This is a genomic window from Mesorhizobium sp. LSJC269B00 (assembly GCF_000502815.1).
Lineage (GTDB): Bacteria > Pseudomonadota > Alphaproteobacteria > Rhizobiales > Rhizobiaceae > Mesorhizobium.
In genome coordinates, this window is sequence record NZ_AYVN01000001.1 from 55,075 (window position 1) to 112,745 (window position 57,671).

Genomic DNA, 57,671 nt, shown 5'->3' on the forward strand with positions numbered 1-57,671 from the left:
CGTGAGCGATTTCCTCGACCCGGTCGAGGAGACCATGGAATGGCTCGATGTGCTGGCGCGGCATGGCGTGCGTGCGCATCTGATCGAGGTTGCCGATCCGGCGGAGGAGACCTTTCCTTATGCCGGCCGCACCGAATTCACCGATCCCGAGACCGGCGACAAGTTGACCGCCGGCCGCGCCGAAATGCTCGGCGACGAATACCGCCTGCTCTACACCGCCCGCCGCCAGGAGATGGCCAGCTGGTGCAAGCGCCTCGGCTGGAGCTACACCGTCAACCACACCGATCGCCTCGCTTCCGAGGCGCTGGTGCGCATCCACATGGCGATGACCGCCGATGGCGCATTCGTGGGAAGGGCCGGCGCATGAGCTGGCTGCCGCTCTCCTTTGGCGCTCCCATGGTGTTGTGGGGCCTGCTCGCGCTGCCGGTGATCTGGTGGCTGCTCAGGCTCACACCGCCCAAGCCGCAGTCCGAAATGTTTCCGCCGCTGAAGATCCTCGCTCGCGTGCTGAAGCGCGAGGAAACGCCGCAGCAGAGCCCGTGGTGGCTGACGCTGCTGCGGCTGTTGATGGCAGCCCTTGTCGTCGCGGCATTAGCCGAACCCGTTTTCAATCCGCGCGAAAAATTGCCGGCCGAGGGCGCCGCCCTGGCGCTCGTCATCGACAATGACTGGGCGAGTGCCGCCGACTGGGGCAAGCGCGTCGCCACCGCCCAGCGGCTGATCGCCGATGCCGGTTCGAACGGCGTACCGGTCGTCATCGCCTTCACCGCCGAAAAGCCGAACGCCGAGATCGGCCCCTTCGATGCCGCGGCTGCCCTCGACCGGCTGCGCGCCGCCAAGCCGAGGCCGATCCCAACCGACCGACCCGCCGTCTATGCCCGCGTCGCCGGCGTGCTGGAAACCTTGCCCGGCGCCAGCGTTGCCGTTCTCGCCGACGGCCTTGCGGCAAAGGGCGACGAGGCCGCCTTCAACACACTGCTGTCGAAAAATGCCGCCCGTGTCGTCTGGGCCAATTCCGACCGGCTGGCGCTGACTGGGCTCACTGGCGCCGAAAATCAGGTCGACGGCTTCGCCCTGACCGCCATCCGCGCGCCCGGCGACCCGGCGCCGGCACAAGTCACCGCCGGCGCCTTCGACGACAAGGGCCGCCGCATCGCCGACGCGACGCTGACCTTCGCGCCGGGTGAGACTACCGCCAGCGGCACGATGGCGGTGCCGTTCGAACTGCGCAACGACTTCGCCTCGATCGCGCTCGACGGCGAACGCCAGGCAGGTGCGGTGCGCGTGCTCGACGAAAGCTCCAAGCGCCGCCGCGTCGGACTTTTATCGCAGGCCGAGGCCGACCAGGCGCAGCCGCTTCTGTCGCCGCTCTATTACATCAGGCGCGCGCTGCAGCCTTTCGCCGATCTGGTCGAACCGTCGAGCGTCGATCTCGCCGACGCCATCCCGCAGCTTCTCGACCAGAAGCCGGCGATGATCGTCATGGCCGATATCGGTACCATTCCGCCGCAGGTCCATCAGCGGCTGGTCGACTGGGTCGACAATGGCGGCACGCTGGTGCGCTTTGCCGGTTCGCGGCTGGCCGCCGCCGGCAATGACGATGATCTGTTGCCGGTCAGGCTGCGCACCGGCGAGCGCTCGCTTGGCGGCGCGCTGTCATGGACGACGCCGCAGGCGGTGACCGAATTCCCGAAGAACGGCCCGTTCGCCGACCTCGCACCGCCGGCCGAGGTCACGGTGAGCCGGCAGGTGCTGGCCGAACCGACGCCGGACATCGTCGAACGCACCTGGGCAACCCTTGCCGATGGCACCCCGCTGGTGACCGGGTTGAAGAAGGGCAAGGGCACGCTGGTTCTGTTCCACATCACCCCGGAAGCGACATGGTCGACGCTGCCGATCTCCGGCAGCTTCGTCGAGATGCTGCGGCGCATCGTGCAGCTGTCGCGCAACCAGGGTGCGGCGGTTGCCAACGCCGAAGCCGCTGCTACGTCGCTGGCACCTTATCGCATGATAGCCGCCGACGGCACTTTGGTGCCGCCGACGCCGGACGCGCGACCGCTGGTCCCCGGCGCCGGCACGCTGCCGGTGACGTTCGAGAACCCGCCCGGCCTCTACGGCTCGGAAACCGGCGTTTTCGCCCACAATCTGCTCGAACCGGCCACCGCCTTCGCGCCGCTGGTGCGCCCGCAATTCACAGTGCCGGTGACCAATATCCAGTACGCTTTCGATGAATCGCGCGACCTCAAGGGATCGCTGGTCACAGCGGCACTTGCGCTTATGCTGCTCGACACGCTGGCGGTGTTCTGGATGGGCGGGCTGATGTCGCGCCGACCGCGCCGCGGCCGATCGGCCGCAGCAACGACGGCTGCGCTGCTGCTTGGCCTCGGCATGCTGTTTGGCCATGCCGACCTCGCCCACGCCGACGACGCCAAGCCCGGCGATGCCGCGGCAATCGAGGATATTGCCAAGACCCGCATCGCCTATGTGCTGACCGGTGTGCCCGGTGACGATTCGATCAGCCGCGCCGGGCTCGAAGGCCTGACCCGCTTCCTGATCGAGAAGACCGCGCTCGAGCCGGGCGCGCCGGCGGGCGTCGATATCTCGAAGGACGAGCTTTCCTTCTATCCGCTGATCTACTGGCCGATCGATCCTTCCGCGCCGATGCCGAGCCAAGCCGCGATCGCCCGCATCGACGCCTATATGCAGCAGGGCGGCACGGTGCTGTTCGACACGCGCGACCAGTTCGCCAACGGCATCGGAGCGGATTCGGCGAGCCCGGCGACGGAACGGTTGCGCGACATTCTCGGCAATCTCAACGTGCCGCCGCTGGAGCCGGTGCCCGCCGACCATGTGCTGACCAAATCCTTCTTCATCCTGCCCGAATTTCCCGGCCGCTTCTCCGGCAGCCCGCTCTGGGTGGAAGCCTCGCTCGAGGCCAGCAATGCCGAGAATCGGCCGGTACGCGTCGGCGACGGCGTCTCGCCGATCCTGATCACCGCCAATGATTTTGCCGGCGCCTGGGCCGTCGACGGGAATGGTGACCCGCTTTTGCCGACCGTGCCATCGGATCCGATGCAGCGCATCTATGCGCTGCGCGCCGGCGTCAACATCATGATGTACATGCTGACCGGCAACTACAAATCCGACCAGGTGCACGTGCCCATCCTGCTCGAACGGTTGGGGCAATAGGATGGCAGTATTGGCTAATTTCGTCTCGATCCTGTCTGGCGCCGGCGGCGCAGCCTCACCCTCACCCTCCCCCTTTTGGGGAGGGTCGGCTCGCTGTCGCAGCGAAGCGAAGACAGTGGGCCGGGGTGGGGGTGCAGCCAGCGCTCTGTCGCCTACCCCCACCCCGCTCCGCTACGCGGATCGACCCTCCCCACAAGAGGGAGGGTAAACGATGAACTGGTCGATTTCGTTCGAACCGCTGCTGTCCTGGCCCTTGCTGGCTTTGGTGCTCGCACCGCTGCTGGTGCTGGCCGCTGTCGGCTTGTGGTTTCGCCAGCGCGGCGCGATCTTCCGCTTCGCGGCGCTGATTGCGCTGGGCGCAGCACTCCTCAATCCGGTCTTCCTCGATGAGGAGCGCGAGGCGCTGAAGAGCGTCGTTGCCGTCATCGTCGACCGCAGCCAGAGCCAGGATATCGGCGACCGGACCAAACAGACCGACGAAGCGCTTGCCGGTTTGCAGCAGCGCCTTGGCCGCTTCAAGCAGTTCGACGTCCGCGTCGTCGAGGCCGGCAAGTCGGAAGCCGCCGACGAGCGCACCGAGACCAAGCTTTTTGCAGCGCTTGAAGGCGCTTTCCGCGACGTGCCGCCCTCGCGCATCGGTGGCGCCATCANCCGAGACCAAGCTTTTTGCAGCGCTTGAAGGCGCTTTCCGCGACGTGCCGCCCTCGCGCATCGGTGGCGCCATCATGATCACCGATGGCGAGGTGCATGACGCACCGGCCGCCCCCGACTTCAATGCGCCGCTGCACGCGCTGATCACCGGCAACGAGCACGAGAAGGACCGCCGCATCCGCTTCGAGAACGCGCCACGCTTCGGCCTCGTCGGCAAGCCGCTCGACATGACCTACCGCGTCATCGCCACCGACGGCGAAACCGGCCCGGTCGATGTCCGCGTCTCGGTCAATGGAGAGCAGGTCGCGGTCGAAGAAGCGACCATCGGCCAGGCGATGCCGCTGCAGGTGACCATCCCCGGCGCCGGCCGCAACATCGTCGAACTCTCTATTGACCGCGAGCCGGGCGAACTGACCGACGCCAACAACCGCGCCATCGCGCTGATCGACGGCATCCGCGAGAACTTGCGCGTGCTTTTGGTTTCCGGCGAACCGCATGCCGGCGAGCGCACGTGGCGCAATCTGCTGAAATCCGACGCCTCGGTCGATCTCGTCCATTTCACCATTCTGCGGCCGCCGGAAAAGCAGGACGGCACGCCGATCAACGAACTGTCGCTGATCGCCTTCCCGACCCGCGAGTTGTTCGTCGAGAAGATCAAGGATTTCGATCTCATCATCTTCGACCGCTACCAGCACCGCGACGTGCTGCCGATCCTCTATTACGACTACATCTCCGAATACGTCGAAAAGGGCGGCGCGCTGCTGATCGCCGCCGGGCCGGAATATGCCGGCGACTCCTCGATCGCCCGCACCCCGCTAATGTCGTCGCTGCCGGCAATGCCGACCGGCGAAGTCATCGACAAGGCCTTCTATCCGCGCCTCACCGATCTCGGCCAGCGCCATCCGGTGACGCGCGGCCTCGACGGCTCGGCGACCGAGCCGCCGCGCTGGAGCCGCTGGTTCCGCACCATCGGCGTGCAGAACCCCGAAGGCGAAGTGGTGATGAAGGGCGCCGACAACCGCCCGCTGCTTCTGCTCGATCATAAGGGCGAAGGCCGCGTCGGCATGCTTCTGTCCGATCAGGGCTGGCTATGGGCGCGCGGCTTCGAGGGTGGCGGGCCGCATGTCCAGCTTTACCGCCGCATCGCCCACTGGCTGATGAAGGAACCTGAACTCGAGGAAGAGCGGCTGACCGCCGACGGCCGCGGCATGATGCTGGAAATCCGCCGCCAGACGATGAGCGACGATCCCGGCCCGGCGCAGGTGATCACCCCTTCGGGCAAGGCGCTGATCATCAAGCTGGAGAAGTCCGAACCCGGCGTTTTCCTGGGCAGCATCGAGACCAAGGAGATCGGCCTCTACCAGATCGGCAATGGTGACCTGACCGCACTCGCCCATGTCGGCCCGGTCAACGCGCCGGAATTCTCCGACGTCGTCTCTACCGAGGACCGGTTGAAGGCTCCGACTGAGGCCACCGGCGGCAGCGTGCGCCGGCTGGCGGCCTCCTCCACCCTTGGCCAGCTCACCGGCAGCGTCACCCTGCCCTCCATCGTCCCGGTCCGCGCCTCCGGTGCGGCCTCGGGCGCAGACTGGATCGGCCTGCGCAGCACCGACGACAGCGTGCTCAAAGCCGTCTCGCGCGTACCCCTGTTCGGCGGCTTCCTCGGCCTTTGCCTGCTGCTGCTGGCCATGGGCGCGATGTGGTACAGAGAGGGAAGGTAAGGATCCCTTCTCCCCGTCACTATACGGGGAGAAAGACGCTCAACCTACTCCTCCGGCTCCGTCGTAAACAGCAGCGGGTACCCCTTGGCCTTGGCCGCGTCGACGGCCCGTGTCGCCTTGGTCTCGGCGACATCCCTGGTGAAGACGGCAACGACGCAAACGCCGAGCCGGTGCGCGGTGATCATCACCCGGTTAGCCTGGTCTTCGCTGAGCTTGAACTCGCCCTTCAGCACCGTCACCACGAATTCGCGCGGCGTAAAATCGTCATTGATGAGGATGACCTTGTAGAGCTTCGGCCGCTCGGTCCGCGGCTTGGTCTTGGTGCGGGGTTTGGAACTGATTTCAGGCATCGGGAACCGGTATCGCGCGAGGGGTCGCTCTCACTTTGTCATGGGGGAAAGCCGTCGTCCATTTTGATCGGCGCGCCAAACCGGCTTCCCGGAAGTGCTGCCGTTCACAAATTTAGGAAGTGTATGCTGCGGTTCAACGGCCCTGGCGATTGGCGACGCGACGAGCCTGGAATTGCCGTGCGCTGGATGCCGCATCCGGCCTTGATCCGGCCGCCTTGTATTCGACCCAGGCGACCGCGAGCCAGCCGAAGAAGCAGGCCAGCGCCGCGCCGGTGATCACGGTAAGCAGCAGGCTTTGCCATGGTGTGATGTATTGACAGCTGCTGGAGATTGCCGGTGCAAACAGCGACGGCTCTGTGCGCCCGCTCACCGGATCGGGCACCGGGCTGGCGGTGAACTGGATCAGCACCCTGACCATTGCCGAGGCCACAAGGCCGCCGATGGCCATCGAGCGCAGAATGGATGAAAGCCGCTTCTTCATGCGGGCTATCCTACCGGACCGGCATTGCAAACGGGTTAAAGTCCTGGGTGGCCGGCACCCATCAACGGGTAATCATGCTCACACGACAAGGCCGCTCCAGCCGGGGGGGGTGCTGGAGCGGCCTTGTTACAGACAAGCCTGTTGGCTGTCTGGATCAGGCCTTCGGGGCGTCCGTCTTGACGACCTTCTTCGCCTTCTTGTGCTTCTTGACGGGCTTCTTGGCGACGACCTTCTTCACCGGGGGCTTGGCGGTCGTGGTCGCCGGAGCGGTGGTCGTGGAAGCAGCCGGAGCAGCGGTCGTGGTGGCAGCGGCATTGCCCAGAGCCGGCATTGCGAAAGCGAGAGCGACGGCGAGACCGGTGGCGGAGAGGATGGACTTTTTCATGGCTTCATTTCCTTCTTTGTGCGGGTCGTGTTTCGAGTGTCACTGAACCGGGTCGATCGGTGTCACTCCAAGCAGCTTCAAAGCGTTCGCGAGCATCCGGATACCCTGTGCCTGTTTCTTGTTGGCGCAGAACCGGTTTCCCTTTCTTTGCAGTGCTTTCGCCGCGGTGACCTGCGTTGCCGCGGCATGGGTTTCAAGGGCTTCGTCTACCTGGCGATTGAGATCGATGCAGCGCTCGCTCCTTGTGATCGGCGTCACCTTTGCGGTTGTGGCTCCGACCGCGGCTGTGACGAGCGGAATGCTGAGCAGCGCACCCATCAAGCTGATCGTGAACCTGTGCATTGGTGATGTCCGTTACTCCGGAGACTTCGCGTCGCAGCCGATGTCCTGACCGCCACGGCACCCTTTATGCCCTTGATTTTTTTCGGGAGTTTTTCCGGACTATAGAATTTTGTTTCTGAATTGTTTCTGGCAAATCGGCTTTGCGGGCGATCATCGCCGCTGGCCAACATGTGGCCAGAATTCTATCGTGTGGGTGACGCCACAGAAGCAGACTCAGAAGGCAGCCGCCGACCGGCCGCCAGCAATGACAGGATCGCCGTGAAATCCGATGCGCACATACTGATCGTCGACGACGACAAGGGCATTCGCGACCTGCTTCAGGAATTCTTCCAGAAGCGCGGCCTGCGCACCACGGTTGCCGCCGACGGCGTCGAGATGGAAGACATACTGCGCCGCACGCAGGTAGACCTGATCGTGCTTGATGTGATGCTGCCGGGAAAGAGCGGGCTGGAGCTCTGCCGCGACCTGCGCGCCAGCTACTCGACGCCGATCATCATGCTGACGGCGGTCACCGAGACCACCGACCGCGTCGTCGGCCTGGAAATGGGCGCCGACGATTATGTGCCCAAACCCTTCGATCCGCGCGAGCTGCTGGCCCGTATCCGCGCCGTTTTGAGGCGCAATGGTGCTGCCGAGCCGAAGCGGGCCACCACCAAGCAGATCTATCATTTTGCCGGCTGGACGATGGACTGCTCGCGCCGCCGGCTGATGGCGCCGGGCGACGTCAGGGTCGAACTGACGATGGCGGAGTTCAACCTGTTGCAGACCTTCGTCAAAAGCGCGCAGCGCGTCCTCACCCGTGACCAGCTCATCGAGCTTTCCGGCGGTGACAGCGACTATTCCTTCGACCGCAGCATCGACATCCTGGTCAGCCGTCTCAGGCGCAAGATGGAAGACGACCCCAAGACGCCGAAACTGATCCTGACTGTGCGCAGCGGCGGCTACCAGTTCCTGCCCGAGACCACCTCCGAATGAGACGTTTCCTGCCGCAAACCCTGCCGGTCTGGGTTTTGCTCATCGTCATTGCCGGCCTGCTGATCAGCCAGGTCGCCACGCTCTACATCGTCTCGCGCGATCGTGCCGTCGCCAATGACGAGGTCGATCTCTACCGGCTTAACGACCGCGCCTATTCGCTGGTGCAGCTGATGCATGACGACACGCCGGAGCAGCGCAAGCTGACGGCCTCCGGTCTGTTCAACGCCACCTATGCGCTCACCGTTTCGGACACGCCCGCGGTCACCTCGTCGATCGCCGGCGACGACGAACTGGCCGAACTCGAGGACATCCTGGTCGGGCGGCTGTCGAAATTCGGCATCACCGACGCCCGCGTCCGGCGCGATCCGGCAACCCAGGCAGCCAACGCGCCTGGCGGTGTGGCCGTGACCAAGGATGTGGGCGCGGTGGAGCGTGACCTGTTATCGCTGGCGGCCAGCTTCGCCCAAAGCGACAAGCTGACGGCCTCTGTCCGCTTCGCCGACGGCCAATGGCTGAATTTCACCGAGCCCAACACGCCGGTCGGACCGATATTGAGCTTCGACAGCCTGCCGCTCTATTCGCTGATCGCGGCCCTGGTGGTGATCATGTCGATCTGGTCGCTGCGCCGGCTGACGGCGCCCTATCGGATGATGGAAACCGCGGTCAACCGGATCGGCACGGATCTGAAGAGCCCGCCGATCGCCGAGACCGGCAGCCGCGAAATCCGCGCCGCGGCCAAAGCCGTCAACGCCATGCAGGTCCGGCTGCGCGACTATGTCGAGGACCGCGAACATCTGGCCGCCGCGCTCGCCCACGATCTGCGCACGCCGCTGACCCGCATGCGGCTGCGCCTCGAACTGTTGCGCAGATCGACCGCGCGCGAGGCGCTGGCCCACGACCTCGCCGACATCGAGAGCATCGCCAGCTCCGTCATCGACTTCGCCACCTTCGAAGTCACCGAGGAGAAGAGCGAGCGGATCGATTTCTGGTCGCTGGTGGAATCGATCGCCGACAGTTTCGAGGACGTCACGTTCGACCATGACGGCGCCAGGCCGCGTGGCATGATCTGCATCGCGCGACCGGTGGCGCTGAAGCGCTGCGTCAACAATCTGGTCCAGAATGCCGTGACCTACGGCAAGAAAGCCCATGTCAGCCTGCGGCAGTCGGACGGCACGGTCACGCTGGTCATCCGCGACGAGGGGCCGGGCATACCGCAGGCGCAGCTCGACCAGGTGTTCGGTTCCTTCGTGCGGCTGGAGCAATCGCGCAACCGCCAGACCGGCGGTCTCGGCCTCGGCCTGACCATTGCCCGCAACATTGCGCGTGCCGCCGGCGGCGATGTCAACCTGTCCAACCGTCCCTGCGGCGGCCTGCTGACGGAGCTCAGCCTGCCGCTGGCGGCATGAGGCAGCAGACTAGCGTCTCGATGGGCACCGGGGGTGGATCAGCCAACCCAACCTTGCAATAGTGCAGCCGCTCGAACAGGAGGAGATCGCCGCATGTTTTACGCCATCCTGGCCTATCACGTCGAACAGACCATCCAGTCCCTGACGCCGCAGCAGGATGCGGCGCTGATGCACGACCTGCTCGAAGTCAACGCCAGGCTGACCCGCGAAGGCAAGCTCGGGCCGGCGGCAAGACTGGGCGCGACCGCCGACGCCGTGACGCTGCGCGGTCCGGGCGAAGGCATCGTCATCGACGGGCCGTTTGCCGAGACCAAGGAACAATTGCTGGGTCTTTATGTCCTCGACTGCGCCACGCAGGAGGCGGCGATTGCAGCCGCGCGCGACTTGCGCCGCGTGAATCCCTCGGCAGTCTACGAAATCCGGCCGATCACATTTTACCTTCCCGGCCTGGCGTTCCCCGTGACGAAGGGCGATTTCCAGGAGGCCGCCAGCGGCTGAGAGCCGCTTGCTCTACCCCATGGCCGGTCAGGCAGAAGCGATCTCGTTGCCCAGGCGGACCGTTTCGGCGACGAGAAGGTCGAGATCCTCGCGCCGGGTCCGGTGGTTGTTGATCGCCACCCTGAGGCAATGCCGGCCTTGCACCGTGGTATCGGAAATGGCGGCGGTTCCGTCTTCCTGAAGCCTCAGCATGATCTCGGTGTTGAGCGCTTTCGCGCGCTCGCCATCGAGACCATCCGCGCGATAGCGGAAGCAGACGATGTTGATGCTGGTCGGCGCCGTCAGTTCGAGCGCTGGTTCGGCCGCGATCAGCCCTGAGAGATACTGCCCCTGCGCAATGTTCTGGTCGATCAGGCGGCCGAATTTTTCGACGCCGTGTTCTCGCAATGCCATCCACACTTTGAGTGCCTTGAAGCCGCGTGACGTCTGCAGGCCGTAATCGTGCAGCCATTGGCCGGAGGCGAGGCCGCGCGGTGTCGACTCCAGATATTCCGGCGTCACCGCGAAGGTCTTGCGATGCGCCGAGGCATCCCGCACCAGCGCGCAGCCTGCCTCGAAAGGCGCATGCAGCCATTTGTGCGGATCGAGCGCGATGGAATCGGCCCATTCGATGCCGGCGACGCGATGTGCATTCTCAGGCGCGATCGCGATCAGCGCGCCGATGCAGCCGTCGACATGGAACCAGAGGTCCTCCTCATGCGCCAGCTTGGCCAGCGCCTGCAGATCGTCGATGGCGCCGGTGTTGACAGTGCCGGCGTTGCCGATGATGCAGGCCGGCTTGAACCCGGCCGCGCGATCTTCCGATATCGCAGTCCTCAAACCTTCAATGTCGATGCGCAGGCCGGCGTCGCTGGCAATGCGGCGCAGCGCCTTGTTGCCGAGACCGAGCGCTTCCATCCCCTTGCGGTGACAGGAATGGACCTGGTCCGAGCCATAGAAACGCAAAGGCTTTTCGATTGCTCCAACGCCGTGCTCGCGCACGCCGATGCCGGCCTTGGTGTTGCGCGCCACGGTGAGCCCGATGATGTTGGCCATCGAGCCGCCGCTGACCAGCGTGCCGCTGGCCGAAGCCGGCATGCCCATCATCTGCTTGCACCAGTCGACCACCTGGCCGTCCATCAGGGCGGCGGCATGGTTGCCGCCGCCGAGATTGGAGCCCTGGATTGCCGCCAGGAAATCGCCGATCGCGCCGGTAAAATTGCTCGACCCCATATACCAGGACCAGAAGCGCGGATGGATGTTGCCCATCGGATAGGGCATCACCTTGTCCACGACATCGCCATAGATGTCGGCAAGCGCGGTCGGCGATTGCGGCAGCGAGGCGGTGAAGAAATCCCTCACATCTCCAGGCATCTCCTGCCACACCGGCCGTTGCCTGACATCGCGCAGGTAAGCGACGGCATCGTCAACGATCCGATGCGACAGGCTTTGCACATCGGCCCAGTCCGAGGGGTCAAGCGTTTCCTCGGTACTGGTAGCCGAGTGTCCAGGCATCGCGTCCATGCAATTTGCTCCCGCGTCATCATGCCGGGAACTGGCAACCGGGCGTCGAGCGCGAGAGAGCAAGCTCTTCCGCATTCATCTCGGCCTCGATGCCGTCGAACAAAGGCGTGGTCATGTAGCGTTCACCGGTATCGGGAAGCATGCACAGGATCACCGATCCGGCCGGTGCCGTGCCGGCGATCTGGCGCGCCACGGCAAAAGCCGAACCGCCGGAAATGCCGGTGAAGATGCCTTCCTGCTGCGCCAGCGCCTTGGCCCATTTCATGCCCTCCGGCCCGGCGATCGGCATCACCTCGTCATAGAAGTTGCCATCGATGGCCTCCTGCAGGACGTGCGGGATGAAATCCGGCGTCCAGCCCTGGATCGGGTGCGGTTCGAAAGCCGGATGGCTGGCGGCCGGCGCTCCGCCGGCGCCACGCATCTGCCGCTTGCCGCTGCCGACAAGCTGCGCGTTGGCCGGTTCGGTGAGCACGATCCGGGTCTCAGGCCGCTCGCGGCGCAGCACCCGCGCCACGCCGGCGACGGTGCCGCCGGTGCCGTAGCCGGTGACGAAATAGTCGAGCCGCGAGCCGGCGAAATCGTTGACGATCTCGCGTCCCGTGGTAGCTTCATGAATGTCGGCGTTGGCCTTGGTCTCGAACTGGCGGGCCAGGAACCAGCCATTGGCTTCGGCCAGTTCCACCGCCTTCTTGTACATGCCGAAGCCTTTCTCGGCGCGCGGCGTCAGCACCACCTTGGCGCCCAGCATCCGCATCAGCTTGCGGCGCTCGACCGAGAAACTGTCGGCCATCGTCACCACCAGCTTGTAGCCCTTCTGCGCACAGACCATGGCAAGACCGATGCCGGTGTTGCCGCTGGTCGCCTCGACAATGGTCTGTCCAGGCTTGAGCGCGCCGGTGCGTTCACCTTCCTCGATGATGTTGAGCGCCAGCCGGTCCTTCACCGACGCCGCCGGATTGAAGAACTCGGCCTTGACGTAGATGGTGGCGTGCGCCGGTCCGAGATTATTGACGCGGATGACCGGCGTGTCGCCGATGGTGTCGAGAATGCTGTCGAACAGGCGGCCGCGGCCGGCCGTGGTTCTGATTTTCTGCTGATGCAACATGGTAGACTCCTGGTTCTTGCTCACGGGCCGGTTACACACCGGCGGTTTGGGCGGCGAGATTTCGACACCTTGCCGCACTACAGGTCCTTGACGTGCGGCAGTGTGGTAAACACCACATTCGGCGCACAAATTTTGCGAGCCGGGTGCACTTTGTCGTGCTCGGTGGTAAAGCAGGGGCCGGCAGGTCAGCGTGGGAGCAGGCGTGGTATCTGGCGTGGAATCGAGCCTGGCGAGCAGCCATCAAGGTGTTGTCGTGCGCCTGTTTGGGCCGCCGACAATTGCGCGCGACGGCGTCCCGGTGGTCTTGCCGGCATCGCGCAAGCTGCGCGCGCTGCTGGCCTATCTGGCGCTGGCGCCCCATCCGGTCGGACGTGGCAAGCTCTGCGAGTTGCTGTGGGATGTTCCAAATGATCCCAGGGGTGAGCTGCGCTGGTGCCTGAGCAAGCTGCGGGCCGCGCTCGACGAACCGGGCCGCCGCAGGATCGAAACATCGGGCGATACGATCGCGCTCGATCTCGACGGCATCTCAGTCGACGTTCTGGATGTCGCGGCGGCGGCTGCCGCAGGCATCGAAACGCTCGAGCCGACGCGACTGCAGTTGCTCTCCGACCTGTTCGTCGGCGACTTCCTCGAAGGGCTGGAGATCGACCGCAGCCCTCTCTTCAACAGCTGGCTGACCGCGCAGCGCCGCCGTTTCGGTTCCTGCCAAGCTGCTATACTGGAACATCTGGTCAAGACGCTGCCGGCCGATTCCGAAGACGTCTCCGCCCATCTCGAAAAATGGCTGGAATTGACCCCGTTCGACAGCAGCGCCCATGTCGCACTCCTGGTGAGGCTGGCGCGGCGCGGCCAGTTCCGTGCCTGCGAGGACCATCTTGCCGCAGCAGCATCGCTCTTCCAATCGGAAGAGCTGGATTTCGGCCTCGTGCGCCAGGCGTGGCTTGCCATTCGCGCGGAACGTCACTGCGCCACTTTGCCGGCACAGCCTGCGGTTGCGCCGATGGCGGGCCACAGTCCGATCGCGCTTGCCGCCACCGAAGCCGCGACGCCGCACAAGGCTGCGCTGGCCGTGATGCCATTTGCCGAAGACGCCGGTAGCGGCGTTCGTGGCGGGCTGGCCGATGGCTTGACCCACGACATCATCACCCGCCTCGCCAAGCTCAGGGACTTCTTTGTCATCGCCCGGGGCTCGGTCTTTGCGCTGGCGGAAAGGAACATCGCGCCGGAAGATGCCGGCCGAAGGCTGAATGTCGACTATGTCGCCACCGGCACGGTGCGCAGCCTGACCGGCCGCCTGATCATCACCGTCGAGCTCGTCGAGGTCCGCACAGCCAGGATCGTCTGGGCCGAGACCTTCGAGCGCAAGCCCGACGATCTTTTCGCCGTGCTTGACGATATCGGCAACAGCATCGTGGCCTCGGTCTCATCCGAGATCGAGACCGTCGAGCGCAACCGCGCCATGCTGAAAGCGCCCAATTCACTTAACGCCTGGGAGGCCTACCATCGCGGCCTCTGGCACATGTATCGCTTCACCCGCAGCGAGAACGACCTCGCGCGGCATTTCTTCGACATTGCTGTCAGGCAGGATCCGACCTTCACCCGCGCCTATGCCGGCCTCTCCTTCACCCATTGGCAGAGCGCCTTCCAGCGCTGGGGCGACCGCGACCAGGACAGCGCGCTTGCCTTTGAGGCAGCCGGCCAAAGCCTGTTGGTCGACGATCACAATCCCGCCGCGCACTGGGCGATGGGCCGGGCGCTGTGGCTGCGCGGCGAGGGTGACGCGTCCGTGCTCGAACTGCAAAGAGCCGTCGACCTCAGCCCGAACTTCGCGCTTGGCCACTATGCGCTGTCGTTCGTGCATTCGCAGTCGGGCGACCCGCACGCGGCGATCGGATCGTCGGATCATTCGCGCCATCTGTCGCCGTTCGACCCGATGCTGTTCGGCATGCTGGGCGCGCGCGCCATGGCCCATGTCCGCCTCGGCCAGTTCGACGAGGCGGCCGAATGGGCGCTGAAGGCGGCCGCCCGCCCCAACGCCCATGTCATCATCCTGTCGATCGCCGCTCACTGCCTGGCGTTGGCTGGGCGGCTGGACGAGGCGAAAAACTTCGCCGCCGCCATCCGCAAGACGCTTCCGGATTACCGAGCCGACGACTTCATCGACACCTTCCGCTTCGACCGGGATGCCACAGCCCTGTTCAAGCTCGGCGCCACGCGTATCGGGCTGGCTTAGAGCATGATCCCAAAAAGTGGGTACCGGTTTTTGGAAAAGATCATGCTCCAACAAATGGTTAGATCATGATGAGATTTCAACCAAATCTCATCATGATCTAGCGCCGCAACACCGCGCTCAGCACATCGCGTATCCCGATCGCGCCGACAAAGCGCGACTGGTCGTCGAACAGCGCCACGGGTGCCGTCTGCGAGCGGTGCATGGCCAGCATCACCGTCTTCAGCGAGGTCCCGGGATTGGCCCAGAACACTTGCGCCGTCTCCTCCGGCTGCGCCTCGACATCGGCGCACGAAACCCATACCGCCGGTTTGCCGTCGCGTTCCGCCGCCGCCACCAGCCCGTGCTCGTCGATCTTGAAGCGCGTCGTCTTGCGCCGGTCGAGCCACACCCAGCCATTATCGCCGTGCTCGAGGTCGCGGCTGTCGCGCATGACGTTCCAGGCGGTCAGCACCGACAACGGATTCACATTGGCGATGAAGTCGCGGACATAGTCATTGGCGGGCTTGAGCACGATGTCTTCCGGCGCCCCGGTCTGCACGATGCGACCGCCCTCCATGATGGTGATGCGGGTGCCGATCTTCAGCGCCTCTTCCAGATCATGGCTGACGAAGATGATGGTCTTCTTCAGCTCCGCCTGCAGCTGCAGCAATTCGTCCTGCAGCTTGGTGCGGATCAGCGGATCGAGCGCCGAGAACGGCTCGTCCATCAGCAGGATCGGCGCCTCGGTGGCGAAGGCACGGGCCAGGCCGACGCGCTGCTGCATGCCGCCGGACAGCTCATGCGCGTATTTCTTCGACCACTGGTCGAGATTGACCAGTTTCAGCTGGCGTTGCACGCGCTCCTTGCGCTCTTGCTCCGGCACGCCGGCGAGTTCGAGGCCGAGGCCGACATTCTCCTCCACCGTACGCCAAGGCAGCAGGCCGAACTGCTGGAACACCATCGCCACCTGCTTCTGCCGCAGCCGCCGCAGCGTCGCCTGATCGCAGGTCACGACATCGACGATATTGTCGCCGTCCTTGACCAGCACCTGGCCGCGCGACACCACGTTGAGCCGGTTGACCGCCCGCAGCAGCGTCGACTTGCCGGAGCCGGACAGGCCCATCAGCACCGAGATTTCGCCCTCATGCACGGTCAGGCTGGCGCCGGCGCAACCCAGCACATTGCCGGTCTTTTCAAGGATTTCGGCGCGCGTGGCGCCGCCGTCGATCAGAGCCAGCGAACCCGCCTGGTCGGAGCCGAAGACGATATCGACATTTTTGAAATCGACGGCGACGGTCATTTCTTGCCTCCAACGCCGATACGCGTCATCCGGTCGAGCACGATGGCGAGTACGACAATCGCCAGGCCCGCCTCGAGCCCGAGATCGATGCGGCGCGAGCCGAGCGCGCGGTTGATTTCAGTGCCGAGGCCGCCGGCGCCGATCAGTGCTGCAAACACCACCATCGACAGCGACAGCATGATCGATTGCGTCAGCCCGGCCATGATGGTCGGCAAGGCCGAGGGCAGCTCGACCTTCCACAGCAGCTGCTGCTTGGTGGCGCCGAACGCCTCGCCGGCCTCGATGATCGACTTCGGCACCGAGACGACGCCGAGATGGGTGAGCCGGACCGCGGTCGGGATGACAAAGATGATGGTGACGATGAGGCCGGGCGCGTTGCCGAGACCGAACAGGGTCAGAACCGGGATCAGGTAGACGAAGGTCGGCAGCGTTTGCATCAGGTCGAGCACCGGCAGCATGATGCGGTAGACCTTCGGCTTGTGCGCGGCCCAGATGCCGAGCGGCACGCCGATGGCCATCGCCATGGCGGCGGCGGCCACGACCAGCACCAGCGTCTGCACCGTCTGCTTCCAGAGATTCTGGTTGATGATGAAGATCAGGCCGAGAAAGACGCCTATGGCCAGCGGCCGAGAGCGCTGCAGCAGCCAGGCGATGATGGCGATGATCAGCGCCAGCAGCACCGGCGGCACCATCAAAAGGATGCCAACCAGCCCGTCGAGCAGGAAATTGAGGCCATTCGAGAAGGCCCTGAACACGGTGTCGAAATTGTCGGTGAGGAAACCGAAGAACGCCTTTCCCCAGGCGCCGATCGGTATCTTGTGATCGACCATGAATTTCGAAATCGGATCCATATCGCCCCTCTCATGCGAGAGACCGCCTGCTTCCGGCCTCCGCTTTCATTAGGTCATCTTCTCACAGGATATGAAAAAGGGCAGCCTTTTCTAGATTGGCTGCCCTTCCAGGTTCGGCTTGGCCGAATTAGTCGGCTCAGCTTCCGAGCGCGGTCTTGACCGCCGCTGCCGCATCGCCGCCATCGAAGGTGGTGACGCCGGCAATCCACGGCGCAACCGCGTCAGGGTGCTTCTTCAGCCAGTCGGCTGCGACCGTGTTGGCGTCGCCGCCCTTCAGGATCGCGTCCATCATCTCGCCTTCCATGTCCAGGTTGAACTTCAGGTTGGCGATGAACTTGCCGGCATTCGGGCATTCGGTGGTGTAGCCCTTGCGCACATTGGTGTAGACGGTGGCGGCGCCGAAGCCGCTGTCGCCCATGCCGTCGAGATAGGTGAGCTTCATGGCGCCCATCACCGGATGCGGCGTCCAGCCGAGGAACGCGATCCACTCATTGTTCTTGATCGACTGCTCGGCCTGCGTCAGCATGCCGGCTTCCGAGGACTCGACCAGCTCGAAGCCTTCGAGATTGTCCTTCGGGTTCTTGATCATGTCGAGGATGATGCGGTTGCCGTCATTGCCCGCCTCGATGCCGTAAATCTTGCCGTTGAACTTGTCCTTGAACTTGCCGATGTCGGTCAGCGACTTGACGCCGGCCTCCGCGACATAGGTCGGTACGACGATGCCGTAGCCGGCGCCGGTCAGGTTGGTGCCGATCGTCTCGACCGAACCATCGGCGGTGTAGTCCTTGATGTCGTTGGTCATCGACGGCATCCAATTGCCGAGGAAGACGTCGAGATCCTTGTTTTTCAGCGACGCCATGGTCACCGGTACCGATAGCTGGATCGTCTGCGGCTCGTAGCCGAGCGCGGTGAGCAGCACCGAAGCGACGCCGGTGGTTGCCTGGATGTCGGTCCAGCCGACATCGGAAAGGCGCACCGCCTTGCAGCTCTCCGGATCGCCGGCAAGTGCAGCGCTCGTGGACAGAAAAGTCGCCAGGCCGAGGCCGGCGACGAAGGTGTTCATACGCGACATTGGCAGTCTCCCATTGTGATTCTTTGGCGAAGCGTAGTTACGGTTTCTCTGCCCGCCTTGTTTCGTCAGCCAAACACCATTCTGGTGTGGTTTCAAGCGCTAAGACAATCACGATCAACGGCGCGGACTGGCCAAACAGCGACACGCCCGCCGCTTTTTCGATTGCAGACGGCTTTTCCCATGAAATGCAGCGGTGCCCTCTCCCCGCGCCGCGCCAACTCGGCTTAAAAGGACGGCATGGCCAAGCTCTACTTCCACTATGCGACGATGAATGCCGGCAAAACGACAATGCTGCTGCAGGCGTCCTACAATTATCGCGAACGCGGTATGACGACGATGCTGTTCGTCGCCGGCCACTACGGAAAGGGCGATACCGGGCTGATCTCGTCGCGCATCGGCCTGGAGACGGAGGCCGAGATGTTCCGCGACGGCGACGATCTCTACGCTCGCGTCGCCGAGCATCACGAACATACGACGGTGCATTGCATCTTTGTCGACGAGGCGCAATTTCTCGAGGAAGAGCAGGTCTGGCAGCTCGCCCGTATCGCCGACCGGCTGAACATCCCGGTGATGTGCTACGGCCTGCGCACCGATTTCCAGGGCAATCTGTTTTCCGGTTCGCGAGCGCTTCTGGCCATCGCAGACGATCTGCGCGAAGTGCGCACCATCTGCCGCTGCGGCCGCAAGGCGACGATGGTCGTGCGTCTCGGCGCTGACGGCAAGGTGGCCAGACAAGGCGAACAGGTGGCGATTGGCAAGGACGTCTATATCTCGCTCTGCCGCCGCCACTGGGAAGAGGAAATGGGCCGCGCCGCGCCCGACGATTTCATTGGCTTCACCAGAGGCTGAACGGCCGGGACAACATGAAAATTCTGCAGTTCACAGTTGATTGCCCGTTTCCGCCGGTCTCCGGCGGAGAGATCCGGAACGCCGCCAATGCACGCGCCCTGGCATCGATGGGCGAGGTCCTGACGGTAAGCCTGACTGGCGCCCCGGCACCCTCCACACCGCCGAACATCCGTCACCGGATCATCGAGGCAGCGCGCGGCAGGGCGCCCTGGGGCAGGCGCAGCCCGCACCCGACCGTGCATATGATGCCGGACGACGAGCTGGCCGAAGCCGACGCCATCTGGAGGGAATTCGCGCCCGATCTCGTGGTGATCGAGGAGATCGTGCTTTCGCAGCTGCTGACGCTGGCGCCGAAGCATCGCGCGCGCACCGTCCTTGACCAGCACAACATTGATTCCCGGACGGTGTCCGACCGGATCGCCGGCCTGACGCTGTGGCAGCAAATTCGAGACTGGCGCCAAAACAGGCGAAGGAAGGCAGAGGCGCGCGAAGCCGACAGGTGTGCGGCTGCCCTGGCCGACCAGGTCTGGGTTTGTTCGCGGGCCGACGAAGCGCTTCTGTCCGCTCTCGGCCCCGTCAACGACGTCAGGTTCGTCGCCAACCCCATTCCAGACGAGAGCGTGCTTTCCCTGCCGATTGCTGCCGAGCGCTTCAGTGAACTCAGCCTGTGTTTCATAGGCCATCTCGGCTATTTCCCCAACATCGATGCCGTCAAGCAGATCGGCCGCGCGATGGCGCCGCGCCTCGCCGCCTCCGGCCGGCCCTGGTCGATCACCGTCGCCGGCAGAAACCCGCGCGATGTCGTGCGCGGTCTATGCACCAGGCATGGTCTGCGGTTGATCGAGAACCCGCCGCATCTGCCGGAATTGCTTGGCCGCGCCGGCTATGCGCCGATCCCGCTGCACTTCGGCGGCGGAACCCGCATCAAGGTGCTGGAGGCGATGGCGGCGGGCCTTGTCGTCGCCGCTACCGAAAAGGCCGTCGAAGGGCTTGGCCTGCAGGCGGGCAGGCATTTCCTGTCCAGCGACGATGCCGGCAAGTTGGCATTGAAAATCATCGATCTCGCGACACGCCCGCAAGCGGCCGCCGAGATGGCGGAGATCGGCCGCGCTTTCGTGCGCGACAATCATTCGTCGGCGGCGATTGAAAAGCAGGTCAAGCAGGCGGTCGCGGCGATCCCGCGCACGGATTGAGCCCGGCTGCTATCCACCGGCATACGGCGTTTGTTAAGGCCTGCAGCCTATTTTGCCCTCAGCCAGAGCCAGCCGGGAACCGCCATGCTTCGAGCCATTTCATCAGCCCTTGTCATTTACTTGGCCGGTATCCTCGCCGCGCTGGCCGACGGCGATGCAGCACTTGGCAAGAAAGTGTTCTACCGCTGCATGGCCTGTCACGAGGCGGCAAGCGACCGCGACAAGGTCGGCCCGCATCTCCTCGGTATCGTCGGCCGCACCGCCGGCACCGCCCAGAACTTCAACTATTCGCAGGCCATGAAGGACGCCGGCGCGGCCGGCCTCGTTTGGGACGAAGCCAACCTCAAAGCCTATCTCGGCGCTCCCAAGCTGAAAGTACCCGGCAACAGGATGGGCTTCTCCGGCCTGAGCAGCGACGAGGACATCGCCAACGTCATCGCCTATCTGAAGGCCGATCCGAAGCCTTGAACGGCGCGATGCCTAGCGTGATGGCGACGGCTTCCGCCAGCTGTCTCGCGCTTGCAACTCATTGAGCCCTCTGTCGAATTCAGCACACCCACACTGTCCGAGATCGACTTCTTCGAAGCCGTCAAAGTTCAATGACAATTGAACAATACTTGGCCGGCTGGTTAATCACGCCATGACCCCGCCTTCATTGCCTTTCAAGACGACCAGGCATTTTTTTGTTTTCGGGGCGGGTCTTGTCTTGCGTCTTTCAATCCCCTGATACCCCACATATATTCGCCGCTGTTCGCAGCCAGCGACCGGAAGCCGAAGCGGGAGGCCCCTATGGCGACATTGCAGAATTTCGATGCCGAAATTGCCAAGACCAGGCAGGTCGTGCAGGACATGCGCTCCAAGATCGAGCAGTCGGGCACGGTGCTTGATACGCTGGCCACCGCCGACAAGAAGATCGGCGACGCCAATTTCGACATCGAGAATGCCCGCATCGAGGACGTGCTGAAGCAGCAGAAGGTGATGGAAGGCAACATTGCCGACCTGATCATCGGGCTGGAAGACGCCACCAACGTCTTCGGCACCGAATTCGAGAGCATGAAGAACTACACCGGCTGGGAAAGCTTCGTCGGCGTCTTCTCGGCGCAACGCAAGCAGCGCATGCGCACCGACCGCGTCCGCAACATGTCGCTGGCCGGCAATCTGCAGGAGCTTCTGGTCAAGTCCGACACCATCGTCGGCATCCTGAAAGCGCAGAAAGAGGTCCTCGACCAGCGCTACAAGACCTCGGAAAACAGCCTGTCGCAGGTGATCGAGCGCCGCAAGGTCACCATGACCAACCTCGAGGCGGTGCAGAAGCGCATCGAGGAGGTCAATCCGCTGCTGCTCGACATCGAAAACAAGATCGCCGCTTCTACCAGTCAGAAGGAGCGCACGCAGCTTGAGGGCGAGCGCTCGAAACTGGCGACCGAATACAATGAAAAGCAGGCCAAGGAGCAGGAGCTTCTGGCCGAAAGCCAGACGCTGGAACGCTACACCTCGATGTTCCAGACCTTCGTCGATTCGCTCAACAATCAGATCGCAGCGCAGTCGACGCTGATCAACAAGCTGACCATCGATACCGAGCAGCGCATCGTGCTCTACAAGGCACTGGAAGATTCCTTGAAGACCGCCGCCCAGCAGGATGTCGCCCACAAGATCAACACGCTGGGCAGCCAGGTTGACAACACCGCCGAAGAGACCATGGCCGGCATTGGCGCCGCCTCGCAAAAGCACATCGGCGATCTTCTCGAAATGCACGAGAAGAACATGGTCGCCAGCTCCGACATCCAGCGCCGCAAGAAGCTCGCCGACGACGCCTTCGCCCGCCGTTTCGACGACGTGATGAAGAAGCACAATTCGGCCAACTACGTGCAGTCGTAAGGAGCGGCTGCACGCGGGCACACCGGCATGACTCCCGAAAACGAAGCGGCGGCGCGCTATTTTTCCGCCATCACGGCAGCACTCAGCGGCCTCGAAGTGTTCATGCGCGACGACCGCTCGCCGCTTTACCGGCACGGCATCGTCGCCAAGATTGTCGCCGAATACATTGCCCGGCTGGACAAATCGTTTTCCTGCTGGCGCAACCGGCTCGGCTTCATGGACACGTTCCGCATTTCTCGCGCCGACAGCGGCTATCCCGTCTTCCAGAACCTGCTCGAACTGGAAAACGACCGCCGCCAGGCCGAGGCGCGGCTGGCCAACATTCCGCTGGCCGGCGAATTGCGCGAGGAAATGGCCGACTTCATCCTGCGCCACAAGGAATTCCCCGAAGCGCTGCAGAAGTCGATGGCCGAGCGGCTCTATCTCGAGGACGTCAAGAGCGAACAGACTTTTGGCCCGTTCTCGCTGGCGCAGACGGCCAAGGTCTCGGTCAATCCAAAGACCGGGCGCCCCTATTACCTCGTGCACTGGGCGAGCTTCGACGGCAGCGCCAACCTGCCGCTGGTCTACATGGTGACGGTGGAGGATTCCTCCGAAAGCATGATCCGGCAGCTCGTTGACAGCAGCGGCAAGCTCAATGAACGGGTCGACATCCCGCTGCCGGTGGACGGCCTGCTCAACCCCGAACTCGCCCATCGCTTCGACGATTTCACCGAGAAGAATTCCGCCTACACGCTTTCGCCCGCAACGATTGCGGTCAATCTCGACAAGGATTTCGAGCCGCTGCACCCTAAGCAGCTGCGCCGCGTCGTGCTCGGCCCCTTTTATTCCGCAGGCATTACGGACAACAATTCGACCGTGACCGAGGTGCTGGCCAAGGTGCGCAAACCGGAAAATGCCTGGCTGCTCACCTGGACCATCCAGGAGGTCTACTCCAAGGGCGAGAAACCCGGCCGCAAGGGGCTGTTTTCGAGCGATAAGACGACGCAGGAATTCTTTATCAACACCGACGATCTCGAAGCCGCGCGCCAGGGTGTGTCCAGCTACGAGAACCACGCCCTGATCCCGCACGAAGCCTATCAAGCACTCTACGCCGCCGGCGAAGCTCAAAAGATCTTTTCCGGCTACAAGGTCCATATTCTGTCCAACGGACAGGTGATCAGCGATGTGTGAGGTGGCATTTTTGGTGGGCCTGACAATCTCCGGGGCGCGGTCAGGGGCAGAAGGCGATTGTGATCGAAACGGATAACCTTGCTTCCCGCAGTAATGAATCGCCCTACCGGATTCTCGCTTGGTGGGATGTCGATATGCATATCGGTGCTTACAAGAAGCACAAACTGACCGCCCGACCATTGCGTAACCTTGAGCGCATTCTCGGACACCGGGTTCACGTTGAAAGTCGGTGGCGTCATCGAGGATTACCGGATGGGGTGCGGAAGCTTGAAGCTTTCAATTATATCGATGTTGCAGACCCGGCGCTTGCCGCGTTTTTTGTTCTTCAACAAATTTCCGGCTTATCCGAATGGTTTTCCGGGTCCGGCTACAGACCGGTTACTTCGCGGTCTGAAGATGAAAATACAGACGGTGACACGATCTGTACTTTCTATTGGTACGAATTGGATCAATATGAAGCATACCGCCACATTCGATCCGGAGGCGTCATGCTCGTTCTGGTCGAAAAATTACCTGTCCGAACACGTAATTCATCCCGTCCGATCGTTGGAATAAGACAGAGTCGGCAACCAAGATATAGCTACAATGTAAAAATCGTGATTCAGTTCTTTTGCGACAACAGACAAAAGCTTGTCGAATATCACTGGCCAAGATTGATGAAAAGATATGCATTTGAGCCAGAAGACCGTGTTGAATTCGGACCGCCATCTAACAACGGAAAACCGAATCAGATTTGCGTTAGCGCGATGTTAGCGGACCTAACTGAGTACCAGGCTGTCGCTTATTGTCTTGCACGGACTGAGCGTTGCCGTTTCAAGCTTGGAGGGCCGGGAGAGGCCATCTTTCAAGCCGAACGCTTTCCCGATCACGAACCCTTTGACGGGATGTTTTCAATTTTGCTCACGCGAGGGCAGGCACAAGAGTGAGTCGCGAGGAGGATTGATACGATGGACACCGGCCTGACCACCATCCCGGAAGCCGCAATCGAAAAGCACCGCGCCACGGCGCAGAGCTTCATCACCCGCGTCGTGGTTCTGGAAGACCCTGCGCGCGAATCCGGCACAGCACTTGCCGGCACCAATCGCCGCTTTGTCTCGACAGTCTCGGTCGGCTCGGTGCGCCGTACCCGCGAGGTCGAGCTTACCAAGACCGTCGCCGCGATCCATCCCGACGACCAGTTGATGAGCATCCCGCAGCACACGCTGTTGTTCCGCGCCCGCCGCGGCCTGGCGATAGCGCTCGCCATCTCCGACGTCTTCGCCGAGGGCTCCGACCTCGAAAGCCTCCAGGCCAAGAACACCCGTGCGCCTCTTGAGGGCGATGAGGCGGCGACCTTCAAGAAGCTTCTGTCAGCCTCTGCTTACGTTTCGGCCTTCAGCCTTGCCTCCTATCTATTCCAGCTGATCGACAGCGATGGCGAGGCTCCCAACGATATCCCCGAACCCGACTTCCTGTTCGACACGCCGCAGGACGCGGTGAAGTCGATCGTGGCTGGGTTGGACAAGGCGATCACCGGGTCGAAGGACGATGGCGACCTGACGACGCGCGCGCGAGCTTTTGCACGGGTCGCCATTGATGGGCTGCTGGCCCGCAAAGGCCGCTTCGACGGCATCGGTCCGTTCGAGAACGCCCACATCCGCATCGACGCCGACGATTTCACCCTCGATGGCTTCGACGTCGCGCCCGGCAAGCGTTCGAAACCGCTGGTGATGACCTTCAAGAAGCCCGAAGAGGTCGTCGGCAACCACATCGCCAAATACCAGTCGGTCAAGCTCGCCAAGATGCTGATGGCCTATGATTTCGAGCGCGAGCTGAACCCGTTCGTCGAGCTCGGCGGCTTCCTCTTCACCTTCATCGGCGATGGCGCGCCGGGCACCGGCAAGACGACGCTGATCCAGATGATCGCCGGCCTGGTCAACAATTATTGCCAGGTTGCCGGCTATCCCTTCGCCTATGAGAATTTCGGCGTCGACCAGATCTCGTCCTACCAGGGCAAATCCGGCCAGAATTGCCGCCAGTTCATCAACAATGTCTTGAACCCACGCGTCATCGGTTTCGGCACCGTCGACGACATCGACCAGGTGGCGGCCCGCCGCTCCGACGACCGCGCCTCGGCCGGCCAACAGGAAATCACCGGCGTCTTGATGGACGCCTTTGCCGGCGCCGGCACGGTGGTGCGCGGCAATTGCTCGTTCGGCATGTTTTCCAACTATCCCGAAAATGTCGACGATGCGCTGCGCCAGCGCGCCGGGGCCCGCTGGCTGGTCGACGGCCCACAGAGCCGCGGCGACTATATCGACATCTTCGTCCTGCTTGCCGGCAAAAACCACAAGATCCCACTCGGCGACCACAAGCTCTACGCCGCGCAGGAGATCCAGCGCGCGGTGACCGAAGCCTATGAGGAGCACGAGAAGCCTCAGGAAGACGGGCTGATGAAGGTCTATGAGCGCTACATGAAGGAGAATGGCGCGCCGAAATCGATGGCCGACATCGGCACTTATCTGCACCTGATCAAGGATGCCGAGCCGCGCTTCACCGGCCGAGCCATCAAGAACGTCACCGACGCCATCAAGATGCGCGCCATGGACATCGAGCTGCCCGACGACTGGTTCGAGAAGCCGGAAGTCTTCATGCACAAGGGCTACGACGAAAAGAAGGCCATGATCGAGGAACTGCGGGGGCCGTTCTCGATGGACATGGTCATGCAGGAGATCAACCGCTACGCCGACTCAGAGTTCCGTTATTCCGACAAATCCGACGACGCCGCGGTGGAGAAGCTGCTGCGCGACGCACGCCTGCGCGAACGGGCGGGGCGCGAGATGGAGGAGATGAAGAAGAAGGGGCTCTGGAATGCGTGAACTTCCTTCGCTGCCTGCGGGTGCTGAAAGGCTTGGCGCTAACGCTGACGCCCCCCTCTCCCCGTCCTTCACGGGGCGAGGGCAAGGGTGAGGGGCGGCGCATGTGTGGACCAGAGATCGCTACGACCATACTGGCAGCTATCGAACAGCGCCTCGATCGGCACATCCGGACCAATGATCTTCGATTTATTGCCGCCAAAGGCCATGGGGAGACATGTCCTTGAATGCTAGCGCTGCCCCTCACCCTCACCCTCTCCCCGTGAAGAACGAGGAGAGGGAGGCGTCAGCGTTGGCGCTTCGCCACAACAGGCAACGCCGCTCGGAACGTTCTGCATGAGCCACGCCAAAAAACCCGACCTCCTGCGCGACAATGAGCTGATCTACGGCCGCTTGCTCACCGTCGACGAGTCGCACCTCATCCAGCGTTACAACAAGGCGCTTGTCGCCTTCGGCCTCAAACCGACCAAGCTGAAGAGCTTCCAGATCGACCGCACCGGCTTCTCGCCCGAAGTGGCCGAGGAATGCGGCGATTACGATTATCTCGACCCCAATGAGGTCAACCGCCGCTTCATCATCCTGACGCCGTCGCAGATCGATCTGCCGGTGGTGCACACCGCCTTTTCCAACACCTCGCAGCTGATGTTCGAGTTCATGTCCAAGAACCAGCGCGCCATCGATGCGCTGACCATCAAGGATGTCATCTACGGGGAGATCGAGGATTCCGTTCCCCTGGTCAACGACATCGAGGATCTGCTGTCGATCAGCCAGGTCGAGTTCAGGGTGCTTTCGGCCGAGGACGTGCTGGGCAAGGCCGCCGAACTCGGCAAGCTGGTCGACCGGCTGAAGCAGGAGCCCGATGCCTGGCGCGACAACACCATGCTGAGCCGTATGGTGGAGCTGGCGAAGGTCTGCGGCGATATCCGTGAGAATGCGCTGGTGCCCGACCAGGTGATCTTCCGCCACAACGCCTACTGGACCAGCCATTTCGGCGGCGTCTACGTCTTCGTCGATCCTGATATGACCACCGTCATCGGCGACCCGGCCGCCCCCGGCTTTCGCCGTTCGCGGCCCTGGCAGGTCAGCTATCTCTCGATCAACGATGCCGACAAGGTGTTCAAGTTCCTGGCCAGCACCGGCCGCATCGAACTGCCCCGCGCGTCATGGGTCGAAAGCTCGGGCTATCTCGAGCATCGCGCCGAGATGGTGGTGCGCTCTCTCATCCGCGACACAGAGCCGAACCGCAATTTGACCGAGGTCGACAAGGTCTGGCTGCAGACCTGGATCCATGGCCATGCCGATCTGATCACCAAGGACGGCAATTTCCCCTTTCTCAACGCCGCCAAGCGTGAGATCGCCCAACTCGGCCATCTCAAGATCGAGGATGTGTTTCCGCAACAGCGCTTCCTGGTCGTGCGTGGCAAGCCCGACCATCCCGACGCCTGGCTGACCAACCAGCTGATCTCGGATTTCGTGCCGCAGGACTTCGTCTCGCGTTACGTCTTCAACAAGCCGGGCTTCTACAAGGACTATGACGGCTACAGCGACGCCTGGCGGTCGCATGTTGTGGACGTTCTGATAACCACATATTTGAAAGACAAAGTGGCGTTTCGCACGCGCCTTTACGGCCTGACTGACTGAGGGGTGAACGAGAGCCATGCTTGATCCGATCGTGAATTTCTTCACCCGCATCTTCCAATGGATCGGCCGCGGCATCGGCCTCGTCATCGGCGCGATCCTGTGGCCGTTCCTCTGGGCTGGGCGCTGGTATACGCAGCGCGGCTGGATCCTGAAGGCTGTGGTCGGCCTCGCGCTTCTGGTATTGATCGGCCTCTACGCCAATTTCTTCTACGCCACCCAGTGGTGGAACAAGTTCGATCCCAACTACGTCGACAAATACACCTTCGAGAACCGCAACATTTCCGCCGGCGAACAGGTCGCCGCCGGCGCCGGCACCGACACCGCCAAGACCTGCGGCAATTCGGGCATCGCCCAGGTGGCGGCCGACCTGACGGACTTCAACGTCAACCAGAATGCCTGGATCTCGTCGATGATCCTCTACAAACTCGGCCTGTTCGGCATCGACTGGGACAACACGCCGTTCATGGACAACAAGGCCTCGTTCCAGCGCGGCATCAACCAGGCGGTGCGGCGTACCGCCACCGAGCTTGCCGACAATCTCGGCCGTGTTCGCACCACATCGCAGATCGACGGCGACCTGCAGGATGCGCGCGGCAATCTGCAGTTCGACGAGGAGACCTGGTATTTCGGCCTCAACCCGTTCGGCCCCAAGACGCCGACGCCGAGCTATTATCGCGATGCCGTCACCAAGCTACGCTCCTTCAACGCCCGCCTCGGCAGCTGCCAGGCGACGTTCGATGCCCGCGCCGACAATCTGAAGCAGTATATCGACCGCATCTCCTCCGACATCGGTTCCACCTCCGCGATCCTCAAGGAGCGCGCCGAAAACCATAACAATGGCTGGTTCGACTTCCGCGCCGACGACCGCTTCTGGTTCGCCTATGGCCAGCTCTATGCCTATTACGGCCTGATGAAGGGCGCCCAGGCCGACTTCGAGGACGTCATCAAGGAAAAGCATCTCGGCAATCTGTGGGACACGATGGATGCGCAATTCGTCTCGGCCCTGCGCATCCAGCCCTTCATCATCGCCAATGGCCGCGAGGATGGCTGGATCATGCCGACGCACCTGACGACGATGGGTTTCTACGTGCTTCGCGTGCGCTCCAACATGGTCGAGATCAGCAACGTCCTGACTCAGTAGCGTCCACAGCTTTCCCGGCGAGCGATGGCGAATTTGCGCCGTCGCCTCTGTCGCATTCCGTGCATTGGGCGGCTGTTTTGAGACGGCGGAACGTCGCGTCCTCTGGCTTCTATACGGCGCGGCAACGGAGCCAGGAAGAACCGGCGACAGGTCGGCCGGCCGCGGAGACACTTTCTTCATAGGAAACATAGTTGCATGCAAGTTGACGCCGCGGGAGCGACAGGGTTAGAACATGCCCGCGCCCTGGTTCAACATGCCTGCGAGTGAGATCAAACCCGTCCCCTCCACCGTCCAATCCGAAGGAAAGCCGTCATGGCCGAAGTGAAGTCCGACATCGAGATCGCGCGCGGCGCCAAGAAAAAGCAGATCCAGGAGATCGGCGCCAAGATCGGCATCCCGACCGAGCACCTTTTGCCCTACGGCCACGACAAGGCGAAGATTTCGGCCGAATTCATCAAATCGGTGAAGGGCAACAAGGACGGCAAGCTGATCCTCGTCACCGCCATCAACCCGACGCCGGCCGGCGAAGGCAAGACGACCACCACCGTCGGCCTCGGTGATGGCCTCAACCGCATCGGCAAGAAGGCGATCGTCTGCATCCGCGAGGCTTCGCTCGGCCCGAATTTCGGCGTCAAGGGCGGTGCCGCCGGCGGCGGCTACGCGCAGGTCGTGCCGATGGAGGACATGAACCTCCACTTCACCGGCGACTTCCACGCCATCACCACGGCGCACAATCTTCTGTCGGCGCTGATCGACAACCACATCTACTGGGGCAATGAGCTCGGCATCGACACCCGCCGCGTCGCCTGGCGCCGCGTCATGGACATGAACGACCGGGCGCTGCGCGAAATCATCTGCTCGCTCGGCGGCGTCGCCAACGGTTATCCGCGCGAGGCAGGCTTCGACATCACCGTCGCCTCTGAAGTGATGGCTATCCTGTGCCTGTCCACCGACCTCAAGGATCTGGAAAAGCGCCTCGGCGACATCATCGTCGCCTACCGCCGCGACAAGACGCCGGTCTATGCCCGCGACCTCAAGGCCGACGGCGCCATGGCGGTGCTGCTGAAGGACGCCATGCAGCCAAACCTGGTGCAGACGCTGGAGAACAACCCTGCCTTCGTGCATGGCGGCCCGTTCGCCAACATCGCGCATGGCTGCAACTCGGTGGTCGCCACCACCACGGCGCTGAAGCTCGCCGACTACGTCGTCACCGAAGCCGGCTTCGGCGCCGACCTCGGAGCCGAAAAATTCTTCGACATCAAGTGCCGCAAGGCGGGTTTGAAGCCGGCGGCTGCCGTCATCGTCGCCACCGTGCGCGCCATGAAGATGAATGGCGGCGTCAAGAAGGAAGACCTCGGCAAGGAAAACATCGAGGCAGTCAAGAAGGGCTGCCTCAATCTGGGCCGCCACATCGAGAATGTGAAACAGTTCGGCGTGCCTGCGATCGTGGCGATCAATCATTTCACCACCGATACCGAGGTGGAAATCCAGGCGATGAAGGATTTCGTCGCCTCGCTCGGCGCCGAGGCGATCCTGTGCAAGCATTGGGCCAATGGCTCTGCCGGCATTGAGGAGTTGGCGCGCAAGGTCGTCGAGATCGCCGAATCCGGCGCCTCGCAGTTCGCGCCGCTCTATCCCGACGCAATGCCGCTGTTCGAGAAGATCAACACCATCGTCCAGCGCATCTATCGCGGCGACGAGGCGATCGCCGACAAGTCGGTGCGCGACCAGCTGCATGCCTGGGAGCAGGCCGGCTACGGGCACCTGCCGGTCTGCATGGCCAAGACCCAATATTCCTTCTCGACCGACCCGAACCTGCGCGGCGCGCCGACCGGGCACACCGTGCCGGTGCGCGAGGTCAGGCTTTCGGCGGGCGCCGGCTTCGTCGTCGTCATCTGCGGCGAGGTCATGACCATGCCCGGCCTGCCCAAGGCGCCGTCCTCGGAAAAAATCTTCCTCAACGAGATCGGCCAGATCGAAGGCCTGTTTTGAAATTTCGAGATCGTTGCGAGATCCAAGAAGGGCGGCCACTGGCCGCCCTTTTGCTTTTCGGGGACAGATTTGCCTATGCAGCGTTGCGCGCCAGCGCGCGCTGGTTGGACGCATAGGGCGTGTCGCGTTCGGGCAAAGCACCGGTCTTCAGGCAATCGATCCATTCGGCGGTCTTGAGCACGGCCGCAAAGCGCGACTGCAGGATGATGGACACCACGCGGTGGATCTCCTCGGCCGAGGCGTAGCCGGCGCTGTTGGCGTAAGGCAGCGAACCGGTGGCGTCGGACAGGAACTCGACCGCAAAGCCGACATGCGCGGCGTGGATGATGCTCGACAGGTCGCAATTATGCGTCATGTAGCCGATCACCGTTATCGTATCGATGGTATTGGCGCGCAGCCACGCCTCGAGGTCGGTGCCGGCAAAGGCGCTAGGCAGTGACTTCTCGACATAGTGGTCGCGGCTTCGCCGGGCGATCTCGGGATGCAGTTCGCCGCCATGGCTGCCCTTGGCGAAGACTGGCGAGGTCTCGGGCGCCATCTGCTTGACGACCACCACCTTCACGCCGGCCGCAGCGGCGGCATCCATAGCGCGCGCGACATTGACGACGCTGTCGCGGAACGGCGGACACTGGATGGCGAGGTTGCCGCCATCATAATCATTCTGGACATCGATAACGATGAGTGCGCGGCGCGGCGTGATATTGGCGGACATGGTGTTCTCCTTCGAGCTTGAATGGGACAGGAATAGGCGAATCGCCCGACTGCCAAAAGTGGCCCGATTGACATCAGTCGAAAGAATTGGGACAATCCGCTTTTCGCTTGCTGGAAACACGCATGGCCGACCCGATCATTGCCGTTCTCGCCTTTGACGGCATCAGCCCGTTCCACCTCTCCGTGCCGTGCGTGGTGTTCGGCACCGACCGCACCAAGCTTGGCCTGCCGCGTTTCGACTTTCGCGTCTGCGCGCTCGACGATGGAGCGATCCACACCGATGTCGGGCTGACCATCGCGGTGCCGTATGGCCTTTCCGCATTCGACGATGCCGACATCGTCATCGTTCCGAGCTGGAAGGATCTCGAGGCCCCACTTCGGCCGCCGCTCCTGGCAGCGCTCACCCACGCGCACCGGCGCGGTGCGGTGATCGTCGGCCTCTGTCTCGGCACCTTCGCCATTGCCGCCGCCGGGCTGCTTGCGGGCCGGCGTGCGACGACACATTGGGCCTCCACCGACCGGCTGCAAACATTATACCCGGACATCGAAGTCGACGCCGACGTGCTCTATGTCGACGACGGCGACATCGTCACCTCGGCCGGCGTCGCCGCCGGGCTCGATTGCTGCCTGCACATTGTGCGCGCCCGCTATGGCGCAGAGGTAGCGCTGCGGCTGGCCAGGCACATCGTGCTGTCGCCGCACCGGCAGGGTGGGCAAGCGCAGTTCATCGAGCGCCCGCTGGCGAAAACCCCGGCCACCGACCGCTTCACCCTGGCGCTCGACACGGTGCGGGCAACGCTCGGACAAACGCACAACCTCGACCGCGTCGCGGAGGCCGCGGGCCTGACCCGGCGCACTTTCACCCGCCGTTTCCAGAAATCGATCGGCACCAGCTTTGGCGAATGGTTGGCCGGCCAACGCATCGAACTGGCGCAACGGCTGCTGGAGGCGACGGAAAAATCGATGGACATGGTGGCCTTCGAAGCCGGCTTCGGCAGCGCCACCTCGCTGCGCCAGCATTTCGCCGCACGGCTCAAGACGTCACCGGCCCAATACCGGCGTGAATTCTCGCGACGAGCCGGTCCGGACGAGCGCATGGCACGCACGGCTTCATACTGACCGCCCACGACGAGTTCAGCCCCGCTTGACCGCCCGCGCCGGATTGCCGACCACCGTGGTGTTGTCAGGGACGTCGCGCGTCACCACCGCGCCGGCGCCGACTATGGCGCCATCGCCGATGCTGATGCCGCCGAGGATGATGGCGCTGCCGCCGATCCAGGCGTCATCGCCGATGGTGACCGGCCTGGCAATCTCCAGTCCCGACTGACGGCCAGCGGCCTCCTTGTGGTGCTCGGCGCAGTAGATCTGCACATTGGGGCCGAGAAGCGTCCGCCTGCCGATACGCACCGGCGCGGTATCGAGGATGGTGCAGCCGGCATTGAGGAAGGCGCCGTCGCCGAGATGGATGTTGAAACCGTAGGCGCAGTGGAACGGCGCCTCGATGCGGGAGCCTGCGCCCGCGCTGCCGAGCAGCGCCAATAGCGCCGGGCCGATATTGCCGCGTTGCTGGGGCCGTAGCGTATTATGCTCGAACACCGCATCGCGCGCGATCGCCCGCAGCGCCTCCAGTTCGTCGTCGATGCAGGTGTACCATTCGCCTGCAATCATCCTTGTGCGTTCGCTTCCGGCCATCACAGCGACTCCGTCCCTTCGTCATGTTCGACTGGTTACCAAAGTACAATGCTCGCTGATGGAAGAAGCACCATCGCCTACTCTCGTCAAACGTAGGACCTATGCTAGCTTGCCCTCGTGGGCCAGTCCCGGGCCTGCTTTCGAGGGGATCGACATGCTCTATTTGCTTGCACTTCTGATCGGCGTCATTGCCGGTCTTCGCGCCATGACCGCGCCGGGCGCGATCGCCTGGGGCGCCTATCTCGGCTGGCTGCCGGTGGCCGGCACCTGGGCAAGTTTCATGGGCCATTGGGCCGCCGTCGGTATCTTCACCATCCTCGCCATCGTCGAACTGGTCACCGACCAGCTGCCCTCGACGCCGAGCCGCAAGGTTCCGCAGCAATTCGGCGCCCGCATCCTGCTTGGCGCCTTCAGCGGCGCGGTGATCGGCGCCACTGCCGGTTCCACCATTGGCGGCCTGATTGCCGGCGCCATCGGTGCTGTCATCGGCACCTATGGCGGCGGCGAAGCGCGCGGCCGGTTGGCCGCCGCCTTCGGCAAGGATTTGCCTGCCGCCCTCATCGAGGACGCGGTGGCGATCATCGGCGGCCTGCTGATCGTGGCGGCGGTGGTATGACTGCCCAAGCCTCAGACGCCAAGACATACGACGCCATCATCATCGGCGCCGGACAGGCCGGCCCTCCTCTCGCCGGCCGGCTGACGTCAGCCGGCATGAGCGTGGCGCTGATCGAGCGCAAGCTGGTCGGCGGCACCTGCGTCAACACCGGCTGCATGCCGACCAAGACCATGGTCGCCAGCGCCTATGCCGCGCATCTGGCGCGGCGTGCCGCGGACTACGGCGTGACGTTCTCAGGCCCTGTCGGCGTGGACTACAAGAGGATCAAGGCGCGCAAGGACAAGGTCACAAACGACTCCCGCAGCAATCTGGAGACGTGGATCGCCGGCATGAAGGGCTGCACGCTTTATCGCGGCCACGCCCGCTTCGAATCCGCCAACACCGTGCGTGTCGGCGGCGACCTTCTGACCGCCGAAAAGATCTTCCTCAACACCGGCGGCCGCGCCTCGGTGCCCGACCTGCCGGGCGTCAACGACGTCGACTACCTCACCAACTCCTCGATGATGGATCTCGATGTTTTGCCGCGCCATCTTATCGTCGTCGGCGGCAGCTACATCTCTCTTGAATTCGCGCAGATGTTTCGCCGCTTCGGCTCTGAAATCACCGTCATCGAGAAGAGTTCGCGCCTGACCGGCCGCGAGGACGAGGACGTGTCGGCGGCCGTCCTATCGATCCTCGAAAACGAAGCCATAGAAGTCCATGTCGGCGCCGACGACATCCGCTTTGCCAGACAGGGCAAGGAGATCGCCGTGACCTTCTCATCCGGCAAGCCGCCGGCGGTCGGCTCGCATGTGCTTCTGGCACTCGGCCGCACCCCCAACACCGACGATCTCGGCCTCGATAAGGCCGGCGTCGCGGTCGATCTGCGCGGCTTCGTCACCGTAGACGACCAGCTGCGCACCAGCGTGCCCGGCATTTGGGCAATGGGCGACTGCAACGGCAAGGGCGCCTTCACCCACACCTCCTACAACGATTATGAGATCGTTGCCGCCAATCTGCTCGACGACGATCCGCGCAAGGTCAGCGACCGCATCGAGGCCTATGCGCTCTACATCGATCCGCCGCTCGGCCGCTGCGGCATGACCGAGGCGGCGGTGAAGAAATCCGGGCGCAAGGCGCTGGTCGGCCAGCGGCCAATGACCCGCGTCGGCCGCGCCATCGAAAAGGGCGAGACGCAAGGTTTCATGAAGATCCTGGTCGATGCCGACACCAGGCAAATCCTCGGCTGCTCCGTGCTCGGCCCCGGCGGCGACGAGGCGGTGCACTGCGTGCTCGACCTGATGTACGCCAAGGCGCCGGTCGATACGCTGGCGCGCGCCGTGCATATCCACCCCAACGTCTCGGAGCTGTTGCCAACCATCGCCCAGGAGCTGAAGCCGCTCGCCTGACATAGCTCCGCGTCAAGCTCAGCGCTTTCTGCATTGGTGCGTTGCAGCAATGTGCATTGCGCGCGGCAAGGCTTCTCGTTCAGTCTGAATTGAACCGATTCAGTCTGGATTTTCCATGCCTTTGCCGATCCTTGCGCTTGCCATTGCGTCCTTTTGCATCGGCACCACCGAATTCGTCATCATGGGCCTGTTGCCGGAGGTTGCGGCCGATCTCGGCGTGTCGATCCCCTCGGCCGGCCTGCTGGTCACCGGCTATGCGCTGGGCGTCGTCTTCGGCGCACCCATCGTCGCCATGGCCACCGCGCATCTGCCGCGCAAGCCGGTGCTGGTCGCGCTGACGGCGATGTTCGTCGTCGGCAATCTGCTCTGCGCCATTGCGCCCAATTACTGGCTTCTGATGGCCGCGCGCGTCTTCACCGCGTTCGGTCATGGCGCCTTTTTCGGCATTGGTTCCGTCGTTGCCGCCAGCCTGGTGCCGCGCAACAAGCGCGCCAGCGCCATGGCGATGATGTTCGCGGGATTGACGCTCTCCAACATTCTCGGCGTTCCTGCCGGCACCGCGCTTGGCGAAGCCTTCGGCTGGCGCTCCACCTTCTTCGCCGTCGTCGGCATCGGCCTGATCTCTGTTGCCGCCATCGCCTGGCTGGTGCCATCCAATGTCGTCGAACCGAGCGGCGGCGGCCTGCGCAGCGAACTGCGCGTGCTGGGCAAGCTGCAGGTCTGGCTCGCCATGCTGATCGCCTCGCTGGCCTCGGCCAGCCTGTTTGCCGTCTTCACCTACATCAAGCCCTACCTTACCGATGTCTCCGGCCTGTCGACCTCCGCGGTCACCTGGGTCCTGCTGCTGTTCGGCGCCGGCATGACCATAGGCAACATCATCGGCGGCCGGCTGGCCGACTGGAAATTGATGCCGACGGTCATCGGCACGCTGCTTTTGATGGCAGTTCTGTTTGTCGGCTTCATGCAGTTCGGCGCTATCGCCAGCGTCGCCATCGGCGTCGTCTTCTTGTGGGGACTGCTGATCTTCGTCGTCGTGCCGCCGCTGCAGATCCGCGTCGTCGAAGCGGCTTCGGAAGGGCCGAACCTCGCCGCCACGCTCAACCACGGCGCATTCAATATCGGCAATGCCAGCGGCGCCTGGATCGGCGGCGTGGCTCTGTCGGCCGGCGTTTCCTATGCTCATTTGCCGCTGGTCGGCGCGGTGCTGGCCCTGCTGGCGGTCAGCGTAGCCGTTGTCTCGCAGGCGCTCGAAGGATCGGCGCCGATAACGACGGTTCCGGCCGCCGCCGAATAATTCCATTGCGCCCATGGCGGCGCGAACTGGACCAATCGACAGCCCTTCGGCAAAAGTGCATGTGTTCTGCCTCTTATCCTGGAGGCATCCCATGCAGAAATCGATCGAACGCATCGCCGGCGACACCGAAGGCGTTTCCTACGAATTCCCGGTGTTCCGCTTCGCCGGCGCCGACAAGGCAGCACCTTCGGCCTATCTGCAGGCAGCACTCCACGCCGGTGAATTGCCTGGTGTCGTCGCCATCGACGCCTTGATGCCGGCGCTGAACAAGGCCGAAGCGGAAGGCCGCATCAAGGGCAGCATCACGGTCGTGCCCTGGGCCAATCCGATCGGCCGCGCGCAATATCATTTCGGCGAGCACCAGGGCCGCTTTCATCTCGGCACCCGCAACAATTTCAACCGCGGCTTTCCGTTGCTCGCAGCACCGGACGCCAAGCTTTTGCCCGACACCACGCTTGGCACCCCCGACCAGCGATTGAAGACCCGTCTGGTGCAGCTGTCGCTCGGCCACGACATCGTGCTCGACCTGCATTGCGACGACGAGGGCCTTGCCTATCTCTACGTCCACGCCAGTCTGTGGCCGGCAATGGCCGATTGCGCCGCCGCCATGGGTATCGACGCCGTGGTGTTGTGGAGCGAGGACACGGACGGCACCTTCGAGGGTGCCACGATCATGCCCTACCAGAACGTCCCCGCCAACGTGGCGAAGCTCGACCGCCGCGTTGCCACCACGGTAGAATACCGTGGCATGCTGGATGTCGACGGCACGCTGGCAAATTCCGATGCCGCAGGCCTCTACCGGCTGCTGGTGGCGCGCGGCGTCATCGCCGACACCGCCCTTCCCCCGCCCAGCCCGTTCAAGGGCCTCGTCGCGCCGCTCGAAAACATCGACATGATGCCGGCGCCCAGGGCCGGCGCCATCCTCTACGACGTCAGGCCCGGTGACCGCGTCGCGAAGGGCGCGCGCCTCGCCACCATCGTCCACACACCGGGCGAGGCCGGCGGCCGCACCGAGGTGCTGGCACCGCAGGACGGCGTCATCCTGACCCGCCGCTCGCGCCGCATCATCCGCGCCGGCGAGGATCTCTTGAAGCTGGTCGGCGACAAGAAGAGCGCCGACGCGAGGTCAGGCACGCTGGAGGACTGAGCTAACCCGAAATCGCCAGCCGCGCTTTGGCCTCGAGCCATTCGGCCATCTGCCGGTACGGCACCGGGCCGTGGCTGACACGGGCGACACCAAGCTCGGCCAGGCGCTGGCGCGGCGGCACATGCGCCAGCGCGATGATGTTGACCGGCAGCACGGTGGCCTTGCACAGCGCCTCGATCAGACCCTCGTCGCCGAGCCCCGGCGCAAAGAAGCCGCTAGCTCCTGCCTTTTCATAAGCGTGCGCCCGCTCGATGGCCTGGTCGAGCAGCACGCTGTCATGCGCATCCGGCTTGGCCTTGAGGAAAATGTCGGTACGGGCGTTGATGTAGGCGGGAATGCCGGAAGCCTTCACCGCCGCCGCTGCCGCCTCGATCCGCTTCACCTGTACCGCGATGTCGTGCAGACCAGCGCCGCCGACGATCTGGTCCTCGAAATTGAAACCGATGGCGCCGGCCTGCAGGGCACGTGTCACCGTCTGGGCGACAGTCTCCGGCTCGACGCCGTAGCCGCCTTCGAGGTCCATGGTCACCGGCAGGTCGACTGCCGCCACGATGCGCCTGATGTTGTCCAGCGCTAGCTCCAGCGGAATTTTCTCGCCATCGGCATAACCAAAAGCAGCCGCGACCGGCCAGCTTCCGGTGGCGATCGCCTTGGCGCCCGCCCTCTCGACGATCTTGGCCGAGCCCGGATCCCAGGCATTGTAGAGAACGATCGGGTTGCCCTTGACATGAAGGGCATGGAACGTGCGTGCGCGCTCGATCTGCTCGGTCATTGCTGTCTTCCCGTCTTTCCGATGTTGGACGAACAGTCTAGGCAGGACCCCAAGCCTTGGCGATGTGCCATGGGCTGCAGAAGCGGCGGCCACAAACAGGCCTTTCAAACCTGTTGCGCATCCGGCTTTTCGCCGCTATGGATTTCGCCCATGAACATGCGCTCGATCAAGACCATTTGGTGGTGGGCTCGCTGACAGCGGCCTGTTCGAACGCGTGCGCGTGAAAATAGAGGGTGGCCGCAACGGAATGTCCGGGCGGCCATTTGTTTTTTCAAAGCCATTCCCGGGTCCGTTGCCCCAACAAGCCATATGGAGACGGCAATGACGATGAAGGCTCTGGAAAACGGCGCGGAAAGCTTCGTGACCGCAGGTGGTGTCACCATCACCCGCGAACGCCACGACAAGCCTTACGCCGGTGCGATCGACGCTTATGTCGATGGCTTGAACTCGCGCCGTGGTGCGGTGTTTTCCTCGAATTACGAATATCCGGGCCGCTACACACGCTGGGATACGGCCATCATCGATCCGCCGCTGGTGATTTCCGCGCGTGGCCGCGCCATGCGCATCGAGGCGCTGAACGGCCGTGGCGAAGTGCTGCTGCCGGTGATCGGCAAGACGCTGGCCGGCATTACCGAGGTGACGATTGCTGAAACCTCGAAAAAGCTGATTCGCCTCGATGTCGCCAAGCCCGGCCGCGTCTTCACCGAGGAAGAGCGCAGCCGCGTCCCCTCTGTGTTTACTGTGCTGCGCGCCATCACCGCTTTGTTCAAGACCGATGAAGACGCCAATCTCGGCCTTTACGGCGCCTTCGGTTACGACCTCGCCTTCCAGTTCGATCCAGTCGACTACAAGCTCGAGCGCAAACAGAGCCAGCGCGATCTCGTGCTGTTCCTGCCTGACGAGATCCTGGTCGTCGACCATTATTCGACCAAGGCCTGGACCGACCGCTACGACTATTCCGGCGACGGTTTTTCAACCGAGGGGCTGCCGCGGGACGAAATTGCCGAACCGTTCAAGACCGCCGACCGCATCCCGCCGCGCGGCGACCATGAGCCGGGCGAATATGCCAATCTGGTGCGCAAGGCGATGGACAGTTTCAAGCGCGGCGACCTGTTCGAGGTCGTGCCCGGGCAGATGTTCTACGAACGCTGCGAGACGCAGCCTTCCGAAATCTCGCGCAAGCTGAAGTCGATCAACCCGTCGCCCTATTCCTTCTTCATCAATCTCGGCGAAAACGAGTATCTGATCGGCGCCTCGCCCGAAATGTTCGTGCGCGTCAACGGCCGCCGCGTAGAGACCTGCCCGATCTCCGGCACCATCAAGCGCGGCGACGACGCCATTTCCGACAGCGAGCAGATCCTGAAGCTGCTCAATTCCAAGAAGGATGAATCCGAGCTGACCATGTGCTCGGACGTCGACCGCAACGACAAGTCCAGGGTCTGCGATCCGGGCTCGGTGCGCGTCATCGGCCGCCGCCAGATCGAGATGTATTCACGCCTGATCCACACCGTCGATCACATCGAAGGGCGCCTGCGCGAAGGCATGGATGCCTTCGACGCCTTCCTGTCGCATGCCTGGGCGGTCACCGTCACCGGTGCGCCGAAACTGTGGGCGATGCGCTTCATCGAGCAGAACGAAAAGAGCCCGCGTGCCTGGTATGGCGGCGCCATCGGCATGGTCAATTTCAACGGCGACATGAACACCGGCCTGACGCTCCGCACCATCCGCATCAAGGACGGCATTGCCGAGGTGCGAGCCGGCGCCACATTGCTCTTCGACAGCATCCCCGAGGAAGAAGAAGCCGAAACCGAACTGAAGGCATCCGCCATGCTCTCCGCCATTCGCGACGCCAAATTGGGCAATGCCGCAGGCGCCGAACGCACCACCGCGCGCGTCGGCGACGGCGTCAACATCCTGCTCGTCGACCACGAAGACTCCTTTGTCCACACACTGGCCAACTATTTCCGCCAGACCGGTGCCAATGTCTCGACCGTGCGTTCGCCGGTGCCGGAAGAAGTCTTCGAACGGCTGAAGCCCGATCTCGTCGTGCTGTCGCCCGGACCGGGCACGCCGAAGGATTTCGACTGCGCCGCGACCATCAAGAACGCCCGCGCCCGCGACCTGCCGATCTTCGGTGTCTGCCTTGGCCTGCAGGCGCTGGCCGAGGCCTATGGCGGCGAACTCAGGCAGTTGCACGTGCCGATGCACGGCAAGCCGTCGCGCATCCGCGTCTCCAAGCCCGGAATCATCTTCTCCGGCCTGCCCAAGGAAGTGACCGTCGGCCGCTACCACTCGATCTTTGCCGATCCGGTGCGGCTGCCCGACGATTTCATCGTCACCGCCGAGACCGAGGATGGCATCATCATGGCCTTCGAACACCGCAAGGAGCCGATCGCCGCCGTCCAGTTCCATCCGGAATCGATCATGACGCTCGGCCACAATGCCGGCATGCGCATCATCGAAAACATCGTTGCGCATCTGCCGCGCAAGGCCAAGGAAAAGGCCGCTTAGAAACGATGGCGGCGACGGACAACATGGCGGCGATCGCAGCGAAGGCAGCGGCCAGGCAAAGGATCGCCAGCCTTGCCTTCTGGTCGATTGTCATCGCCTGCGTGGTGCTCGCGCTCAAGCTTGCCGCATGGTACGTCACCGGCTCCGTTGCGCTCTATTCGGATGCGCTGGAGTCGATCGTCAACGTCATAGCATCGGCCGCCGCCTATTGGGCGGTCCTGGTCAGCTACAAGCCGGCCGACCAGGACCATCCGTTCGGCCACCACAAGGCCGAGTATTTTTCGGCGGTGCTGGAAGGCGTGCTGATCGTGCTCGCCGCGCTTTTGATCCTCAACGAGGTCTGGCGCTCCTGGCAGACGCCGACCCCGCTCGAACAACCCTGGGAGGGCTTGGCGATCAACGGCGTCGCCACCGTCATCAACGCCTTCTGGGCCTGGACGCTGATCCGCGCCGGGCGCAGCGCAAAATCACCGGCGCTGGTCGCCGACGGCCGGCACATCATGACCGATGTCGTGACCTCGGTCGGCGTCTTCGGCGGCCTCGTCGGCGCTATCCTGACCGGTTGGCAGATCCTTGATCCGGCGCTTGCCGTCATCGTCGCGCTCAACATCCTGTGGCAGGGCTGGCACGTCATCGGCTCGTCGATGAACGGGCTGATGGACCGCGCAGTGGACACGACCGAACACATGCACATTCGCGACATCATCTCGGCCAATTGCAAGGGCGCGCTGGAGGTTCATGACCTCAAGACCCGAATCGCCGGCCGCGCCACCTTCATCGAGTTCCACCTGGTCGTCGACGCCGACATGACGGTCGGCGCCAGCCACGTCATTTGCGACCGCATCGAGGACGCGCTGAAGGCCGAAATCCCCTCGGTGCGCGTCACCATCCATGTCGAACCGGACGACGAGGCGAAGCTGCCGAAAGGCACGACGGCGGTGCCTTTCGCTTGAGGAAAAACTCGGGGCATCATCTTCGGGCGAGGATCTGCCGACCTCGCCGGATCGATCGCGCCATTACCGCCATGTGGGGTAGCCCGCCAATGGCTACATCCAGGCGTTGATTGCCTCCAAATCGGGCAGCGCCTGCTGCTCAAGGGCGCGCCAGCTCGGCCTCGGCAAAAGCGTAGTCAGGCGAACCGTCTAAGTTCGTCAATCCAAACTCGGCAAGCGAAGTCCGATCCAAGGTAGCACCCGCTTGCGATCGGCTCATCATGTGTCGGTCGAGATGTCATCCCATTCCTGCCCCATATACCCAATCAGCCAATTGAGCGCGTAATGACGTTCGACAACCACGTCTCGTTCCAATCCTGCCGGCGCGGCTTTCCCATTCACCCGCGCATCCATCACAGCCCAATTGTACCGATAGATCAGATCGGCAGCATCGAGAAGCTCGCTTTGCGGGCGCAAATTGGCCCGCTTGAGCAGCCCTTCCGTGTCGAGGTCACGCAACACCGAAACCATACGCGACACATCGCAAGGCTTGTCTGGACGCCCAAGGTTTTTGAAGACTTGCAACGCCCACAACATTACGAAAGCCCCTTCATAGCGCCAGCTAAAATTTGCGCGATCTTGCTCGGTTGCAACGGGGTTACCGACAAACGCTTGCTCTTTGGGCGTAAAAAACCCTTCGGCTCCAAACTGGCTGATCAAGTTGCTTAAAAGATTTCGATCATTGGTCTCCGCTGTGACGGCCACGATTACCAGTGCGATGGCGCGTTTAACCACCTCGTCCTTCGTTCGTCGCCGACTTTCGGCTGCGGTTTCGATCGCCGGCAAATGGTCGATGAACGGCACGCCCTCCTTCTTCAACTGTGCTATTGAGGCAGCCTTGCGAGCCTCAGCCTCGCCTTCAGCGTTGGCGGAACCGATGAAGGCCAAGGAAGTCAGAAAACCAAGAAAGCTGCGACGCATCATATTCATTGTCAAATGGCTGCTAAGAGTGACTAAGGCGCACAAGCCGATTGCGGCATTGGCTCCAGCCTGTAGATCTTATCATCCGACTCCGTCTTGCCGCCAGCTTCCTTCGAGCACAGATCAACGATGGCCAGGCTGCTGTTGGGGTTGGCGAGCATCATGGTGCCATTGGCGCCGCGCTTGAGGTAGATTTCCTTCTGGCTGATGTCGCAGGCAAAGTTGCTCATCTTGGAACTCGCCGCACAACGCCACTGGTCCGCCTCGCCCTGGCAGGAATAGGTCTGCGTGACCTTGGCCCCGTTCTCCCTGGTGGTCACGGAAACGCCGATGTCGGCGCCGTCGGGCCAGTTGGCGACATCGCCGCCTGAGGCAAAGGAGGCCAGTTCCACCGGCCCGCGAAAGACACGGATCGACTGAGTCACCTGGTCGGGATGCGAGGAGAGATGCGCAGCATCGTAGTCGCGCCCATAGCAGAATGGCTGGTCCGACTTCAGCTGCTCGCGCAGTGGCGCGCCAAGCGCCGGATCGATCGGGTCGATCTTGGCGAATTCAGCCTGGCAGGTTGCGGCCGGCATCGGGTCGAGACGGAAATTATCGTCCTCCGAGCCCAGCGCCTGCCGGTCATATTCGGCTTCGCCCAGTTCGTCCTCCGATCCGGCGTCGAGATAGAGATCGGACGAGACATCGGTGAGGATCAGGCGGCCTTTGTCGTCGAGCTTCAGCGACGCCATGGTGCGGTCGCAGTCCATGCCGCAGCGGATCGGACCTGACTTGCCGTCCTCGGACTCGTGATTGCACCAGCCGCCGGCCCATTGCGGCGCCTTGGCGCCGCGCACCATGGTGGTGAGAAAACCGTTGTAGGAGGTGTCGGCGTTTGCCATCGGCTCCTCGTTCGGATGGCTCACCGGATCATGGCCATAGAGGAAGAAGATCCGCGCCACCTTCTGCTTTGGATGCGCCTTGAGGTGCGCCGCATCATAGACGCGGCCGAAACACGCATCGACGCCATTCGGGCTGAGTTCGGGTAATTTAAGCGCATCGCCGGCAAAACCCTCAAACGCGCCGAGCAGCACGGCGCCAAATCCAGCGCTGGCAACAACCTTCCACTTCCTGAACGCCATGTGACCCCCTCCTCGCATCGACAGGACGTAACGTGAATTTATGCTAGTATCATGGCCGCAGCCACGCAATTTGCGGGGAGCGCCAAGCCGAGAGGATGCCATGCGTCGACGCGACATGTTCCGGGCCAGCCTTGCCGGTGCCGCCGGCCTGTTCGGGCTGAGCCGGGCCGCCGCCGCTGAAGACAGACCGAAGGTCGCCTATCACCTCAGCGACCTCGATAAGGTCAACTTCGTGCTCGGCAACATCAAGAACCACTATGAAGGCACCGGCGGCAATGTCGACATCGTGTTGGTCGTGCATGGTCCGGCCCTCGCCGGCTTCAAGTCGAAAGGCATATCGGCGGCGATCTCGGGACGCTTTGCCGGCCTTGTCCAGCAGGGCCTTGAGCCGCATGCCTGCGGCAACACCATGCAAGGCATGGAGATCACGCTTGCCGACCTGCTCGAGGGCTTCCACGCCGCCGACAAGGGCGGCGTCGTCAAGCTCGCCGAACTGCAGCGCCAGGGCTACGCCTATCTCCGGCCCTGAGCCGCCACGGGCTTGAACGTGAAGGCCATGAGAGCCTACGAAGGGTGGCCAAACAGCCCGAAGGAAAGTGCTCATGACCGCGACCACCCTCGTCATCCCCGATCTTGCCGGCAAGGCGGTGCTGGTCACCGGCGCTTCGACCGGCATCGGTGCCGCCCTTGCACTGGCCTACGCCGCCCAGAAATGCCGGGTCGCCCTGCACTACAATTCGAGCCGGGAGGCCGCAGAAACGCTGGCCAAAAACATCCGCGACAGCGGCGGTGAGGTGTTCCTGACACAGGGCGACTTCTCACAGGCAGCCGATGTCGAGCGGGTAGTCGAGGAGAGCGCCGAAACATTCGGGCGGCTCGACGGGCTGATCAACAATGCCGGCGGCATGCTCGGCCGCGTACCTTATGCGGAGCAGACCGAGGCGCACTACGACGCGGTGATGGACCTCAACGCCCGCTCGGTGCTGACGGCCTCGCGCAAGGCGATGCCATGGCTGAAGAAGCAGGGCGGCTTCATCGTCAACACCTCGTCGATCGCGGCGCGCAATGGCGCTGGCGGCGGCGCCGGGCTGTACGGTTCGGCCAAGGCCTTTGTCTCCAATGTGACGCGCGGCATGGCCAAGGAACTGATCGGCTTCGGCATCCGCGTCAACGCGGTGGCGCCGGGCACCATCGCGACACCCTTCCATGAGCGCTATTCCACCGACGAGCAGATGAAGGGCATGGTCGCCACCATTCCTCAAGGGCGTGCCGGCACGGCCGAAGACTGCGTCGGCGCCTATCTCTTCCTGTCCTCCGATCTCCTGAGTGGTTACATCACCGGCCAGGTGATCGAGGTGAACGGTGGCCAGTTGATGCCGTGAGCCGGCAATTGCATACTGCGTCTCGCAACCATGCATGTCGTGCGCACGTTTGCTGAGGTTGGAAGAAGGGGAGAGGCAATGTACGGATTGATCGGAAAGATGCGGGCGTCGCGCGGCCAGCGCGACGCGATCATGGATGTGCTGCTCGCCTCGACCGGCGCCATGCCGGGTTGCCTGAGTTATGTCATCGCCCGCGACCCGGCCGATGCCGACGCGATCTGGGTGACCGAAGTGTGGACCGACGCCGCAAGCCACAAGGCTTCGCTGCAGCTGCCGGAGGTCCAGGCAGCGATCGCCAAGGCCCGGCCGATCATCGCCGGCTTCGAATTCCAGGTCGAGACCCATCCGGCCGGCGGTTTCGGCCTGCCCGCCATCAAGAACGAGTGACATCCCAACGCGGGGTCGGGGTCGTGAATTTCGTCCGAGACAGCGTTCGCATTTTTCTCTTCCAGGTCTAAGACCCAAACATGGACTCTTCGCCAGACCAACCGGCCGTCGAACGCATGGCGCGCATGCGTCCGGTTCGGCAGTGGGTGGTGCTGCTGATCGTCTCGCTGCTGTTCGCCGGCGCGCTGGAATACGCCGCACTGCCGGCGGCGCTGCTGATCGGCCCGATGCTGGCGGCGATCCTTGCCGGCACCAATGGCGCCACGGTGCGCGTGCCGCGGCCGCTGTTCGCCGCCGCCCAGGCCTTGGTCGGCTGTCTGGTCGCGGCGTCGATCTCCACCGACATTTTTTCGGTGTTCTACAAGGAATGGCCGCTGGTCCTTGTCGTGGTGCTGGCGACCCTTGCGGCGTCCAGCCTGCTTGGCTGGTTGATCAGCCGCTGGCGCATCCTGCCCGGCACCACCGCGGTCTGGGGCTCGTCGCCGGGTGCTGCCACTGCCATGGTGCTGATGGCCGGTGCCTTCGGCGCCGATCAGCGCCTCGTCGCCTTCATGCAGTATCTGCGCGTCATCTTCGTCTCGATGACGGCAGCACTCGTCGCCAAGATGTGGGTCGACACTTCCGGCATCGAGGTACCAGCCATCGTCTGGTTCCCGCCGATCGAACCGGCAGCCTTTGCCGCCACGCTCGGCGTGGCGCTGGTCGGCGGCCTGCTCGGCCGGTTGTGCCGGCTGCCGTCACCCTTCTTCCTCGGCACCTTCATCATCGGCACCATCGTCCATCTCGGCTTCGGCGTGGCGATGCAATTGCCGCCATGGCTGCTGGCGCTCTCCTATGCGATGGTCGGCTGGTCGATAGGGCTGAATTTTACCCGGGCGATCCTGCGTCATGCGACACGGGCGCTGCCGCAGATCGTCGGCTCTATCGTCGTGCTGATCGCCTTTTGCGGCGGGCTAGCCTGGCTGATCAGCCACGTCCTTGGTATCGATCCGCTGACCGCCTATCTCGCGACCAGCCCCGGCGGCATGGACAGCGTCGCCATCATTGCCGCCGCCGCGCAGAACGTCGACATATCCTTCGTCATGGCCTTGCAGTCGACCCGCTTCCTGGTCGTGCTCATCGCCGGGCCGAGCATAGCGCGGCTGGTGGCGAGAGCCGTCAGGGACTGAGATTCAAATATCCAGGGAAGAGGAAAAGTGCCCATGAAACGTCGTGTGAATGCCGTCGATCTCTCAGGCCGGGTCGCCGTGGTGACCGGCGGCGCGCAAGGCATCGGCCTTGCCGTCGCCCGGCGACTGCTGTCATCGGGTGCCAGCGTCGCCATCTGGGATGTGGACGAGACCGCCATGGCGAAGGCCGTTTCCGAACTCGCCCCGCTCGGCCGGGTCGAGGGTTTGCTGTGCGATCAATCGCTGATGGAGGCCGTCGACAGCGCCGCGACCGAAACCGAGCGCTCGCTTGGTCCGGTCGATCTGCTGGTAAACAATGCCGGCATCGCCGGACCGGCAGCGACGGTGGCGGATTATGATCCTGCCGCCTGGCGCCAGATAATCGACATCGACCTCAACGGCGTCTTCTACTGCTGCAAGCGCCTGGTGCCCGGCATGATCGCGCGCAGCTACGGCCGCATCGTCAACATCGCCTCGGTCGCAGGCAAGGAAGGCAATCCGAATGCCGCCGCCTATTCCGCCGCCAAGGCCGGCGTGCTCGCGCTGACAAAATCGCTCGGTAAGGAGTTGGCTGGCCACGACATCGCCGTCAACGCGCTGACCCCATCGCCCGCCCGCACCCGCATCCTCGAACAGCTCACTGAGGCCCAGGTCGCCTACATGCTGGGCAAGGTGCCGCGAGGCCGGTTCGTCGAAGTCGAAGAGGCGGCTGCGATGATCGCCTTCATGCTATCGGACGAAAATTCCTTCACCACCGGCGCAACGTTCGATCTCTCCGGCGGCCGCGCCACCTACTGAGAAGCGCCGCTGTTCCTTGCTGTCGCAGTCGCTGTCGGCCGCGAAGGACTAATTCAAGAGCCGCTCAGCGTCGCGGCAAGCCGGTCGGGAAGAAAGTCGACGAAGGCGCGAACCTTTGGCGACAAATGGCGATTGGACGGCCAAAGCAACCGGAACTGGCCGCGGCCGTCGACATGATCGTCCAGCACCGTGCGCAGCAGGCCGTCACGCAGCGCCTCGCGGACCAGGAAATCGGGCATCGAGCTGATGCCGAGCCCGGCCATCGTGGCGCCCTTCAGCGCCTCCGTGTTGTTGCAGGTCAGCATCGAGCGGACCTGCGGCTCGGCGCTGCCGCCGATGAACGGCCAGCCTTGCAGCTTGCCGCTGTTGGGAAAGCGGAAGCGGATGCCGTAATGGTTCACGAGATCGTCCGGGCGGCTCGGGTTGCCGTGCTGCTCGATATAGGAGGGTGCCGCACACAACAGCAGCCGGAAGGGTGCAAGCGGCCGCGCCACCAGGCGCGAATCCGGCAGGTCGCCGCTGCGGATCGCGATGTCGACGCCTTCGTCGATGAGGTCGACGATGCGGTCGTTAAAGTCGATGTCGAGTTCGATTTCGGGATAGCGCGCCATGAACTCGGACAGCACCGGGAACAGCAAATGATAGGTCACGATCGGCGTCGAAACGCGCAGCCGCCCATGCGGTGTTTCGCGGCTCCGCGACAGCATCGCCTCGGCATCGTCGATGTCGTCGAGGATGCGCCGCACCCGCTCGTTGAACAGCTTGCCCTCTTCGGTCAGGCCGATGCGGCGCGTGCTGCGCTGAAGCAACCTGACGCCGAGATCCTGCTCGAGCCTGGCGACGCTCTTGCCGACGGCCGATGCCGAGATGCCGAGCGTGCGGCCCGCAGCGATGAAGCTGCCGAACTCAGCCGTGCGGGCAAAGGCCAGGAGCCCATTGAGGCGTTCCATCGCATCTCTCCATTCGAGCGTTTCAGTCCGGTATATCTGGAGATTTAACACTATTTTTCTCGAAGTGTCGCGAGCCTATCTTCCCGTTACGACCGGCGCAGCAAGCTTGCGGCAGGCCGGCGGATCCTGGTTCAGATAGGAAATCCATGACCTCGAAGACCACAAACGGCGCGGTCGCGCCATGGCTTGTCCTGTTGTCGGTATGCCTTGCCGCCATGACAATGCCCTTGACCTTCACCGGCCCGGCCGTCGCGCTTTCCCGCATTGCGGCCGACCTCGGCGGCAGCCCGATCGCGCTCAACTGGGTGACCAACGCCTTCATGCTGACCTTCGCCGCCACCTTGATGGCATCAGGCGCGCTGGCCGACAATCATGGCCGCAAGCGGCTCTTCCTTGTTGGCCTCGCCACCTATGTGCTGGCATCGCTGGGATCGATGTTTGCCCCTGATATCGTCTGGTTCGATGTGCTCAGGGCTGCGCAAGGGCTCGGCAGTGCCGCCGCCTTTGCCGGCGGCGCCTCCGCTCTTGCCCAGGAATTCGATGGGCCATTGCGGCTGCGCGCCTTCTCCTTCCTCGGCACCAGTTTCGGCATCGGCCTCGCTTTTGGGCCGATCGCGTCGGGCCTGCTCATAGATGCTTTCGGCTGGCGATCGATCTTCGTCTTGGTGGCAGTGCTCGCGATTGCAGCCGCTTTGCTCGGCCTGCGCACCATCAGGGAATCGCGCGATCCGGATGCGACCGGCCTCGACTGGGCGGGAGCCGGCACCTTTACGATCGCGCTGGCATCGCTGACCTACGGCGTGCTGCAAGCGCCGCAGAGCGGCTGGACCGATCCCCTGGTGATCGGGCTTCTCGTGGCGGCCGCCCTTTGCTTTGCCGCTTTCGTCGTCGTCGAGCGGCGCGTGCGCCGGCCGATGCTCGATCTCTCGCTGTTCCGCTTTCCCCGCTTCGTCGGCGTCCAGTTCCTGGCGGCCGCTCCCGCCTATGGCTTCGTCGTCCTGCTGGTGCTGTTGCCTATCCGCTTCATCGGCATCGAGGGGATGAGCGAGATCAAGGCGGGGCAGTTGATGATCTGCCTGTCGGGACCGCTGTTGATCCTGCCACTGCTCGCCGGCCAGGTAGCGCGCTGGATCGCTCCGGCAACGATCTGCGGTGTCGGCCTGCTTGTGGCCGCCGGCGGCCTTGTCTGGCTGAGCCTGACACCGCCTGTCGTCGCAGCGCTGGTGGCGCCGCTGATCCTCATCGGCGTCGGCATCGCCTTGCCCTGGGGGCTGATGGACGGACTTGCCGTCGGCGTCGTGCCGAAAGAGCGTGCCGGCATGGCGGTCGGCATCTTCAACACCACCCGCGTCGCTTGCGAAGGCGTGGCGCTGGCGATCGTCATGGCAGTCCTGTCGGGTTTCACGGCAGCCCAACTGGCGGCTCAGGGAACGGCGTCTTCCCTGGATGCAACCGCCGCCGCGCAGCTGCTGGTGACCGGCAACATCGGCGAAGCGGCAGCCCGCTTGCCGGGTGCCGGAGCCACGGTCCTGGTCCAGGCCTATGAGATCGCGTTCGACAGGCTGCTGATCGTGCTGGCGGCAATCACCATCGTCACCGCCCTTGTCGTCTTTCTCGGCTTGCGCCGTGGATCGGCGGTGGAACACGAGACCATTGCTCTGCCGGTTTGCCAGGAAGGGTAGCTGAGCCGCGTCAGGAGATGACGAGGCTCGCTATGCGGTGGCCGTCCAGCACGAAGGTCATGTCACCCTCGCCGTTGAGGCCATTGCCTTTCACGGCAATGCGGACGCGGTAGCTGCCCTCGACCTCGGCGATGCGGACAATGCGAAGATTGGACTTCACGCCGATATTGTCCGACTGGTTCCAGCGCGCGATCTGCTGGCGGCCTTGGAAGGACCGCCCCCAGTCGGTCAGGGACGCGTCGGCTGTGAACGTGTGGAGAACGGCTTCGCTATCACCCGCATTGGTGGCCTCGATAAAGCGGCGGATAGGTTCGGGTGTGGTCATCAATCGAGCCGGTGCATCAGATCATCATCCAGCCAGCGGCCGAAGAAATAGACCAGCTGCTTGTGCCACCATGGCCAGTCATGACTGACATCGCCGCCCCAATAGTCGACCCAGGCGGGAATGGATTTGTCGCGCAGGATCTGTTCCAGCCTGCGGGTCTCGACCAGCATCCGCTCTTCCCAGGCGCCCTGCCCGCAGCAGAAGATCATCCTCAGCGACTTCAGCCGGGCAAGCAGTTTTGGGTCTACGATGCCGGGCAGATAGTCGAGCGGCGAATTGTAGAAAATGTCGCCTTCCAGCACCTTGCCGAAGAAGTCGCCCGCCGAATAGACGCCCGACAGCGCGATGACGCCGCTGGCGAGTTCGGGAAAGCGAAAGACGAAGTTCGAGGAATGATAACCGCCCATCGAACAGCCGGTGAACAGCGGCTTTAATTTGCGCCCGCCATTGGCTTGCTCGGCGGTCGCCAGAAACTCCGGCAGCGCCTCCTCGCGCANCACATATCGGAAATAAGCCTCGTGGCGACCGATACGGTGGGCGGCGCCGGCATGCTTGTTGAAGAACGATTCCGAATCGACGCCGTCGACCGCGAACAGCTGGATGCGGCCGGTATCGATGAATTCGGCCAGCGCTCCAACCCCTCCGGAATCCTCGAATTGGTAGAACCGCCCCTGCGACGTCGGGAACACCACCACCGGCCGGCCGGCATGGCCGTAGCGCTTGTATTCCATGTCGCGGCCGAGATTGCCGGAGAAATGCTTGTGATAGGAGATGTCCATCGCGTTCAAGCCTTTTCCGCGTGGATGTAGGCGACGGCCGCGCGCAGTGCTGCTTCGTCTTTCGAGCGCATCTGGTAGGCGTAATTTCCCATGGCGCGGCTGAAAACCTCTTCAATTGGCTGATGATGGACGATCTTGTCGCGATGCGCGGCTATCACGTCCTCATGGCTGTGCAAATAGTCGAGGCGCCGCTTGCGGCTGGCATAGGCGGTGAAATATTTGCCCTCGTAAGGCCCGCCGGCGGCATCCTTCACCACCATGTCCGCCCAGGCCGCGTAGACGTCGATGTCGAACGTGTAGTTGATCGCATCGGTCATCCAGGCGCCGGGCGGCCGCATGTTGACCTCAAGCGCGATGACGCGGTCGTCCTTGGTTTCGAACAGCTCGATGTGGAAGAAGCGCTCGCGCACGTCGAACGCTTTGAGGATCTTGCGGCCGGCTTCTTCGATCGCCGGTCGGACCTTGGGAAAGCAGGTGTAGCTCATGTGGCGGTCCTTGTTGACCACTTCCATGATGCTCTGGTCGTAGCGGTGGCTGGCCGCCAGCACCACCTCGCCGTCACGGTTGACCAGCCCATCGAAGGTCACCACCAGCCCCTCGATGAACTGCTCCATGACGAAGGTCACGTCCTCGGGCTTGTCTCTGAAGAACTGGTCAAGTTCCCTGGCGTTGGAAATCTTGAAGGTGTTCGAGGCGCCGGAACCGGAATCGGGCTTCACCACCACGGGATAGCCGACGCGGCGGATGAAGGTCATGGCACCGGCCCGGTCGGAGCATTTGCGCTGGGCGATGGTGTCGACGCCGCTCTTGCGAAAGAATGCACGCATGCGGCTCTTGCGCTTCAAATTCTTCACGAAATCGAGCTTGGTGCCGTAGATGTTGAAGTCAGTGCGGATGTTGGCTTCCAGCTCCAGCCAATGCTCGTTGAGGGACTCGAAGCGCTCGATGCGGCCCCATTTGTGGATGAAATGACCCATCGCCCGGAACACCGGATCGTAGTCCTCCATGTCGGCGATGCGGTAATATTCCGACAGGGCCACCTTCAGCTTGCCGTCCAGCGCCTCATAAGGCGCATCGCCAATGCCCAGCACCGTGGCGCCGGCCTTCTTCAGCCGGTCGCAGAAATCGGCGCCGTTGGCGGGAAAATGCGGCGAGAAGAAAACGAAATTCACGGATGACCCCTCAGACGGCGAAGCATTGCGGCCCCGGCTACACGCAAGTCTGGCGCATTTGCCGCGCATGGGGAAGAGTGCTCGCGAGTGGTGGAATGGCAGCCCACTTGCCTGTCCATGGCGGCTCCTGTATGAAACCCGCCATGAACACGCGCGTCTCCTCCGTCGCTTCCCGTCCGACCGGCTTTGCCGGGGAGACCGTGCGCGCGCTGGCATCGACCCTGCTTCTTCTCGGCCTTATCGGCGATCGCCGGGTTCGCTGAAGGAGCGCCCGGCGGTCGAACCGCCGCTTACGCGCACGCTCCTTAGCCAGTTCAGAAATTGGCAATTCACATCAAGCGAACGAAAATCTGATAAGGCGCTGCTCGCCCTGGAATCCGTCCGAAGACCGATCCGCGAGCCGCCGGGAGAACAAGACGATGGACGCACGAGAAGACATCCGCGCCGGCGAAGCCGAAAGCGTAAAACGCGCGGCCGGCCACATGCCGGGCGCGGCCCGAAAATACCAGCCCTATCCGACGGTCGGTCTCACCGACCGCACCTGGCCCAACAAGGTCATCGACAAGGCGCCGATCTGGTGCTCGGTCGATTTGCGCGACGGCAACCAGGCGCTGATCGATCCGATGGGTCACGAGCGCAAGGCGCGCATGTTCGCCCTGCTGCTCGACATGGGTTTCAAGGAGATCGAGATCGGTTTCCCCTCGGCCTCGCAGACCGATTTCGATTTCGCCCGCTGGTGCATCGAGGAAGGCAATGTGCCGGCTGATGTTTCGCTGCAGGTGCTGGTGCAGTGCCGTCCCGAACTCATCACCCGCACCTTCGAATCTCTGAAGGGCGCCACCAACCCGATCGTGCATTTCTACAATTCGACCAGCGAGTTGCAGCGTCGCGTCGTCTTCGAGAAGGATGTCGGCGGTATCAAGCGCATCGCCACCGACGCGGCCAAGATGATCACCGACATGGCGGCCAAGGCCGGCGGCGGTTATCGCTTCGAATATTCGCCCGAAAGCTTTACCGGCACCGAGCTCGAAGTCGCGCTGGAGATATGCAACGCCGTCACCGAGATCGTGAAGCCGACAGCCGACAACAGACTGATCATCAACCTGCCGTCAACGGTCGAGATGTCGACGCCCAACATCTATGCCGACCGGATCGAATGGATGTGCCGCAACCTGGACGACCGCGAGAACCTGCTGATCTCGCTGCACCCCCACAACGATCGCGGCACCGGCATCGCCACCACCGAGCTCGGCCTGATGGCGGGTGCGGACCGCGTCGAAGGCACGCTGTTCGGCAATGGCGAGCGCACCGGCAATGTCGACATCGTGACGCTGGCGCTCAACATGTACACGCAAGGGGTCGATCCCCATCTGGATTGCTCCGACATCAACCGGATGAAGGACGTCTACGAATACTCCAACCAGCTGAAGATCTCAGAGCGCCATCCCTATGTCGGCGAACTCGTCTACACCGCCTTTTCCGGCTCGCACCAGGACGCCATCAACAAGGGCATGAAGGCCTTGAAGAAGGCCAACACGCCGGTCTGGGAAGTGCCCTATCTGCCGATCGATCCGGCCGATGTCGGGCGCAGCTACGAGGCGATCATCCGCATCAACTCGCAGTCGGGCAAAGGCGGCATCGCCTATGTGCTGCAGGCCGACTACGGCCTCAATCTGCCGCGCAACCTGCAGATCGAGTTCAGCCAGGAGATCCAGGCGATCACCGACGCCGAAGGCAAGGAAGTGCCGGCAAAACGCATCCATGACCGCTTTATCGAAACCTATGTCGACCAGCCCGGCGCACGACTGAAGTTCCTCGACCATCACACCTATCCCGACACCGAGAAAAAGGGCCAGCGCGTGGTCGAGGCGGTGATCCTCGACAACGGCAAGGAGACGACCATCGCCGGCTCCGGCACCGGCCCGATCGACGGCTTCGTCGATGCGCTGTCGCGTCATGTTGGCGTCGACATGTCGGTGCTTGATTATTCCGAACATTCGCTCCAGCGCGGCTCGAACGCCTCGGCGATTTCCTATGTCGAGATGGAATATCCCGGCGGCAAGCTGTTCGGCGCCGGCATCAACACCAACATCGTCGCCGCCTCGCTGGAAGCCATTGTTTCGGCCGCCAACCGGATAATCGGCCGCAAGGCCGGCTGATATTTTCCCGGGCGCCGAATGTCCGCGGCGCCCGGAAATCCCCCATTTGCCGAGGGAAATTCCGGTCTTTTGTGTCAACCACCGGCAACTATCCGGTGTGTTACGCGATCGCATAACATAAGCATGCTTGTATGGAAGTGCAGGCTCTATATGATTGCGCCTCAACCTGTGCCGACTTCGAGAGGATCGACACTTGCAGCATGCCACGCCTGCCGCCCCCGCAGTGCGCGAGACACTGGAGCGACTGCTCGCCAGCGAAACGTTCGGACGTTCCGAGCGCGCGCGCAAGTTGCTGCGCTATCTTGTTGAGCGCGAGCAGGCCGGCGAAGCCGACAGGCTCAAGGGTTTCTCCATCGCCATGGACGTCTTCGGCAAGGACGGCGATTTCGATTCGTCGACCGACGCCGTTGTCCGGGTGCAGGCAGGCCGGCTGCGCGAACTTCTCCAGCATTATTTCGCCAATGAAGGCATAGCCGAACCGGTTCGCATTGCCATTCCGCGCGGCGGCTACGTGCCGTCCTATGAGCTCAACGCCATACGCCTGCCGGTTGGGCAGGAGCCGCTTGCGGCGGCGGTAGCCGCCTTGCCCGGATCGCCCGACCAGGCGGCTCTTGACGCCGTTCCCGCTGCCGCGACAGCTTCGGGGGTTACAGAACCTGGGCCTTCGCTGGCGCGCCATCTCCAGTTCTTCTGGGTCGCCATGACGCTGGTCATTCTCATGCTGGGCGTGCTCATCCTGCGCCAGGGCAGCGGCGCATTGCTTGCCAGCAGCGATCCTACCGCGGTGGTCGAGACCGCAGGCGTAACGAGCAGCATCGCATCGCCGTCGATGGAGGCCCTGCCCCTCGTCTACATCGCGGTGAAGGCCACCGGCCCCGAGGCCGGCCGCGTCGCCGCTTCGCTGCGCGCCGGCCTTGCCGGTTTCGACACGATCGACTTCATCGGCCGCGACGCCGACAGCAAGCGCGATCCGAGCACCGACCCGACCAGCTTCGTTTTCGATGTCCTGCCGGGACCAATGGCAGGTGACGTGACGCTCGAACTGCAGAGCGTGGCGACCGGCCGCGTGCTTTTGTCCCGCAGTCTGACGGCCGCCGACAGCGCACCTGGCACCGTCGAGGATCGTATCGCCGCCATCCTCAGCTCGACCGTTCCCGCCTCCGGCCCGCTCTACAGCTACATCGAACAGAACGGCATTCAGACCGGGCTGACGAGCTGCCTGATCCTCAACGACAGATACTATCTCGACCAGAGCACCAGGACGCACGAGGCCGCCTATCGCTGCCTGGACAACCTCGCCGGCCAGGGTGCGAAATCGTCGTTGGTCTATTCGGAACTGGCCTCCCTGACCCTTGAGGCCGCCACCGATCATTACGCCTATCCGCCTGGCGCGACGGTCGAACAAGCAATGTCTTTCGCCCATCGCGCCATCCAGATGGGACCGACCAGCCCCTATGCGCACCGCGCCTATGGCTACCTCAATTCGCGCCTCGGCAACACCGAGGAATCGATCCGCTGGATGCGCAAGGCCTATGAGCTCAACCCCTACGACCTCGGCATGGCTGCCGCTTACGGCTATGGCCTGATCTTTGCCGGCAAATATGCCGAGGGAACACCCATCCTGACCCATGCCGTCGAGACGTTCAGCGGCCATCCGACATGGTGGGATTTTGGGCTTTTCGCCGGGCAATTCATGCTGGGCGACATGAACAAGGCCGCGATAGCCAGCGAGTCGCTGCGCACGACGGCGATGAAATCGCATTATCTGGCGGCGCGGCTGATCGGCGCCAAGGCTGCCGGCCGCGAACAGCTGGCAGCCAAGCTTCTGGATGAGCTGACCACCAAATTCCCGAAATTCGCCGCCGATCCGCGCGCGGCCTTCGCCGAGCGCAAATATCCCGCCGATCTGACCGACCGGCTGGTTGAGGCGCTGCGCGCCGCGGGCCTCGGCAACGCCAGCTAGTCTTTCCGGATCGCGAAAACTTTACTGGCCATCGGTCTGGACTGGGAGCAATCCAGCCTCGATTCGAATTTCCTCTCCAGTCTTGCAATAATCGCACATTTTCATGGTCTCATCCCTCTATGTTGCCGAGCGGGGCGCCGGGCCGAAGACGGTCGTCCTGCTGCATGGCTTCGGTGGTTGCCATGATATCTGGCGCGAGGTGACCGCGTCGCTAGGGCCCGATGTCAGGACCTTGGCCTACGATCTTCCGGGACACGGACTGTCTCTCGAATTTCCTGGCAGCGGCCCGGCCAAAACAGCGGCGCGAGCGGTTCTCGCCGATATCGCCGCACGCGGGATAGCAAGGGTGCATGTCGCCGGTCATTCGATGGGCGGCGCGGTCGCCTCCCTGATGGCGCTTGCCGAGCCTGAAAGGATAGGCTCGCTGACGCTTCTGGCGCCGGGCGGTGTTGGCCCCGAGATCAACGGACCGCTGTTGCGCCGCTACGCCGCGGCCGCCGACAGACGGGAAATCCGCGCCTGCCTTGCCGCCATGTCGGGACCGCGAAGCCCGCCGCCCGAACGCATCGTTGGCGTCCTGGCGGACCTACGCCGTCGCCCCGGCCAGTTGCGCAAGCTGATTGAGATATCGGCCGTCATGACCAGGAACGAGCGGCAGGGGGTCATACCCCGCGAACAGCTGGACACCCTCGACATGCCGGTGATGGTGGTTTGGGGAACGGACGATCCGGTGCTGCCCTTTACCCAGGCTGATTGTCTGCCGGCGCATTTTCATATTCATCACGTGCTCGATGCCGGCCATATGCTGGTCGAGGAAGTGCCTGATGTGGTCGCCCAGGCCGTGCGCCGAAACATGGCACGCCGCGGCAGGCGCCTGCGTCCGACATTCGAGGCCGCGGCGAGCTAACTTACTTGCGCCCCGCATCTCGCCAGTGCATTTTGCCGCCGCCTGTGTTAACTCGCAATTAACCATA

General features: G+C 63.3%; 51 protein-coding genes and 1 pseudogene (1 of these 52 running past the window's edge). 33 read left to right on the forward strand and 19 right to left on the reverse strand.

What is annotated here, in order from left to right:
- The 3 genes and pseudogenes from X771_RS164265 to X771_RS01000000164565 form a co-directional block, all read left to right on the forward strand.
- Positions 1-367, forward strand: the end of a protein-coding gene (locus tag X771_RS164265; RefSeq protein WP_023683683.1) for a DUF58 domain-containing protein. It extends 548 nt beyond the left edge of the window; 367 of the gene's 915 nt are visible here — the last part of the coding sequence; the start codon falls outside the window, past its left edge; the stop codon is at positions 365-367.
- Positions 364-3,189 carry a DUF4159 domain-containing protein gene (locus X771_RS164260; RefSeq protein WP_023686149.1) on the forward strand — a complete coding sequence of 942 codons (2,826 nt, stop codon included), beginning with the start codon at positions 364-366 and terminating at the stop codon, positions 3,187-3,189. The genes X771_RS164265 and X771_RS164260 overlap by 4 nt, the downstream gene beginning before the upstream one ends.
- 211 nt (positions 3,190-3,400) lie before the next feature.
- A pseudogene (locus X771_RS01000000164565) lies at positions 3,401-5,561 on the forward strand (hypothetical protein).
- Positions 5,562-5,605: 44 nt separating this feature from the next.
- Here X771_RS01000000164565 and clpS read toward each other — a convergent pair.
- The 4 genes from clpS to X771_RS164240 all read right to left on the reverse strand — a co-directional run bounded on the left by clpS (position 5,606) and on the right by X771_RS164240 (position 7,119).
- Positions 5,606-5,911 carry an ATP-dependent Clp protease adapter ClpS gene (gene clpS / locus X771_RS164255; RefSeq protein WP_023670006.1) on the reverse strand — a complete coding sequence of 102 codons (306 nt, stop codon included), beginning with the start codon at positions 5,909-5,911 and terminating at the stop codon, positions 5,606-5,608.
- Between the two features lie 133 nt (positions 5,912-6,044).
- Positions 6,045-6,392, reverse strand: coding sequence for a hypothetical protein (locus X771_RS164250; protein ID WP_023686150.1), 348 nt, complete (start codon positions 6,390-6,392; stop codon positions 6,045-6,047).
- A 154-nt stretch (positions 6,393-6,546) separates the two neighbouring features.
- Positions 6,547-6,777: a hypothetical protein gene (locus X771_RS164245; RefSeq protein WP_023670004.1), complete on the reverse strand. Its 231-nt coding sequence runs from the start codon at positions 6,775-6,777 to the stop codon at positions 6,547-6,549.
- 39 nt (positions 6,778-6,816) lie between these two features.
- Positions 6,817-7,119 (reverse strand): hypothetical protein, encoded by a 303-nt coding sequence (locus tag X771_RS164240; RefSeq protein WP_023683677.1) that lies wholly within the window; start codon positions 7,117-7,119, stop codon positions 6,817-6,819.
- 258 nt (positions 7,120-7,377) lie between these two features.
- Between X771_RS164240 and X771_RS164235 the strand changes: the two genes are divergently transcribed.
- From X771_RS164235 to X771_RS164225, 3 genes are all read left to right on the forward strand, one after another.
- The gene (locus tag X771_RS164235; RefSeq protein ID WP_023670002.1) at positions 7,378-8,094 is read left to right on the forward strand and encodes a response regulator transcription factor; all 717 of its coding nucleotides are present in this window, start codon (positions 7,378-7,380) and stop codon (positions 8,092-8,094) included.
- Positions 8,091-9,500, forward strand: coding sequence for an ATP-binding protein (locus tag X771_RS164230; RefSeq protein WP_023686151.1), 1,410 nt, complete (start codon positions 8,091-8,093; stop codon positions 9,498-9,500). Before X771_RS164235 ends, X771_RS164230 begins: the two co-directional genes overlap by 4 nt.
- A gap of 93 nt (positions 9,501-9,593) precedes the next feature.
- A complete protein-coding gene (locus X771_RS164225; protein WP_023686152.1) occupies positions 9,594-9,998 on the forward strand; it encodes a YciI family protein in 405 nt (134 codons plus the stop codon).
- 27 nt (positions 9,999-10,025) lie between these two features.
- On the opposite strand, the gene X771_RS164220 is transcribed toward X771_RS164225, so the two are convergent.
- Both X771_RS164220 and X771_RS164215 read right to left on the reverse strand, forming a co-directional pair.
- Positions 10,026-11,501, reverse strand: a complete 1,476-nt coding sequence (locus X771_RS164220) for an aspartate aminotransferase family protein (RefSeq protein WP_023686153.1) — start codon at positions 11,499-11,501, stop codon at positions 10,026-10,028.
- 19 nt (positions 11,502-11,520) lie between these two features.
- Positions 11,521-12,606, reverse strand: coding sequence for a pyridoxal-phosphate dependent enzyme (locus X771_RS164215; RefSeq protein WP_023686154.1), 1,086 nt, complete (start codon positions 12,604-12,606; stop codon positions 11,521-11,523).
- 202 nt (positions 12,607-12,808) lie between these two features.
- Here X771_RS164215 and X771_RS164210 point away from each other — a divergent pair, with 202 nt between their 5' ends.
- The gene (locus tag X771_RS164210) at positions 12,809-14,839 is read left to right on the forward strand and encodes a transcriptional regulator (protein WP_050587376.1); all 2,031 of its coding nucleotides are present in this window, start codon (positions 12,809-12,811) and stop codon (positions 14,837-14,839) included.
- Between the two features lie 97 nt (positions 14,840-14,936).
- Here X771_RS164210 and choV read toward each other — a convergent pair whose 3' ends face one another.
- The 3 genes from choV to X771_RS164195 all read right to left on the reverse strand — a co-directional run bounded on the left by choV (position 14,937) and on the right by X771_RS164195 (position 18,041).
- Positions 14,937-16,118, reverse strand: coding sequence for a choline ABC transporter ATP-binding protein (gene choV, locus X771_RS164205; protein ID WP_023686156.1), 1,182 nt, complete (start codon positions 16,116-16,118; stop codon positions 14,937-14,939).
- Complete coding sequence (gene choW / locus X771_RS164200) at positions 16,115-16,969, reverse strand: choline ABC transporter permease subunit (protein ID WP_023669995.1); 855 nt, start codon at positions 16,967-16,969, stop codon at positions 16,115-16,117. Before choW ends, choV begins: the two co-directional genes overlap by 4 nt.
- A 136-nt stretch (positions 16,970-17,105) precedes the next feature.
- Complete coding sequence (locus X771_RS164195; RefSeq protein WP_023686157.1) at positions 17,106-18,041, reverse strand: choline ABC transporter substrate-binding protein; 936 nt, start codon at positions 18,039-18,041, stop codon at positions 17,106-17,108.
- A gap of 237 nt (positions 18,042-18,278) precedes the next feature.
- Here X771_RS164195 and X771_RS164190 point away from each other — a divergent pair, with 237 nt between their 5' ends.
- The 7 genes from X771_RS164190 (at position 18,279) to X771_RS164165 (ending at position 25,992) form a co-directional block, all read left to right on the forward strand.
- Positions 18,279-18,890 (forward strand): thymidine kinase, encoded by a 612-nt coding sequence (locus X771_RS164190; protein ID WP_023686158.1) that lies wholly within the window; start codon positions 18,279-18,281, stop codon positions 18,888-18,890.
- Between the two features lie 14 nt (positions 18,891-18,904).
- A complete protein-coding gene (locus tag X771_RS164185) occupies positions 18,905-20,083 on the forward strand; it encodes a glycosyltransferase (protein ID WP_023686159.1) in 1,179 nt (392 codons plus the stop codon).
- Between the two features lie 84 nt (positions 20,084-20,167).
- On the forward strand, positions 20,168-20,551 hold the full coding sequence (locus tag X771_RS164180; protein ID WP_023686160.1) for a cytochrome c family protein: 384 nt from the start codon (positions 20,168-20,170) through the stop codon (positions 20,549-20,551).
- A gap of 321 nt (positions 20,552-20,872) precedes the next feature.
- Entirely contained in the window at positions 20,873-21,961 is a 1,089-nt protein-coding gene (locus X771_RS164175) for a hypothetical protein (RefSeq protein ID WP_023669990.1), read from the forward strand.
- A 27-nt stretch (positions 21,962-21,988) separates the two neighbouring features.
- Positions 21,989-23,134, forward strand: coding sequence for a hypothetical protein (locus tag X771_RS164170; RefSeq protein WP_023686161.1), 1,146 nt, complete (start codon positions 21,989-21,991; stop codon positions 23,132-23,134).
- A 59-nt stretch (positions 23,135-23,193) separates the two neighbouring features.
- Entirely contained in the window at positions 23,194-24,060 is an 867-nt protein-coding gene (locus X771_RS1000000167825) for a hypothetical protein (RefSeq protein WP_156935952.1), read from the forward strand.
- 21 nt (positions 24,061-24,081) lie between these two features.
- Positions 24,082-25,992: an ATP-binding protein gene (locus X771_RS164165; RefSeq protein ID WP_023686162.1), complete on the forward strand. Its 1,911-nt coding sequence runs from the start codon at positions 24,082-24,084 to the stop codon at positions 25,990-25,992.
- A gap of 68 nt (positions 25,993-26,060) precedes the next feature.
- Here X771_RS164165 and X771_RS1000000167830 read toward each other — a convergent pair whose 3' ends face one another.
- On the reverse strand, positions 26,061-26,198 hold the full coding sequence (locus X771_RS1000000167830; protein WP_023686163.1) for a hypothetical protein: 138 nt from the start codon (positions 26,196-26,198) through the stop codon (positions 26,061-26,063).
- 127 nt (positions 26,199-26,325) lie between these two features.
- Between X771_RS1000000167830 and X771_RS164160 the strand changes: the two genes are divergently transcribed.
- The 3 genes from X771_RS164160 to X771_RS164150 all read left to right on the forward strand — a co-directional run bounded on the left by X771_RS164160 (position 26,326) and on the right by X771_RS164150 (position 30,763).
- Entirely contained in the window at positions 26,326-27,630 is a 1,305-nt protein-coding gene (locus X771_RS164160; protein WP_023686164.1) for a DUF6638 family protein, read from the forward strand.
- A 16-nt stretch (positions 27,631-27,646) separates the two neighbouring features.
- On the forward strand, positions 27,647-28,771 hold the full coding sequence (locus tag X771_RS164155) for a DUF2333 family protein (RefSeq protein WP_023686165.1): 1,125 nt from the start codon (positions 27,647-27,649) through the stop codon (positions 28,769-28,771).
- A 312-nt stretch (positions 28,772-29,083) separates the two neighbouring features.
- On the forward strand, positions 29,084-30,763 hold the full coding sequence (locus X771_RS164150; RefSeq protein ID WP_023686166.1) for a formate--tetrahydrofolate ligase: 1,680 nt from the start codon (positions 29,084-29,086) through the stop codon (positions 30,761-30,763).
- Between the two features lie 73 nt (positions 30,764-30,836).
- Here the strand turns inward: X771_RS164150 and X771_RS164145 are convergent, their stop codons facing one another.
- Positions 30,837-31,475 carry an isochorismatase family protein gene (locus X771_RS164145; protein WP_023686167.1) on the reverse strand — a complete coding sequence of 213 codons (639 nt, stop codon included), beginning with the start codon at positions 31,473-31,475 and terminating at the stop codon, positions 30,837-30,839.
- Positions 31,476-31,597: 122 nt separating this feature from the next.
- On the opposite strand from X771_RS164145, the gene X771_RS164140 reads away from it, so the two are divergent.
- Entirely contained in the window at positions 31,598-32,593 is a 996-nt protein-coding gene (locus X771_RS164140; RefSeq protein WP_023686168.1) for a helix-turn-helix domain-containing protein, read from the forward strand.
- Positions 32,594-32,608: 15 nt separating this feature from the next.
- On the opposite strand, the gene X771_RS164135 is transcribed toward X771_RS164140, so the two are convergent.
- Positions 32,609-33,166: a sugar O-acetyltransferase gene (locus tag X771_RS164135; RefSeq protein ID WP_023686169.1), complete on the reverse strand. Its 558-nt coding sequence runs from the start codon at positions 33,164-33,166 to the stop codon at positions 32,609-32,611.
- A gap of 154 nt (positions 33,167-33,320) precedes the next feature.
- Here X771_RS164135 and X771_RS164130 point away from each other — a divergent pair, with 154 nt between their 5' ends.
- From X771_RS164130 to X771_RS164115, 4 genes are all read left to right on the forward strand, one after another.
- Positions 33,321-33,782: a membrane protein gene (locus X771_RS164130; RefSeq protein WP_023686170.1), complete on the forward strand. Its 462-nt coding sequence runs from the start codon at positions 33,321-33,323 to the stop codon at positions 33,780-33,782.
- Complete coding sequence (locus tag X771_RS164125; protein WP_023686171.1) at positions 33,779-35,170, forward strand: FAD-containing oxidoreductase; 1,392 nt, start codon at positions 33,779-33,781, stop codon at positions 35,168-35,170. Before X771_RS164130 ends, X771_RS164125 begins: the two co-directional genes overlap by 4 nt.
- Positions 35,171-35,285: 115 nt before the next feature.
- Positions 35,286-36,464, forward strand: a complete 1,179-nt coding sequence (locus X771_RS164120) for an MFS transporter (RefSeq protein WP_023686172.1) — start codon at positions 35,286-35,288, stop codon at positions 36,462-36,464.
- Positions 36,465-36,555: 91 nt separating this feature from the next.
- Positions 36,556-37,611 carry a succinylglutamate desuccinylase/aspartoacylase family protein gene (locus tag X771_RS164115; RefSeq protein WP_023686173.1) on the forward strand — a complete coding sequence of 352 codons (1,056 nt, stop codon included), beginning with the start codon at positions 36,556-36,558 and terminating at the stop codon, positions 37,609-37,611.
- Position 37,612: 1 nt separating this feature from the next.
- On the opposite strand, the gene X771_RS164110 is transcribed toward X771_RS164115, so the two are convergent.
- Positions 37,613-38,383: an isocitrate lyase/phosphoenolpyruvate mutase family protein gene (locus X771_RS164110; protein ID WP_023686174.1), complete on the reverse strand. Its 771-nt coding sequence runs from the start codon at positions 38,381-38,383 to the stop codon at positions 37,613-37,615.
- A gap of 321 nt (positions 38,384-38,704) precedes the next feature.
- Here X771_RS164110 and X771_RS164105 point away from each other — a divergent pair, with 321 nt between their 5' ends.
- The gene (locus X771_RS164105) at positions 38,705-40,894 is read left to right on the forward strand and encodes an anthranilate synthase (protein ID WP_023686176.1); all 2,190 of its coding nucleotides are present in this window, start codon (positions 38,705-38,707) and stop codon (positions 40,892-40,894) included.
- 5 nt (positions 40,895-40,899) lie between these two features.
- Positions 40,900-41,847: a cation diffusion facilitator family transporter gene (locus X771_RS164100; RefSeq protein WP_023683651.1), complete on the forward strand. Its 948-nt coding sequence runs from the start codon at positions 40,900-40,902 to the stop codon at positions 41,845-41,847.
- Positions 41,848-42,105: 258 nt separating this feature from the next.
- Here X771_RS164100 and X771_RS164095 read toward each other — a convergent pair whose 3' ends face one another.
- Complete coding sequence (locus tag X771_RS164095; RefSeq protein ID WP_245262498.1) at positions 42,106-42,816, reverse strand: DUF4272 domain-containing protein; 711 nt, start codon at positions 42,814-42,816, stop codon at positions 42,106-42,108.
- Positions 42,817-42,839: 23 nt separating this feature from the next.
- Positions 42,840-43,931, reverse strand: a complete 1,092-nt coding sequence (locus X771_RS164090) for a hypothetical protein (protein ID WP_023686178.1) — start codon at positions 43,929-43,931, stop codon at positions 42,840-42,842.
- A gap of 100 nt (positions 43,932-44,031) precedes the next feature.
- Between X771_RS164090 and X771_RS164085 the strand changes: the two genes are divergently transcribed.
- The 5 genes from X771_RS164085 (at position 44,032) to X771_RS164065 (ending at position 47,667) form a co-directional block, all read left to right on the forward strand.
- On the forward strand, positions 44,032-44,460 hold the full coding sequence (locus X771_RS164085) for a DsrE family protein (RefSeq protein ID WP_023686179.1): 429 nt from the start codon (positions 44,032-44,034) through the stop codon (positions 44,458-44,460).
- A gap of 73 nt (positions 44,461-44,533) precedes the next feature.
- Positions 44,534-45,313 carry an SDR family oxidoreductase gene (locus tag X771_RS164080; RefSeq protein ID WP_023686180.1) on the forward strand — a complete coding sequence of 260 codons (780 nt, stop codon included), beginning with the start codon at positions 44,534-44,536 and terminating at the stop codon, positions 45,311-45,313.
- A gap of 78 nt (positions 45,314-45,391) precedes the next feature.
- Complete coding sequence (locus X771_RS164075) at positions 45,392-45,700, forward strand: putative quinol monooxygenase (protein ID WP_023686181.1); 309 nt, start codon at positions 45,392-45,394, stop codon at positions 45,698-45,700.
- An 80-nt stretch (positions 45,701-45,780) separates the two neighbouring features.
- Complete coding sequence (locus tag X771_RS164070; RefSeq protein ID WP_023686182.1) at positions 45,781-46,869, forward strand: AbrB family transcriptional regulator; 1,089 nt, start codon at positions 45,781-45,783, stop codon at positions 46,867-46,869.
- Positions 46,870-46,914: 45 nt separating this feature from the next.
- Complete coding sequence (locus X771_RS164065; RefSeq protein WP_023669968.1) at positions 46,915-47,667, forward strand: SDR family NAD(P)-dependent oxidoreductase; 753 nt, start codon at positions 46,915-46,917, stop codon at positions 47,665-47,667.
- 53 nt (positions 47,668-47,720) lie between these two features.
- On the opposite strand, the gene X771_RS164060 is transcribed toward X771_RS164065, so the two are convergent.
- Positions 47,721-48,617 carry a LysR family transcriptional regulator gene (locus X771_RS164060; RefSeq protein ID WP_023669967.1) on the reverse strand — a complete coding sequence of 299 codons (897 nt, stop codon included), beginning with the start codon at positions 48,615-48,617 and terminating at the stop codon, positions 47,721-47,723.
- Between the two features lie 146 nt (positions 48,618-48,763).
- Here X771_RS164060 and X771_RS164055 point away from each other — a divergent pair, with 146 nt between their 5' ends.
- Positions 48,764-50,299 (forward strand): MFS transporter, encoded by a 1,536-nt coding sequence (locus tag X771_RS164055; protein WP_023686183.1) that lies wholly within the window; start codon positions 48,764-48,766, stop codon positions 50,297-50,299.
- A 10-nt stretch (positions 50,300-50,309) separates the two neighbouring features.
- Here X771_RS164055 and X771_RS164050 read toward each other — a convergent pair whose 3' ends face one another.
- The 3 genes from X771_RS164050 to X771_RS164040 all read right to left on the reverse strand — a co-directional run bounded on the left by X771_RS164050 (position 50,310) and on the right by X771_RS164040 (position 52,575).
- Positions 50,310-50,624, reverse strand: a complete 315-nt coding sequence (locus tag X771_RS164050; RefSeq protein WP_031199220.1) for a nuclear transport factor 2 family protein — start codon at positions 50,622-50,624, stop codon at positions 50,310-50,312.
- Complete coding sequence (locus X771_RS164045; protein ID WP_023686185.1) at positions 50,624-51,403, reverse strand: esterase family protein; 780 nt, start codon at positions 51,401-51,403, stop codon at positions 50,624-50,626. The genes X771_RS164050 and X771_RS164045 overlap by 1 nt, the downstream gene beginning before the upstream one ends.
- A gap of 5 nt (positions 51,404-51,408) precedes the next feature.
- Entirely contained in the window at positions 51,409-52,575 is a 1,167-nt protein-coding gene (locus tag X771_RS164040) for an ATP-grasp domain-containing protein (RefSeq protein WP_023686186.1), read from the reverse strand.
- 482 nt (positions 52,576-53,057) lie between these two features.
- Here X771_RS164040 and leuA point away from each other — a divergent pair, with 482 nt between their 5' ends.
- The 3 genes from leuA to X771_RS164025 all read left to right on the forward strand — a co-directional run bounded on the left by leuA (position 53,058) and on the right by X771_RS164025 (position 57,604).
- Positions 53,058-54,734 (forward strand): 2-isopropylmalate synthase, encoded by a 1,677-nt coding sequence (gene leuA / locus X771_RS164035; RefSeq protein ID WP_023686187.1) that lies wholly within the window; start codon positions 53,058-53,060, stop codon positions 54,732-54,734.
- A 193-nt stretch (positions 54,735-54,927) separates the two neighbouring features.
- Positions 54,928-56,697, forward strand: coding sequence for a hypothetical protein (locus tag X771_RS164030; RefSeq protein WP_023669961.1), 1,770 nt, complete (start codon positions 54,928-54,930; stop codon positions 56,695-56,697).
- Positions 56,698-56,800: 103 nt separating this feature from the next.
- On the forward strand, positions 56,801-57,604 hold the full coding sequence (locus tag X771_RS164025) for an alpha/beta fold hydrolase (RefSeq protein WP_023686188.1): 804 nt from the start codon (positions 56,801-56,803) through the stop codon (positions 57,602-57,604).
- Positions 57,605-57,671: the final 67 nt, after the last annotated feature.

Bases quoted from the DNA above. Each gene is read 5' to 3' on its own strand.
- X771_RS164225 (WP_023686152.1), top strand. From the start codon at position 9,594: ATGTTTTACGCCATCCTGGCCTATCACGTCGAACAGACCATCCAGTCC.
- X771_RS164160 (WP_023686164.1), top strand. From the start codon at position 26,326: ATGAGCCACGCCAAAAAACCCGACCTCCTGCGCGACAATGAGCTGATC.
- X771_RS164130 (WP_023686170.1), top strand. From the start codon at position 33,321: ATGCTCTATTTGCTTGCACTTCTGATCGGCGTCATTGCCGGTCTTCGC.
- X771_RS164165 (WP_023686162.1), top strand. From the start codon at position 24,082: ATGGACACCGGCCTGACCACCATCCCGGAAGCCGCAATCGAAAAGCAC.
- X771_RS164260 (WP_023686149.1), top strand. From the start codon at position 364: ATGAGCTGGCTGCCGCTCTCCTTTGGCGCTCCCATGGTGTTGTGGGGC.
- X771_RS164110 (WP_023686174.1), bottom strand. From the start codon at position 38,383: ATGACCGAGCAGATCGAGCGCGCACGCACGTTCCATGCCCTTCATGTC.
- X771_RS164095 (WP_245262498.1), bottom strand. From the start codon at position 42,816: ATGAATATGATGCGTCGCAGCTTTCTTGGTTTTCTGACTTCCTTGGCC.
- X771_RS164155 (WP_023686165.1), top strand. From the start codon at position 27,647: ATGCTTGATCCGATCGTGAATTTCTTCACCCGCATCTTCCAATGGATC.
- X771_RS164100 (WP_023683651.1), top strand. From the start codon at position 40,900: ATGGCGGCGACGGACAACATGGCGGCGATCGCAGCGAAGGCAGCGGCC.
- X771_RS164055 (WP_023686183.1), top strand. From the start codon at position 48,764: ATGACCTCGAAGACCACAAACGGCGCGGTCGCGCCATGGCTTGTCCTG.
- X771_RS164230 (WP_023686151.1), top strand. From the start codon at position 8,091: ATGAGACGTTTCCTGCCGCAAACCCTGCCGGTCTGGGTTTTGCTCATC.
- X771_RS164145 (WP_023686167.1), bottom strand. From the start codon at position 31,475: ATGTCCGCCAATATCACGCCGCGCCGCGCACTCATCGTTATCGATGTC.
- X771_RS1000000167830 (WP_023686163.1), bottom strand. From the start codon at position 26,198: ATGGCCTTTGGCGGCAATAAATCGAAGATCATTGGTCCGGATGTGCCG.
- X771_RS164240 (WP_023683677.1), bottom strand. From the start codon at position 7,119: ATGCACAGGTTCACGATCAGCTTGATGGGTGCGCTGCTCAGCATTCCG.
- X771_RS164060 (WP_023669967.1), bottom strand. From the start codon at position 48,617: ATGGAACGCCTCAATGGGCTCCTGGCCTTTGCCCGCACGGCTGAGTTC.
- X771_RS164190 (WP_023686158.1), top strand. From the start codon at position 18,279: ATGGCCAAGCTCTACTTCCACTATGCGACGATGAATGCCGGCAAAACG.
- X771_RS164115 (WP_023686173.1), top strand. From the start codon at position 36,556: ATGCAGAAATCGATCGAACGCATCGCCGGCGACACCGAAGGCGTTTCC.
- X771_RS164085 (WP_023686179.1), top strand. From the start codon at position 44,032: ATGCGTCGACGCGACATGTTCCGGGCCAGCCTTGCCGGTGCCGCCGGC.
- X771_RS164075 (WP_023686181.1), top strand. From the start codon at position 45,392: ATGTACGGATTGATCGGAAAGATGCGGGCGTCGCGCGGCCAGCGCGAC.
- X771_RS164150 (WP_023686166.1), top strand. From the start codon at position 29,084: ATGGCCGAAGTGAAGTCCGACATCGAGATCGCGCGCGGCGCCAAGAAA.
- X771_RS164250 (WP_023686150.1), bottom strand. From the start codon at position 6,392: ATGAAGAAGCGGCTTTCATCCATTCTGCGCTCGATGGCCATCGGCGGC.
- X771_RS164180 (WP_023686160.1), top strand. From the start codon at position 20,168: ATGCTTCGAGCCATTTCATCAGCCCTTGTCATTTACTTGGCCGGTATC.
- X771_RS164245 (WP_023670004.1), bottom strand. From the start codon at position 6,777: ATGAAAAAGTCCATCCTCTCCGCCACCGGTCTCGCCGTCGCTCTCGCT.
- X771_RS164050 (WP_031199220.1), bottom strand. From the start codon at position 50,624: ATGACCACACCCGAACCTATCCGCCGCTTTATCGAGGCCACCAATGCG.
- X771_RS164090 (WP_023686178.1), bottom strand. From the start codon at position 43,931: ATGGCGTTCAGGAAGTGGAAGGTTGTTGCCAGCGCTGGATTTGGCGCC.
- X771_RS164125 (WP_023686171.1), top strand. From the start codon at position 33,779: ATGACTGCCCAAGCCTCAGACGCCAAGACATACGACGCCATCATCATC.
- clpS (WP_023670006.1), bottom strand. From the start codon at position 5,911: ATGCCTGAAATCAGTTCCAAACCCCGCACCAAGACCAAGCCGCGGACC.
- X771_RS164135 (WP_023686169.1), bottom strand. From the start codon at position 33,166: ATGGCCGGAAGCGAACGCACAAGGATGATTGCAGGCGAATGGTACACC.
- leuA (WP_023686187.1), top strand. From the start codon at position 53,058: ATGCCGGGCGCGGCCCGAAAATACCAGCCCTATCCGACGGTCGGTCTC.
- X771_RS164215 (WP_023686154.1), bottom strand. From the start codon at position 12,606: ATGTTGCATCAGCAGAAAATCAGAACCACGGCCGGCCGCGGCCGCCTG.
- X771_RS164080 (WP_023686180.1), top strand. From the start codon at position 44,534: ATGACCGCGACCACCCTCGTCATCCCCGATCTTGCCGGCAAGGCGGTG.
- X771_RS164220 (WP_023686153.1), bottom strand. From the start codon at position 11,501: ATGGACGCGATGCCTGGACACTCGGCTACCAGTACCGAGGAAACGCTT.
- X771_RS164140 (WP_023686168.1), top strand. From the start codon at position 31,598: ATGGCCGACCCGATCATTGCCGTTCTCGCCTTTGACGGCATCAGCCCG.
- choV (WP_023686156.1), bottom strand. From the start codon at position 16,118: ATGACCGTCGCCGTCGATTTCAAAAATGTCGATATCGTCTTCGGCTCC.
- X771_RS164105 (WP_023686176.1), top strand. From the start codon at position 38,705: ATGACGATGAAGGCTCTGGAAAACGGCGCGGAAAGCTTCGTGACCGCA.
- X771_RS164195 (WP_023686157.1), bottom strand. From the start codon at position 18,041: ATGTCGCGTATGAACACCTTCGTCGCCGGCCTCGGCCTGGCGACTTTT.
- X771_RS164175 (WP_023669990.1), top strand. From the start codon at position 20,873: ATGGCGACATTGCAGAATTTCGATGCCGAAATTGCCAAGACCAGGCAG.
- X771_RS164025 (WP_023686188.1), top strand. From the start codon at position 56,801: ATGGTCTCATCCCTCTATGTTGCCGAGCGGGGCGCCGGGCCGAAGACG.
- X771_RS164070 (WP_023686182.1), top strand. From the start codon at position 45,781: ATGGACTCTTCGCCAGACCAACCGGCCGTCGAACGCATGGCGCGCATG.
- choW (WP_023669995.1), bottom strand. From the start codon at position 16,969: ATGGATCCGATTTCGAAATTCATGGTCGATCACAAGATACCGATCGGC.
- X771_RS164185 (WP_023686159.1), top strand. From the start codon at position 18,905: ATGAAAATTCTGCAGTTCACAGTTGATTGCCCGTTTCCGCCGGTCTCC.
- X771_RS164120 (WP_023686172.1), top strand. From the start codon at position 35,286: ATGCCTTTGCCGATCCTTGCGCTTGCCATTGCGTCCTTTTGCATCGGC.
- X771_RS164170 (WP_023686161.1), top strand. From the start codon at position 21,989: ATGACTCCCGAAAACGAAGCGGCGGCGCGCTATTTTTCCGCCATCACG.